Source organism: Mycobacterium sp. IDUB_24 (assembly GCF_055419385.1).
In genome coordinates this window covers 1,195,807-1,253,477 of sequence record NZ_JBVAXO010000001.1, presented here as the reverse complement: position 1 = coordinate 1,253,477, position 57,671 = coordinate 1,195,807, and the positions used below count along the sequence as shown (strand labels likewise).

Annotated in this window: 49 protein-coding genes (2 of these 49 only partly in view); 34 read left to right on the top strand and 15 right to left on the bottom strand. The window is 65.2% G+C overall.

Annotation, left to right across the window (positions count from 1 at the left end; all coding sequences use genetic code 11):
* A protein-coding gene (locus ACZYZF_RS06020; RefSeq protein ID WP_463834855.1) for a MarR family winged helix-turn-helix transcriptional regulator crosses the window boundary here: on the top strand, positions 1-156 show its 3' portion. It extends 336 nt beyond the left edge of the window; only the last 156 of its 492 coding nucleotides appear in the window; its start codon lies beyond the left edge, outside the window; the stop codon is at positions 154-156.
* Between the two features lie 5 nt (positions 157-161).
* Here ACZYZF_RS06020 and ACZYZF_RS06015 read toward each other — a convergent pair whose 3' ends face one another.
* The 3 genes from ACZYZF_RS06015 to ACZYZF_RS06005 form a co-directional block, all read right to left on the bottom strand.
* Complete coding sequence (locus tag ACZYZF_RS06015) at positions 162-908, bottom strand: SDR family oxidoreductase (RefSeq protein ID WP_029106257.1); 747 nt, start codon at positions 906-908, stop codon at positions 162-164.
* Between the two features lie 252 nt (positions 909-1,160).
* Positions 1,161-3,365: a S9 family peptidase gene (locus ACZYZF_RS06010; protein WP_463835149.1), complete on the bottom strand. Its 2,205-nt coding sequence runs from the start codon at positions 3,363-3,365 to the stop codon at positions 1,161-1,163.
* A 468-nt stretch (positions 3,366-3,833) separates the two neighbouring features.
* Complete coding sequence (locus tag ACZYZF_RS06005; RefSeq protein WP_463834854.1) at positions 3,834-4,565, bottom strand: helix-turn-helix domain-containing protein; 732 nt, start codon at positions 4,563-4,565, stop codon at positions 3,834-3,836.
* Between the two features lie 69 nt (positions 4,566-4,634).
* Here ACZYZF_RS06005 and ACZYZF_RS06000 point away from each other — a divergent pair, with 69 nt between their 5' ends.
* From ACZYZF_RS06000 to ACZYZF_RS05970, 7 genes are all read left to right on the top strand, one after another.
* A complete protein-coding gene (locus ACZYZF_RS06000; RefSeq protein ID WP_463834853.1) occupies positions 4,635-6,521 on the top strand; it encodes a S9 family peptidase in 1,887 nt (628 codons plus the stop codon).
* A 44-nt stretch (positions 6,522-6,565) separates the two neighbouring features.
* Entirely contained in the window at positions 6,566-7,204 is a 639-nt protein-coding gene (locus tag ACZYZF_RS05995; protein ID WP_463835147.1) for a DUF3159 domain-containing protein, read from the top strand.
* Between the two features lie 475 nt (positions 7,205-7,679).
* Positions 7,680-8,366 carry a class I SAM-dependent methyltransferase gene (locus ACZYZF_RS05990; RefSeq protein ID WP_463834851.1) on the top strand — a complete coding sequence of 229 codons (687 nt, stop codon included), beginning with the start codon at positions 7,680-7,682 and terminating at the stop codon, positions 8,364-8,366.
* Between the two features lie 1,285 nt (positions 8,367-9,651).
* The gene (locus ACZYZF_RS05985; protein ID WP_463834850.1) at positions 9,652-11,118 is read left to right on the top strand and encodes an ApeA N-terminal domain 1-containing protein; all 1,467 of its coding nucleotides are present in this window, start codon (positions 9,652-9,654) and stop codon (positions 11,116-11,118) included.
* Positions 11,119-11,319: 201 nt separating this feature from the next.
* The gene (locus tag ACZYZF_RS05980) at positions 11,320-11,772 is read left to right on the top strand and encodes a hypothetical protein (RefSeq protein ID WP_463834849.1); all 453 of its coding nucleotides are present in this window, start codon (positions 11,320-11,322) and stop codon (positions 11,770-11,772) included.
* Positions 11,773-11,775: 3 nt separating this feature from the next.
* Entirely contained in the window at positions 11,776-12,795 is a 1,020-nt protein-coding gene (locus ACZYZF_RS05975; RefSeq protein WP_463834848.1) for a serine/threonine-protein kinase, read from the top strand.
* A gap of 235 nt (positions 12,796-13,030) precedes the next feature.
* Positions 13,031-14,608 carry a serine/threonine-protein kinase gene (locus ACZYZF_RS05970; RefSeq protein ID WP_463834847.1) on the top strand — a complete coding sequence of 526 codons (1,578 nt, stop codon included), beginning with the start codon at positions 13,031-13,033 and terminating at the stop codon, positions 14,606-14,608.
* 254 nt (positions 14,609-14,862) lie between these two features.
* On the opposite strand, the gene ACZYZF_RS05965 is transcribed toward ACZYZF_RS05970, so the two are convergent.
* Complete coding sequence (locus ACZYZF_RS05965; RefSeq protein ID WP_463834846.1) at positions 14,863-15,726, bottom strand: hypothetical protein; 864 nt, start codon at positions 15,724-15,726, stop codon at positions 14,863-14,865.
* A gap of 939 nt (positions 15,727-16,665) precedes the next feature.
* Between ACZYZF_RS05965 and lysE the strand changes: the two genes are divergently transcribed.
* Positions 16,666-17,265, top strand: a complete 600-nt coding sequence (gene lysE / locus ACZYZF_RS05960; protein ID WP_463834845.1) for an L-lysine exporter — start codon at positions 16,666-16,668, stop codon at positions 17,263-17,265.
* A 93-nt stretch (positions 17,266-17,358) separates the two neighbouring features.
* Entirely contained in the window at positions 17,359-18,276 is a 918-nt protein-coding gene (locus ACZYZF_RS05955) for an alpha/beta fold hydrolase (protein WP_463835146.1), read from the top strand.
* On the opposite strand, the gene ACZYZF_RS05950 is transcribed toward ACZYZF_RS05955, so the two are convergent.
* The gene (locus ACZYZF_RS05950; protein WP_463834843.1) at positions 18,269-18,697 is read right to left on the bottom strand and encodes a hypothetical protein; all 429 of its coding nucleotides are present in this window, start codon (positions 18,695-18,697) and stop codon (positions 18,269-18,271) included. The genes ACZYZF_RS05955 and ACZYZF_RS05950 overlap by 8 nt on opposite strands.
* A gap of 345 nt (positions 18,698-19,042) precedes the next feature.
* On the opposite strand from ACZYZF_RS05950, the gene ACZYZF_RS05945 reads away from it, so the two are divergent.
* From ACZYZF_RS05945 to ACZYZF_RS05935, 3 genes are all read left to right on the top strand, one after another.
* Positions 19,043-21,073 carry a toprim domain-containing protein gene (locus ACZYZF_RS05945; RefSeq protein WP_463834842.1) on the top strand — a complete coding sequence of 677 codons (2,031 nt, stop codon included), beginning with the start codon at positions 19,043-19,045 and terminating at the stop codon, positions 21,071-21,073.
* 16 nt (positions 21,074-21,089) lie between these two features.
* The gene (locus tag ACZYZF_RS05940) at positions 21,090-23,234 is read left to right on the top strand and encodes a DNA gyrase subunit A (protein WP_463834841.1); all 2,145 of its coding nucleotides are present in this window, start codon (positions 21,090-21,092) and stop codon (positions 23,232-23,234) included.
* 179 nt (positions 23,235-23,413) lie between these two features.
* Entirely contained in the window at positions 23,414-24,016 is a 603-nt protein-coding gene (locus ACZYZF_RS05935; RefSeq protein ID WP_463834840.1) for a hypothetical protein, read from the top strand.
* A 30-nt stretch (positions 24,017-24,046) separates the two neighbouring features.
* On the opposite strand, the gene ACZYZF_RS05930 is transcribed toward ACZYZF_RS05935, so the two are convergent.
* Positions 24,047-25,516: an amidase gene (locus tag ACZYZF_RS05930; protein ID WP_463834839.1), complete on the bottom strand. Its 1,470-nt coding sequence runs from the start codon at positions 25,514-25,516 to the stop codon at positions 24,047-24,049.
* A 122-nt stretch (positions 25,517-25,638) separates the two neighbouring features.
* On the opposite strand from ACZYZF_RS05930, the gene ACZYZF_RS05925 reads away from it, so the two are divergent.
* A complete protein-coding gene (locus tag ACZYZF_RS05925; protein WP_463834837.1) occupies positions 25,639-26,526 on the top strand; it encodes a crotonase/enoyl-CoA hydratase family protein in 888 nt (295 codons plus the stop codon).
* Positions 26,527-26,582: 56 nt separating this feature from the next.
* On the opposite strand, the gene ACZYZF_RS05920 is transcribed toward ACZYZF_RS05925, so the two are convergent.
* A complete protein-coding gene (locus ACZYZF_RS05920) occupies positions 26,583-29,228 on the bottom strand; it encodes an ATP-binding protein (protein ID WP_463834836.1) in 2,646 nt (881 codons plus the stop codon).
* 232 nt (positions 29,229-29,460) lie between these two features.
* Between ACZYZF_RS05920 and ACZYZF_RS05915 the strand changes: the two genes are divergently transcribed.
* The 3 genes from ACZYZF_RS05915 (at position 29,461) to ACZYZF_RS05905 (ending at position 34,712) form a co-directional block, all read left to right on the top strand.
* Complete coding sequence (locus ACZYZF_RS05915) at positions 29,461-31,392, top strand: flavin-containing monooxygenase (RefSeq protein WP_463834835.1); 1,932 nt, start codon at positions 29,461-29,463, stop codon at positions 31,390-31,392.
* Positions 31,393-31,394: 2 nt separating this feature from the next.
* Positions 31,395-32,420, top strand: a complete 1,026-nt coding sequence (locus tag ACZYZF_RS05910) for an alcohol dehydrogenase catalytic domain-containing protein (protein WP_463835144.1) — start codon at positions 31,395-31,397, stop codon at positions 32,418-32,420.
* A gap of 255 nt (positions 32,421-32,675) precedes the next feature.
* Positions 32,676-34,712 carry an MFS transporter gene (locus ACZYZF_RS05905; RefSeq protein WP_463834834.1) on the top strand — a complete coding sequence of 679 codons (2,037 nt, stop codon included), beginning with the start codon at positions 32,676-32,678 and terminating at the stop codon, positions 34,710-34,712.
* Here ACZYZF_RS05905 and ACZYZF_RS05900 read toward each other — a convergent pair.
* A complete protein-coding gene (locus ACZYZF_RS05900) occupies positions 34,673-35,134 on the bottom strand; it encodes a MarR family winged helix-turn-helix transcriptional regulator (protein ID WP_463834833.1) in 462 nt (153 codons plus the stop codon). The genes ACZYZF_RS05905 and ACZYZF_RS05900 overlap by 40 nt on opposite strands.
* 111 nt (positions 35,135-35,245) lie before the next feature.
* On the opposite strand from ACZYZF_RS05900, the gene ACZYZF_RS05895 reads away from it, so the two are divergent.
* Positions 35,246-35,668 carry an organic hydroperoxide resistance protein gene (locus tag ACZYZF_RS05895; protein WP_463834832.1) on the top strand — a complete coding sequence of 141 codons (423 nt, stop codon included), beginning with the start codon at positions 35,246-35,248 and terminating at the stop codon, positions 35,666-35,668.
* Positions 35,669-35,689: 21 nt separating this feature from the next.
* Here the strand turns inward: ACZYZF_RS05895 and ACZYZF_RS05890 are convergent, their stop codons facing one another.
* Both ACZYZF_RS05890 and ACZYZF_RS05885 read right to left on the bottom strand, forming a co-directional pair.
* Positions 35,690-36,004 (bottom strand): heme-binding protein, encoded by a 315-nt coding sequence (locus tag ACZYZF_RS05890; RefSeq protein ID WP_463834831.1) that lies wholly within the window; start codon positions 36,002-36,004, stop codon positions 35,690-35,692.
* 38 nt (positions 36,005-36,042) lie between these two features.
* Positions 36,043-36,342, bottom strand: coding sequence for a hypothetical protein (locus ACZYZF_RS05885; protein ID WP_463743102.1), 300 nt, complete (start codon positions 36,340-36,342; stop codon positions 36,043-36,045).
* 269 nt (positions 36,343-36,611) lie between these two features.
* Between ACZYZF_RS05885 and ACZYZF_RS05880 the strand changes: the two genes are divergently transcribed.
* The 10 genes from ACZYZF_RS05880 (at position 36,612) to ACZYZF_RS05835 (ending at position 46,181) form a co-directional block, all read left to right on the top strand.
* Positions 36,612-37,748: a YeiH family protein gene (locus ACZYZF_RS05880; protein WP_463834830.1), complete on the top strand. Its 1,137-nt coding sequence runs from the start codon at positions 36,612-36,614 to the stop codon at positions 37,746-37,748.
* 69 nt (positions 37,749-37,817) lie between these two features.
* Positions 37,818-38,720, top strand: coding sequence for an ABC transporter substrate-binding protein (locus ACZYZF_RS05875; RefSeq protein WP_463835143.1), 903 nt, complete (start codon positions 37,818-37,820; stop codon positions 38,718-38,720).
* 12 nt (positions 38,721-38,732) lie between these two features.
* Entirely contained in the window at positions 38,733-39,437 is a 705-nt protein-coding gene (locus tag ACZYZF_RS05870) for a queuosine precursor transporter (protein WP_463834829.1), read from the top strand.
* Between the two features lie 74 nt (positions 39,438-39,511).
* Positions 39,512-40,183 (top strand): 5-oxoprolinase subunit B family protein, encoded by a 672-nt coding sequence (locus ACZYZF_RS05865; protein WP_463834828.1) that lies wholly within the window; start codon positions 39,512-39,514, stop codon positions 40,181-40,183.
* A 17-nt stretch (positions 40,184-40,200) separates the two neighbouring features.
* Positions 40,201-41,085 carry a 5-oxoprolinase/urea amidolyase family protein gene (locus tag ACZYZF_RS05860; protein WP_463834827.1) on the top strand — a complete coding sequence of 295 codons (885 nt, stop codon included), beginning with the start codon at positions 40,201-40,203 and terminating at the stop codon, positions 41,083-41,085.
* Positions 41,086-41,264: 179 nt separating this feature from the next.
* Positions 41,265-41,855 (top strand): aminoglycoside N-acetyltransferase AAC(2')-Ib, encoded by a 591-nt coding sequence (gene aac(2')-Ib / locus ACZYZF_RS05855; RefSeq protein WP_463744125.1) that lies wholly within the window; start codon positions 41,265-41,267, stop codon positions 41,853-41,855.
* A 111-nt stretch (positions 41,856-41,966) separates the two neighbouring features.
* On the top strand, positions 41,967-43,382 hold the full coding sequence (locus tag ACZYZF_RS05850; RefSeq protein WP_463834826.1) for a nitrate/nitrite transporter: 1,416 nt from the start codon (positions 41,967-41,969) through the stop codon (positions 43,380-43,382).
* A gap of 34 nt (positions 43,383-43,416) precedes the next feature.
* Positions 43,417-44,565 carry a uroporphyrinogen-III synthase gene (locus tag ACZYZF_RS05845; protein WP_463834825.1) on the top strand — a complete coding sequence of 383 codons (1,149 nt, stop codon included), beginning with the start codon at positions 43,417-43,419 and terminating at the stop codon, positions 44,563-44,565.
* Positions 44,562-45,257, top strand: coding sequence for a sirohydrochlorin chelatase (locus ACZYZF_RS05840; protein WP_463834823.1), 696 nt, complete (start codon positions 44,562-44,564; stop codon positions 45,255-45,257). Before ACZYZF_RS05845 ends, ACZYZF_RS05840 begins: the two co-directional genes overlap by 4 nt.
* Before the next feature lie 672 nt (positions 45,258-45,929).
* Positions 45,930-46,181 (top strand): transcriptional repressor, encoded by a 252-nt coding sequence (locus tag ACZYZF_RS05835; RefSeq protein ID WP_463743110.1) that lies wholly within the window; start codon positions 45,930-45,932, stop codon positions 46,179-46,181.
* Here ACZYZF_RS05835 and nirD read toward each other — a convergent pair.
* The 3 genes from nirD to ACZYZF_RS05820 form a co-directional block, all read right to left on the bottom strand.
* The gene (nirD, locus tag ACZYZF_RS05830; RefSeq protein ID WP_463743111.1) at positions 46,166-46,537 is read right to left on the bottom strand and encodes a nitrite reductase small subunit NirD; all 372 of its coding nucleotides are present in this window, start codon (positions 46,535-46,537) and stop codon (positions 46,166-46,168) included. The genes ACZYZF_RS05835 and nirD overlap by 16 nt on opposite strands.
* On the bottom strand, positions 46,534-49,128 hold the full coding sequence (gene nirB, locus ACZYZF_RS05825) for a nitrite reductase large subunit NirB (protein WP_463834822.1): 2,595 nt from the start codon (positions 49,126-49,128) through the stop codon (positions 46,534-46,536). Before nirB ends, nirD begins: the two co-directional genes overlap by 4 nt.
* Before the next feature lie 113 nt (positions 49,129-49,241).
* Positions 49,242-50,654, bottom strand: coding sequence for an aminotransferase-like domain-containing protein (locus ACZYZF_RS05820; RefSeq protein WP_463834821.1), 1,413 nt, complete (start codon positions 50,652-50,654; stop codon positions 49,242-49,244).
* Between ACZYZF_RS05820 and ACZYZF_RS05815 the strand changes: the two genes are divergently transcribed.
* Positions 50,653-51,561 carry a DMT family transporter gene (locus ACZYZF_RS05815; protein WP_463743114.1) on the top strand — a complete coding sequence of 303 codons (909 nt, stop codon included), beginning with the start codon at positions 50,653-50,655 and terminating at the stop codon, positions 51,559-51,561. The genes ACZYZF_RS05820 and ACZYZF_RS05815 overlap by 2 nt on opposite strands.
* A 61-nt stretch (positions 51,562-51,622) precedes the next feature.
* On the opposite strand, the gene ACZYZF_RS05810 is transcribed toward ACZYZF_RS05815, so the two are convergent.
* Both ACZYZF_RS05810 and ACZYZF_RS05805 read right to left on the bottom strand, forming a co-directional pair.
* The gene (locus ACZYZF_RS05810; protein WP_463834820.1) at positions 51,623-52,099 is read right to left on the bottom strand and encodes a hypothetical protein; all 477 of its coding nucleotides are present in this window, start codon (positions 52,097-52,099) and stop codon (positions 51,623-51,625) included.
* Positions 52,100-52,221: 122 nt separating this feature from the next.
* A complete protein-coding gene (locus ACZYZF_RS05805) occupies positions 52,222-52,980 on the bottom strand; it encodes an isocitrate lyase/PEP mutase family protein (RefSeq protein WP_463834819.1) in 759 nt (252 codons plus the stop codon).
* A gap of 210 nt (positions 52,981-53,190) precedes the next feature.
* Here ACZYZF_RS05805 and ACZYZF_RS05800 point away from each other — a divergent pair, with 210 nt between their 5' ends.
* From ACZYZF_RS05800 to ACZYZF_RS05780, 5 genes are all read left to right on the top strand, one after another.
* The gene (locus ACZYZF_RS05800) at positions 53,191-53,487 is read left to right on the top strand and encodes a hypothetical protein (RefSeq protein WP_166907934.1); all 297 of its coding nucleotides are present in this window, start codon (positions 53,191-53,193) and stop codon (positions 53,485-53,487) included.
* A 52-nt stretch (positions 53,488-53,539) separates the two neighbouring features.
* Complete coding sequence (locus ACZYZF_RS05795; RefSeq protein ID WP_463743118.1) at positions 53,540-54,370, top strand: hypothetical protein; 831 nt, start codon at positions 53,540-53,542, stop codon at positions 54,368-54,370.
* A gap of 140 nt (positions 54,371-54,510) precedes the next feature.
* A complete protein-coding gene (locus ACZYZF_RS05790) occupies positions 54,511-56,415 on the top strand; it encodes a fumarate reductase/succinate dehydrogenase flavoprotein subunit (RefSeq protein WP_463744126.1) in 1,905 nt (634 codons plus the stop codon).
* 2 nt (positions 56,416-56,417) lie between these two features.
* On the top strand, positions 56,418-57,167 hold the full coding sequence (locus ACZYZF_RS05785; protein WP_463743119.1) for a succinate dehydrogenase/fumarate reductase iron-sulfur subunit: 750 nt from the start codon (positions 56,418-56,420) through the stop codon (positions 57,165-57,167).
* A gap of 146 nt (positions 57,168-57,313) precedes the next feature.
* Positions 57,314-57,671, top strand: the 5' portion of a protein-coding gene (locus tag ACZYZF_RS05780; RefSeq protein ID WP_463834818.1) for an AAA family ATPase. 647 nt of this gene lie beyond the right edge of the window; only the first 358 of its 1,005 coding nucleotides appear in the window; the start codon lies at positions 57,314-57,316; its stop codon lies beyond the right edge, outside the window.

The following is a 57,671-nucleotide window of genomic DNA, read 5'->3' as shown; positions in this document are numbered from 1 at the left end:
CTCGCCGACGCCGCCCCGGTGCATGCACAGTGGGTACACCGGGCGTTCTTCGCCGATCTAGATCCCGAGCAGGAGGACGCCCTCGCCGACATCCTCGCCGTTGTGCACGAGGGTCTGTTGCGCGAGGGCACCTTGCCGCGTCCCGACCTCAGATAGACCAGCTAAACCTGGTTCATGCCCCCGTCGACGAAGATCTCCGCACCTGTCATGAAGCTGCTCGCATCGGAGCCGAGGAACACCACCACGGCGGCCAGTTCGGCAGGATCACCTATTCGCTTCATCGGGTTCGTCGCCAGACCGTCGAAGAACACCTGCCGCTGGTCTTTGTCAGGCACCAGTTCGGTGAGTCCCTCGGTCAGGATGGGACCGGGTACGACCGTGTTGACCCGGAAGCCACGGTCGCCCAACTCGGTGGCCCAGGTACGGCCGAAGGACCGGACAGCAGCCTTTGCCGCGGCGTAGGCGCCGAATGCCGGGGTACCCCTGGTGGCCGCGGTGGAGCCGGACAGAACGATCGAGGCACCGGGATTGAGTAGCGGCAGCGTCTTCTGCACGGTGAACACCGTCCCGCCCACGTTGCGGTTGAACGTGTCGATGAGGTGTTCGGGCGTCTCGTCCTCCAGCGTGGCGAACTCGCCACTGCCGGCGTTGGTGAAGACGATGTCGAGGCCGGCACCTGCGTCGCGGATGACCCCGACAAGTCGGTCCAGATCCTCGGTGCTGGTGACATCGCTGCCAACACCGACGACACCGGAACCCAGTGACGCTGCGGCGGCGTCGACGCGCTGTTGGGTACGCCCGGTGATGAACACCTTGGCACCCTCGTCGGCGAAGGCGCGCGCCGTCGCATAGCCGATGCCGGATGTGCCGCCGGTGATCAGTGCTGTTTTTCCTTCGAGCTGAGCCATCTCGTCCTCCTGTTGTCGAAAACGCTTGTTGCGTTTCAGATCCAACAACTAGGTGACATGTCACGGTTATTCCGGGACATGTCACCTACTGTGGTCGTCGACTCCCCCTGGTGCGCGCGGCTAATCCTGGGCTCGTGGAGTCGCGCGCCGACGCCCCCGGCGGGGCGCACTTTGCCGGCAGGGCCATTAACGAGGCCATGCAGGAGCTCTACAACGAAGCGCAGCTCGACGTGCTGCGCCGTAGCCGCGACATCATCCGAGCGACCACTGCGGAAGCGGCAACGGAGCCAGGCGGTAGCTAGGCGGTTCGGTCCCGTGGAGGTGGGCGACAAAGTAGTCCCAGGTGCGGCGGTAGGCATAGTGCTGGTAGCCGAACAGCGCGTGCTCGCCGCCCGGAATGAGGATCAGATCGAAGTCCTTGTCTGCCTTGATGAGTGCATGGGCCAGGCGCATTGTCTGGTAGGGATGGGCGTTGTCGTCGAGCTCGCCGTGGATCAGCAATAGCTTGCCCCGCAGTTCGGCGGCCAGATGAGTATTAGAGATCGTCTTCCTGCCGTTGTCGCTGAGGTCGCCGTGGTAGTGCTCGGCCCACATGGCCAGGTTGACGGTGTTGTCGTGGTTGCCAGACACCGCGACCCCAACCCGGTAGAAGTCCGGGTACGTAAGCAACGCCCTGGTGGCGGCGAAGGCACCGGCCGACAGACCCGTTATCCCGACGCGCTCGGTGTCCAACCAGCTGTGCCGCCGGCCCAATTCGCGAATCGCGGCGACGCGGTCGTCGAGGGCGCCCGCGTTGCCCATGTCCCGGTAGGAGTGGTCGTGAAAGGCTTTGCTGCGTCCGGCAGTTCCGCGTCCGTCGATTACCACTACGGCGAAACCCAGCCCTGCCAGCGCCTCGGGTTGGCCGACGTGTGGTGAGTCGAATGCGGCCCCCGCGTTCCATATCTGCGGGCCCGGATAAATGTGCTCAATCACAGGGTAGCGGCGCTGTGGGTCGAAACCGTGTGGACGCCACAGCAATCCGTAGATGCGGGTTCTGCCGTCGGCAGCCATGGTGCAGAACCGCTCCGGCGCGCTCCAGCCCTGCTCCTCCAGCGCTGAGGCGGTAGGCGCCTCGAGTTCGACCAGTAGTTGGCCATCCCCGTCGCGTACCACCGTGTGCGGAGGGCGGTTGGGTGAGGATGCCCGTTGAACGAAGTAGTCGCCGCCGTCGGGACTGACCGCGTCATAGTCGAGGGTGTCGTCCTCGGTGAGCCGCACAAATCCCTGGCCGTCAAGCCCGATTCGGCAGATCTGGCGTACATAGGGATCGTCGGCGACGAGGCCGGCAGCGACGAACCACACCTGCCGGCGATGTTCGTCGACCCAGAGCACCTTTCGCACCGGCCACTGCCCGGTGGTGATCTGCCGGACCTGTTGTCCGTCGGGCGAATACAGATAGAGATGGCCCCAGCCATCGCGTTGTGACCACCACACGATCTCACCGGAGTCCAGCACCCGGGTCATCGTTGGTTCTCCCAGCTGGGGCGTCGGGTCCACCCGCGTCTCACCGGATTCGCTGATCAGGGTGGTGACGGCTCCGGTGGCCGGGTCCAGGCGGCGCAGCTCCAGCTTGCGGGCGTCGCGGGAATGGTTCAGGAAGTGCACCCCGTCCCCCGATGTGCCGGTCCACCAGGCGTACATGACGGCGGTGCCGTGCATGATAACGGTGGGTTCGGCCTGCCGGACCACGGTGCGTTCTGCCACGTGGAGGACATTCCAGGTCAGCATCGCCTGCGCCTGCTCGCCCGGCATGGTGTACCGGGTGCGGTGCTCGACTGGTCTGCCGCCGTCGGGGGGCGACGATTCGACCAGCACCAGCTCGGGCAGGGCACGCTGGTCGATGCGCTGGGCCAGTATCCGGGTCGAATCCGGTGACCACTGCACGGCGAACACGGGCGGCAGCCCAAGCACCCGCATCAGCGCTCGCCCGCCGGTCGCGTCGGCCATCCCGCCGTATTCGAAGTGCGGTTCGGCGTCCTCGGTGAGCGCGAATTCCCGCTTACCGTCGCGGGATCGGACCCAGATGTTGCCGTCGCGGCGAAACGCCACCCACGACTTGTCGGGCGACTCCACCTCCCAGGGCAGCGCGCGGTCGCCGCGGTCGGCCCGGTCGCAGGTGCCCGCCCCGGGCGACCACACCCACCATGACCCGAACGCGGAGAAGCCGACCGTGCCGTCGTCGCCGAACTCGACGGCGCTGATCGGGAGATCGTCCACGCTGACCGCATGACCGGAAGCCAACGACAACGCCGCGGCCAACCGGTCGTGGTCGAACGCGTCGTCTCGGCTGCCGTTGCGGGGATCCACCACTACGAAGCGCGACTCGACCTGGTACCAGAAACGGTGTCCGTCCGGAAGCCACTGCGGCTGTATCGCTGCTCCGGGCACGCGGCGTGCCCGGTACGGGGCCAGCATCTGTTCAGCGCGGGCGTAGTCGGCGGCGGTCAAGGTCGTCTCGTGGGGGGCCGCTGTGGCATCGGGATTCACAGCCACAATGGAACAGCAGGACGTAACGGCACAGTCAAGGCCGTGGTTGCCCCGGCCGCGACGGGACAGTCTGTGCTGATCCCATGCCACTCGTCGCCGTCGCCTACCTGGGTTCGACCGATGTCATTGAATGCTTCTGAACCGAGTGGCGGCACTTGCAGACTCACGGGGCCGGTCGGAATATACCTCGGTTGACGATGTTTCGAATCGGTCGTCTTATCTGTCATGCCCGGCCATACGTCGGAGCGGGTGACTTTGGTTGCGGCGCTGCGGGTTAAGCACGCCGAGTTCGGAACATCACCATCGCGCATGACACGGACCCCACATGCAGGCTGACAGGCCGAGCACATCCTGATCGACAGCCCGCACCACTTCCTGCGGCGCACATGGGATTACCTAGGTGGCCAGCCGCCGCACGATCTGACCTGCCCGGCGCAGCACGTCCAGCTGCGCCGGGTTGTACAGATCGGCCATCGCGTCATCGATCGCCTTCTCGGCGAAGTTCGCACCGCGCGGCGCGTCGACGCGCGCCTCGGTGAGTCCGGGGTGGGCCTGCCGGACCGACCAGATGTAGGGCGCCAGCCGCTCGGCGAGGTCCTGGCGGGTCGTTTCGTCGGCGTCGGCGGACAACGCGTCCAGCTCCGATGCGGCCGGATCCTCGCGGGTGTCCCTGATCAGGTCGGCATAGACCTGTCGGCCGCGCGGGCCCAGCACCCGGCTGAGGACCACCACCAGTTTGCGATCCGCGTCGGTCATCTTGGCGACGGCGTCTACGGGCGCGAACTCGGGTGGCAGATCCGTGGGCGCGGAGTTCTCCAGCAGCTCGCCGAGCTCCTCGCGGGCCCGTTGCAACCGGTCGATGGTCGCCGCCAGCTCGGCGTCCAGTTCCCGCAACGCCTGTTCGGGATGCTCGTCGGTGTCACCTAACGCCGCGATCTGCGGGAGCGAGAAACCCAGGTCGACGAGCCGTTTGATGCGGACCAACCGGACCAGGTGCGCCACGCCGTACTTCTTGTACCCGTTTGGCCGACGTTCAGGCTCCGGGAGCAGGCCGACCTGGTGGTAATGGCGGACGGCTCGCAGACTGGTTCCGGCCAGTTCGGCGATCTCCCGAGTACTCCACGCCACCTGTCCATCATGCCCATACCCGTGCCCGGGACTTGACTGTGCCGTCACGTCCGAGTGTGCGATGGAGGCATGCCAACACCTGAGTTGCTCTCCGTCGACGATCTGTTCGCGCCGCCCGCCCGCGCGCAGGCATCGATCTCACCCGACGGCACCCGTATCGCCTACCTGGCGCCGTGGCGGGACCGCCTCAACATCTGGATCCAGGACGTGGACAACCTCGACGGCGAGCCGCAGCGGGTCACCGCCGACAGCACCCGCAGCATCATTCACTACGAGTGGACCAAGGACTCCCGCTGGCTGCTCTACCTGCAGGACACCGGCGGCGACGAGAACTGGCACGTCTTCCGGACCGACCCGCAGGACCCCGAGCCCGGTGCCGTCGACCTGACTCCGTTCCCGGGAGCGATGGCCGCCCACGAACTGCTCGGCGATCCGGCGAAGGCGATGGTGTACACCAACAACCGCACACCGACCCTGATGGACGCCTACGAACTGGACATCGCCACCGGTGAACTCACCATGGTGGCGAAGAACCCCGGTACGGGATCAGGCTGGCGAGCCAGCAGCAACGGCGACTTGTTCTCCACCGCACTGACTGCCGACGGTGACGTGGAGCTGTTGCAGTGGGAGCCGCGGACGGAGACGCTGCGCTCCATCGTCACCTTCGACGGCCGTGACTACCCGATGGGGCTGTATCCGATCACCATCACCCCGGACGGCACCGGCATCTGGATCGGCTCCAACGACGGCACCGACCGGACCCGCATCGTGCGCGTCGACGTCGTCACCGGCGAGCAGACCCACGTCGACAGCCATCCGGTCTACGACGTGGACACCCGGGCCAGCGTGTTCACCACGCTGGCCGAACCGCTGATCCTGGACCGGCGGACCGGCGATCTTCTCGGGGTGCGGTACCTGTTGGAGCGTCAGGTGATTCAGCCGCTGGACCCGCACTTCGCGGCGGTGCTGGAGAACCTGGAGAAGCTGTCCGAAGGCGACGTGAACGCCCTGAGCTCCGACCTGACCGGCCGACGCTGGGTGGTCAACTTCACCCACGACCGCGAAGCGGGGATGACCTACCTCTACGACCACCACACCGGGGAGAGCCGGCTGCTGTTCGGGTCGCATCCGCAACTGGATCCCGGCGTCCTGGCGGCGATGGAGCCGGTCACCATCCGCTCGCGCGACGGGCTGGATCTGCACGGGTATCTGACCCTGCCGGTCGGGGTGCCGCCGCAAAATCTACCGATGGTGCTGCTGGTGCACGGCGGGCCGTGGACGCGGGACGGCTGGATGTTCAACCCGCCGGTGCAGCTGCTGGCCAACCGCGGATATGCGGTGCTGCAGGTCAACTTCCGCGGGTCGGCGGGCTTCGGCAAGGCCTTCACCAAGGCCGCGGTCGGTGAGTTCGCCGGCAAGATGCACGACGATCTGATCGACAGTGTGGACTGGGCCGTCCAGCAGGGGTATGCGGATCCGAAGCGGATCGCCATCTTCGGCGGCTCCTACGGCGGATACGCGACGCTGGTCGGCGTCACCTTCACACCCGATGTGTTCGCCGCCGCAGTCGATTACGTCGGCATCTCCGACCTGAGCAACTTCATGCGGACACTACCCGAGATCGCCCGCCCGCACCTGGCCAACAACTGGCACCTGTTCGTCGGCAACCCCGACGACCCGGATCAGTTGGCCGACATGCTGTCCCGCTCGCCGATCACGAAGGTCGACCAAATCCGCACGCCACTTCTGGTCATCCAGGGCGCCAACGACGTTCGCGTGGTGCAGGCCGAATCCGACAACCTGGTCGAGGCCTTGCGCAGCCGCGGAGTCACGGTGCAGTACATGATCAAACACGACGAGGGGCACGGATTCATCAACCCGGACAACGTGATCGACATGTACAAGACCGTCGACCGCTTCCTCGCAGAGCATCTCGGTGACGGAAGGAAAGCGTGACCGACAAACTGGAGCAAGAACATTCACCGACATTGCTCGAACGCATGGGCGGGGTATCCGGGCTGGTGTACGCCAGCCTGCCCACGTTTGCCTACGTCATCGCGAACGCGATAGCGGGCCTGAACGCCGCGGTCGTGATATCCGTTTGCGTCAGCGTGGGTCTGATCGTGTTCCGGCTGTTGCGCAAGCAGCCTATTCAGCCGGCGGTATCGGGACTGCTCGGGGTCGTCGTCGCCGCGCTGATCGCCTACTACACCGGGTCCGCCGAAGACTATTTCCTGCCGGGAATCTGGCTCAGTCTGACGATGGCGGCAGTGTTCTCCGTATCCCTCTTGGTGCGGCGCCCCTTGGTCGGAGTGATATGGAACCTGCTACGTAGCGCCGGACCCGATCGGTCATGGCGCGCTAACACCGTAGCGCTGCACGCGTTCGACGTCGCCACGCTGGCATTCGTGGCGTTGTTCACCGCGCGATTCGTTGTGCAGCAATGGCTTTACGACGGTGGCTTCAGCGGCTGGCTGGTGCTTGCCCGGATCGCCATGGGCTATCCACTGCTCGGCGCCGTGTCGGTGGTGGTGTATTGGGCGGTCCGCCGTGCCAACCGACGAATAGACCCAGATATCCACCGGGACAGCACCGGGACCGATGCGAGCGACGCTCCGAAACCCGCTGCTCGCCTCTGATGTGGCGCCGGGGCGGTTCCTGGCCAGTCGTGAGTCGTTGATTCTGGTGCAGTAGATTCCGATGCCGCCCAGGATTTGGACGGTGGCGTGGTCCAGACGTTCGGGCGAGGTTGTCGTTGCATGATTGGACCAAGGCGTGGATGTCGACGTTGCGCTAACGCGCTGAGGTGTGGTGCCGCGGCGCAGTAATGTCGGTCAGCTCAGAAAACCTGAGTTTAATCAGATTGAGCCAGGACGAACTGGTCAGGGTACAACGCAGGACGACTCTGGGATGGCTTGTCAGCCAACGCTTCACCGCCGCAGTCGGGTCTGCTACATGGATAGGTGACATCTGAGTTGGCTTGCCCGGCGTCGGCGAGCTGGAAGGATGTCATTGCGCCCAGGCCCTATCCCCGTAGGTTCGGCGACGACGTGCATATTGCCCAGATGGCAAGTTCACTTGCCATCCTTGACCCCTGGCGGCCACCCTCGTGGCGTGACCACACCATCGAACCCATTTGACGATCCCGCCCACGTCGCCATGTACGCCAAGCGCGCCGGGCAGATGGTGCCCGCCCTGGCCGACATTCACCGCCTTGTCGGCGTCCTCATCGAGGAACGCGCTCCGTCTGACGCGAGGCTGCTGGTGCTGGGGGCCGGCGGAGGACTGGAGACGAAGGCACTCGCGGAGACTCACCCAGGGTGGACCTTCGATGCGGTCGACCCATCGGCTGCGATGCTGGATCTCGCGGTACAGACCCTCGGATCAGACGCGTCGCGGGTGACGATGCACAACGGGTACATCGACGACGCACCGCTTGGCCTCTTCGACGCTGCAACCAGTCTGCTGACACTGCACTTCCTTACACCCGACGAACGACTGCGTACAGCGACCGAGGTACGGCGCCGACTGACGCCCGGGGCCCCGTTCGTCGTGATGCATCTCAGCATTGCGCACCGCCATGAGGCTGAACTACAGACCTGGATAGACCGGCATGTGGCATACCTCGTCGCAACAGGCATCGATCCCGCGGATGCGCAGAAGGCTCGTGTTGCAATCGAATCCGGAGTCCCCGTCGTGTCACCAGAGGAAGACCGCACCATCCTCGAGGAAGCCGGATTCAGCGACGTCGCAGACTTCTTCCTGGCGTTCAACTTCCGGGGATGGGTCGGCTACGCGTAGTCCACCCGGAGATCTAGCTAGCATCGCGATCTAGCTTTCCGGTCGGCTGTCAGTGTTGATCGACCGGGGTGTGAACCCGGCTTTTCCGCGATGCGCATGGTTTCGCGAAGGTTGGCTGGGCCGTTTGAGATCGGCAGGCTGATCAGTCCCCGTTTGCGTCGGCAGGCTTTCGTGTGCGCCGTGCGACGGCCCAGCGTCGGCGGATGCCAGCGCTTCGGAATGCCAGCTCTGGTTGGATCCTGAGCTCACAGGCCACACCGTCTTGGATCTCGTTGCGCTCGTCAAGTAAGCCTGGGCCGCGGGCACGGAGCCGACTCGCCACGAAACTTTGGTCTCACTCCACCAGCATCAACAACTCGTCAGCCCGACGCTGTTGCATTCGCCCCCAGAACCCAAGCTGGAATTGCCAGCGGAGAACTGGAAACGACAACACGGGGGGATGACCTCTGTAGGTTGCTATTCTCGATGGCGGACGACAGCTCCCCCACCAGCATCTTTCCCAGCGTTGCCACGGATTTGGCGGACCACTTTTGCCATCCAGATGGCGGATCCTAGAACGAGACGGTTGTGCATGAAACAGGCCCGGCAGGCTGACCGTTCCCACCTGCGAGCTCAACCACGTGCGGTAGCCGATGCCGATCTTCAAGTCACCCGCGCCGTGCCAACCTACTCGTTGCCGACTCGCTCAGTTTGACCGTCGGAGGGATTCCATGTGGAGATGACCGCCGCGCACACAGCATCCCCGGTGGCACTGGTGACCTCGTCCGGAGCGAGCTCGCGGATGCGAATCATCAAGTCATGCATCGGCAGCCGCCTCCCGCGTCATCGGTCTGCTGGGAATGTTTCCGGCCGACATCGAACTCAATCAAGGCCTGCTACTGGCAGTCGCCGACGGTGAGATCTCCGACGCCTGTCGTTTCCAGAACTGCGCTGGCAATGACGCTCGCCTGACCTGTGGGTTCGGCCAGTTCCATTTGATCCTGGCAGTGAATTTCTCCAGTCAAAGCCGGAAGAATTGAAACCGCACGGTCGTTCAATCGGCGGCCCGTTACTGACGCGAACCAGACACCGGTCTCGTGTCTTCCAGTCACAGTGAAATTCGCGCTTAGTCGAGAGTCAGTGGCCCGAGCGGCCAGCATGCGACCTGATCGTCGCATTCGATGTGTACGTTGTCGCCAGATCACTGGCCACCTCACACCGGAGAGTCGTACGCCGATGAACGAACTCGTAGGGGTAGCGCGAGACCTAGACGCTGCGATAGGGCTATGGCCGTCGACGAACACAAATGATTGGAAAACAGACAATGCCCCCCGCTGAATTCCCTTTCAAGACAACTAAATCGTTGGGGCGTTTCTGGTTGCCGGGCGCCGAGGATTCTCAAGTTCCAGGCATGCTGGCGATCGACGGAACCGCTGTACATCTGCAGGTCAGCCCGGAACTGACACCGATGTTCACGATTCAGAACACCGAGCCCGGCAGACAGACGATAAGGGTCGCCGATGGATCCGACGACATGGCAATTCTGGGCTCGATCCCCGTACACCCACACAAGGTCACACTGTGGGACGCCTACACAACAGCCCACAATCAAGTTGCTGGCTTGTTCCTCCTCGGTCGGAACCGCGGTCCATCGAGACAAGAACTGAAAGCAACGTGGTGTGTCGTAGGCGAACACCACCCAGACCCCAACACTTTGCTCTACGGCGTCCGACCCGACGTCACCAACCTCGCGGAATGGGCCAGGATTCCCGCCCTCTCAACGACCATTTACCCCGGCGATCAGCTGAAACTGGACTGGCACGTCAGCGTGCGTAACAAATCGATCGAGGCCGAACTCGCCTACGGCGCAGGCTATCTCACGCTGGCCCCCTCGGCAACTCACAGGCCGCCAGACCTAAGAGGCCTCCATGTCACAACCACCAGCCGGCTGGAGCTCGAACTTTTCCAGGGATGGAGCCTCGCCGACATCGCAGTGCGAGTCTTGCACCCGCTGGCCGACCTGATGACCCTGCTGTCCGGCAAACCATGCGTTATCCGGTCGTTGGACGTGTGGGCTAACAACTGGTGCTCAGTCCACGGCTACCAGATCGATCCCAGCGGCCCAGAGACCGCTGGAGAATTGCTGTTCACCCGACCACATGTAGACCTCGAATTTCTCCCGCGATGGCTTGAACTTCATCGCCGAATGACGCCAGTGCCGCAGATCCTCGCCGCCGTCATCCGAAACGAGTTCCCGACAGTGGAAGCCGACGCACTGTCTCTTGCCACGGCCGTTGAGGCATTACACCGCACTCTCGATCCGGACGCCCGAAGATTTGGTGTGGAGCAGATCGATGAGTCACTGGCAGCCGTCGCCGCATCAGACATCCCACGCGACGTCGCCAGAACCCTTTCAACAGCGCTACAGCAGTACTGGCACGAATACAGCTACCCACAGCGAGTTAAGGCGTTGGCCGAGCCAGTCGCCGAAGCCGTTCCAGCCTGCATCGGACGTTTGAGCCGCTGGAAGAAAGAAGTCGTCGACCAGCGTGTCGCGCTAGCACACGGGCTTGGACAGCGTGGCCTCAGTACCAGCAGGATCCGCCAGATGAGCTCACTAAATCAGTCGCTGCACTGGATGTTGACGCTGCGCCTATTCATGGAGGCTGGCGTCGACGGGTCCGTACTAGCAGCGGTCACCTCCGAGTCAGAACGATTCAACGATCAACATCGAAACTGGGCGCACTCCTGGCCCAAGATCTTTTCCGCCTAAATGTCATCAGGAGGAGATCCGCAACCCGAGCACGCTGGCCGACATACTCACTGGAGCTGGCACCTAGACACCCACAAGTCCGCTCTGTGTACATGCCGCACGGCGTGTCTCCCTGGTACTTGGCCCCGTGGAGGAGGTATGACACACGTCGCAGGGAAGCTGGCTCAGTCGATAGGACGCTGACGGCAAGGAGGGCAATGAATGAAGATCATCGGGTTCAGGTGCAAGAAAGATGCCTTCAGCTGGGCAGTGGTTGACGGTGACACACGTTCGGCTGCGGTTGTTGCTGAGCGCAATGTCGCTAGCGCACCACTTGACACCCGAGAGGCGCAACTTGCCTGGGTAAGTAAGGAAGTCCGCGCGCTGCTCGAGCGATTCCATCCAACTCGAGCAGCGATCCAGGCAGCTGGTGGTGCTCAAGGCGGACTATCCGACTCGCTGGCTCAACGCATCGAGCTCGACGGTGTGGTTCGTTGCGTACTCGGCATCCACGCCATACCGACGGAGTCGATAAAGCCACAGTCGATGCCCAAGATGTTCCAAACGACAAAGATCGATTTCGACACGTCTCTCCAGGCCATCCCGTGCGTGGCTGCAACTCCGAAGACCCACCGGGATCCAGTTGTCCTCGCGCTGTCGCAACTGCCGGCCTGACACATGGCACCATTCACACACCAGAGACACCTCGGCGATGGCTTCTTCGGTCGAGTGGAGCTTGAGTACGACCAAGGGCTCAACCGTTTCTGCGCAGCGAAGTACATCGAGAACAATGCATTCACATTGAACGACTTCGCCGAAGCTCAATCAATGGAATTGGGTAAGAACGACAACGTTGTCCGGGTGTACTCGATGGCGATCGAACACGGAACGCCCGTTATCCGCATGGAATACCTCGAAGGAGGCAGCGTCGCCGACAAGCATGGCCGCGAAGCCGTACCGGTGCGCGAGGCCCTGCAAATCATGGAAGCTGCTTGCCGAGGCGTTGAGCACATACACGGCGTCGGCCTACTTCATCGCGACATCAAGCCATCAAATCTGCTGCTGCACCCGCTCCATACGGTGAAGGTCAGCGACTTCGGCCTAGCCTGCAACGTTATCGATGTCGGAGACGCCGTCTCAATTCCTTACCTGGCGCACCTTCCTCCTGAAGCCATCGCAGACGGGACGAAGGCAATTACAGCCGTCACCGGGGATGTCTATGCCTTGGCACTCACTACCTATCGACTCCTCAACAGCGATAGAAGAGTACGTCCCAAGCTCGACGCGGGTTCGCCTGCTCCAGCCCGCAAAGACTGGATGCCATACATCCACAAATCACTTCGAACTGCGGTAACCAAAGGGTTGAACCCCAGTCCAGACAAGCGAACCCCCAGCGCCTTGCAATTTCGGTATGCCCTTGAGAAGGCACGTCCAGTCGTGAGCTGGCATGTGATGCCCGTTGACAAGCAGTCGCCAGGGGAACTGAACGTCTGGCAGGGAACTGCGCTAGGTGGTACGGAGTGGCGAGCCCGAATGACACAAACCTCGCCCACAAGCATCTGGTTCAATGTCGAACGGCGCCTGCCGGGTAGGAGTTGGCGCGCACAGAACCGCTACAAGCTCAACACCACCACGGTGGGAGAAATGCAGGAAGCCGCAGCCGAGGCACTTCAGCATATCGCTTCTACCGGCTCATAGCCTCGGATCGGCCCTAATACCAGCTGTTGAGACTTTGGATGCGGATTCCACCGGCCGTTAATCCTTTACAAGACAGTCAACTTCGCCGGGACCCAAGGACTGCAGTTGCAACCGCAGAGATATCCCGGAGGATGCGGGCCCGAATGTGCGGTCAGCGAAGACGTCGGGCCCTACATGTCTGACTGGTTCTCAAGTTCTCTCGTGCGCTTGCTTGAGATCTTCGTACTATCCGGTCATGCCATTGCGCTCTGGAGAGATATTCGCCGAATTCAGGGTCATAAGCCTGCTCGGCGCAGGGGGCATGGGCGAGGTGTATATGGCGCAGCATCCTCGGCTGCCGCGCAAATATGCGCTCAAGCTGCTGCCCGCCAACATCTCAGCGGATCCCGATTACCACCAAAGGTTCATCCGCGAAGCGGATACGGCCGCACGGCTCAGTCACCCGAACATCGTCGGCGTCCACGACCGCGGGGAGTACGAAGGGCAACTTTGGATCGCAATGGACTACGTCAACGGGCCCGATGCCGGCCGGCTGCTCAACGAGCGTTACCCGGCTGGGATGCCGGTGGACGATGTAGCGGAGATCATCACGGCCGTCGGCGAGGCTCTTGACTATGCCCACGATCAAGGCCTGCTACACCGTGACGTCAAGCCCGCAAATATCTTGCTCGAATCATGGGACGGTCGGTCACGCAGAGTCCTGTTAGCGGACTTCGGCATCGCGCGCGATGTCGGTGAAATCAGCGGCCTCACCGCAACCAACATGACTCTCGGGACCGTGGCATATGCGGCCCCAGAGCAGTTGATGGGTGAGCCGATGGAAGGTCGCGCCGACCAGTACGCACTAGCCGCCAGCGCGTACCAGCTCTTGACCGGATTGCAGCTTTTTCCGCACTCAAACCCCGCCGTCGTCATCAGCCGACATCTCACGTCGACACCGCCGAAGATCGCCGACACGGTTACGGGACTAGGTGCCCTCGACCCCATCTTGGCCGCTGCCTTGGCGAAGGATCCCCAGGACCGGTTTGCTCAGTGCGCTGATTTCGCCAGCGCACTATCCGAGGCCGCCCGAACGAGTTCGTCCCGCCCAACTGCACTGACCACCCCCGCACCAACAACCAGGCCAGCATCAGGCGGGACCCGGCGGGTGACAAGATTCGCTCTCACTGCAATTGTGGCCGCAACCGTTCTTGCAGTTCTCTCGGTTCTGGTGTTGATGATCACGCGGACCTGGGACTCGGGACAATCTGCGACTACCTCGCCATCCCCGTCCACCTTCGCTCCTGATCCAGCTTCAACGGGCGCGGCGACGACTGTAAGTCCGCCGCCGATTGCAGTCACGACCACGAGGCCGACGACGACGCCGAGTGCAGCCGCGCCGCCACCAACACAAAGCTTCGCTCTGCCCGGCTGCACAAAGGATGGCGCCGCTGCCATAAAACCTGAGCTCGTGAAACCGACTTGCAATAGACAGCATTGGATTGAAGGACTGACGTGGACCGAATGGGGAGCGAACGGCGCAGCAGGAACCGGGACCGAGCAATCGCAGGGCTGCGATCCTTCCTGCGCTGCCGGTGAGATCTCGCGCAACCGAGTTCAAGTGCTCTTCACCGGCAAGTCTTCCGCTCCCACAGATAGTGGCTGCCCGACTGAGCTTTCCTACTACACCCAGATGGTCATTGCCTACCCTGATCTCACAGCAGCACCGTTTGAGATGAACTCCGAATACGCTGTCACAACTAGGTACAACGGCATGCCAGCCATTCGTTACAACAGCTTAGACGTTAATTGCCAAGCCGGACCGCAACTTTAGTTCCGATCCTAGAATGAGACGGTTGCGCAAACCGGCTTAGCCCGTGACCCTTCGCTGCGGTGCACACTCCCACTCCGCGATGGTGCGCACGCTGGCGGGACTAGTGAAGAAACCCAAGCCACTGGGCGATGATGGTGAGCAGACTGTGCTTAGAAACGTCCGTGATCAGCAATGTAACCGCAGCGCACCTCAGCGATGCCGCGCAAGCTCAGTCCGTTTCGTTTCCCAAGGGCGCGTAGCGCTGCGGTTTCGCATCACTGTTGCGAATCGCCTTGTCGCGCGGGCCTTTGTTCAGCTGGGTCAACGACCACCGTCGCTTCGCGGTAAACGCTCCACCAGCAGTCGGAGTCGCCGAAATCGACAATCAGTCGAGTCTGCTTGCCTGTCTCGATTCGGTACACTTCACCAACGCGGCCCTCTACCGGGTCACCGTCGCGAGTCACCTTTACCGTGTCGTTGACCTTGGCGGCCGACATGCCGATCCGCTCCCGATCAGGTATCCGGTTTTGGAGAAATCGTGCACGAGCGCGGCGGGCGCGATACCCCCAGCCGCTGATACGTTCATCGTCGCCGTCGAACTCCGTCTGTTCCAGAGCCTTCATCTGACGTCCATCGGGCTGCCAGGCGCCGCCGTGGCCGTCGACGTCGTAGGCGCTGGTGCGCACGCGGAAGAATGGTGTAAATGCCTGTTTGTACGTTTTCTTCCACCAGAACGCGCCCCAGGAATCGTTCTCGCCCGGTTTTATCAGGGCATTGGTGAGCAGAGCGATCGCAAATCCGCTCGCCGCACTGAAGAAATACTTTCCCGGATCATCATGGGTATGATGTGCCATCTCCCAAAACCCATACATGACAACGGCGTAGCACAGGATATAGAGACCCCCAATAAGCCCGTACGTTCTGATTGCGACCCAAAAAACGGCACGATCAGGCTCGTATGGCAGCAGAACCCGGGCCCGGTTCCTGCCGATGGCGCCGGCCATCAGTAATGCGATGACGACACCGATGGCTCCCGCTCGATCGTATCCTCCCCGCTCTACGGCAATCACAAACAACAATCCGAGTACTGCTGGGCAGAAGTCGCGCAGCGCCCGCAGCATTCTCTCTTTATCGAACATCGCCGCCTCACAGGTCAGCGGTAATGTCGAGGATCATGACCGCAGCTCCATCGATCCTGCGGCGGCGGATCAGATTCGAAGGTGGAGAGTGGATAGGCCAATGCGCACTTTTCGCCATATGCAGACGTCCGTAGGTACCCCACGGCGGCATTCAGATAGAAGACCGGACTATGGGGGCCATCGACCCAGTTCGGCCCTGCACCCGCAGGCGGTTCCACGCTGAGCATGCGGTAGCGGATTTCCTCTGCGAGCCGCCCGACCTCCGATGCCAGGCTGTCGGCACGCTCGAGAAAGTTTTGGAATTCGTATCGAAAGTCATCATCGGGCATCCAGGGGTTCTCTGGGTCATCCCACGCGCCCGCACCGACCGGTTCGCCTATCTGGCCGCCCATGTCACCCCCCGAAGTACACACAAGCGTGGGCAAAATCTCTCGGCCCAGCCAGCGCAACGCGGATATCAGTCATCAGGAGTGTCCCACCCGTAAATGCTCGCGTCCAGGGTGTCAGACACCATTGCTTGATTCGGCGTACTACGCGCATGTGATCTTGTACGCGGCGGTGGGCTTCGCCGTGAAGGCGACGAGTTCATGGAGTAGTTGAACGTTCAGAATGAAAATTAGCAGCGCGGTATTGAGAAGTAATACGCACTGCGTACCGTGCCCGAAATTCTCTGAATATGCCATTCGTGATACTGCGTGACATCTCGGCTGAGAATGTGCAATGCAGTTTGAGAATTGACAGAATGCACGGATGTCTATTTCGTTCCGGCAATTGCCAACTTTTGCCAGTTTCCAAATGGAATTGCCAGCGGAGAGTTGGAAGCGACAACTGGGGGGGTGGCACCCGCCCTTGGTACCGACGGACATACATAAGCACAGCTAATGCGCGTATAGAATCATTAGCTGTACTTGACCAACACCCGTCCATAACCTCGACCACATGGCTTCACCTGTGCTCGTCGGATTCCTCACCACCATGGCGTTGATCGCCGCAATCGGCGCGCAGAATGCCTTCGTGTTGCGTCAGGGCATTCGCGGGGAGCACATCGTCGCCGTCATCGCGTTGTGCACGGTCTCCGACTTGATCCTGATCGCCGCCGGCATCGCCGGAGTCGGAGCTCTGATCACCGCGCACCCCGATGCCATGGCGGTGGCGAAGTTCGGCGGCGCGGCCTTCCTGATCGGCTACGGCGTACTCGCCGCACGTCGCGCCTTCCGGCCGTCGGCCCTCAATCCGTCCGAACGCACGCCGGCTCGTCTGGCCGAGGTGCTGGTCACCTGCCTGGCCCTGACCTGGCTGAACCCGCACGTGTACCTGGACACCGTGGTGCTGCTCGGCTCCCTGGCCAACGAACACCGCGAGCAGCGGTGGCTCTTCGGCGCCGGCGCGGTCGCGGCCAGCGCACTGTGGTTCACCGGCCTGGGCCTGGGTGCCCGCCGCCTGGCCGGACTGTTCGCCACCCCGATGACCTGGCGAATCCTCGACGGAGTGATCGCGGTGATGATGATCGCGCTCGGCGCGAGCCTCGCGATGTCCTGAGCGCCCGTCGACGGCGCCCCGGCGTGCCACGATTCACAAGGGGCACCCCTCGATCGAACTCGCGGGATGAGACAGAATCACCAGGTGAGTCCCATGTTCCGGCGTGAACCGTCCCCGGCCCCGCACCCCTTTGCGAACGCCCCGGCATGGTTCACCTCCGCACTGGAACAGACACCCGAACACTCGACAATCGAGGTCGACGGCTGCGCCATTCATGTGCGGACCTGGGGCAACCCGGACAATCCACCGCTGGCGTTCGTCCACGGCGGCGGCGCTCACTCCGGCTGGTGGGATCACATCGCTCCGTTCTTCGCCCGCACCCATCGCGTTATCGCACCCGACCTGAGCGGGCACGGCGACAGTGGCACCCGGACCGAATACACCCTGGCGATCTGGGCCCGGGAGGTCCTCGCCGCATCCGACGCCTCCGGGTCTTCGGCGCGGCCCACGATCGTCGGCCACAGCATGGGCGGCTGGGTCGGCGCCTCGGCCGCCACCCGCTACGGCGCGCAGATCGACAGCATCCTGGTCATCGATTCGCCACTCCGGGAACGTGCCCCCGAGGAAGTGCGGTTGCGCAACCGCCGCCGGGACACCGCCGGATACGCGACCGAGGAAGAGATCCTGGCCCGGTTCCGGGCGGTACCGAAGCAGGACGTGACGCTGCCCTATATCGGTCACCACATCGCGGTGCAATCCGTGCGCAAGACCGACGACGGGTGGGTGTGGAAGTTCGACCCGGACATCTTCGGCGGCCACCTCTTGGACGAAACGTCCACCGACGAGGAGCTGCTGGAGAACACGTTCGCCCGAATCCCTTGCCGCGTCGGGTATTTGCACTGCGAGGACGGGGTGGTCCCGCCACCGATGGCCGCCCAGATCCAGTCGATGCTGCAACTCCGCGGCCCCTTCGTCGAACTCGCCGAGGCCGGTCACCACCCGATGCTGGATCAACCCCTACCGTTGGTGGCGACCATTCGGACCCTGCTGGAGTTCTGGTCGATCACTTAGCCCCCAGCGGCCCGGCGAACGACTTCTTCAGCGCGCTCGGGGCGAGCGCCGGCAACAGCGCGGCCAGCATTTTTCGTTTGAGCCCGGTCGGAGTGCGGACGAGCTCGATGTCGACGCGCGTACCGGTGGCCTGCGGCGTGAGCTGAAATGTCCAGCCGCCTCCCGGACCGAAGACCTTCGAGTCATGGGTGGTCACGGTGACGCGCCGGCGCTTGGTATCCCAGTCGTAGCGGGCACGCTCCCACGCCGCACCTGTGCCCTCAGTCACCTCTGCCCAGGTGTCCCCCAGCGCGTGCACCTGAAAATGTTCCTCGTCGATCGTCGGCCACCGATGTGGACGGGACGGCCCGAAGTCCGTCAGCACGTCCATGAGGGCGGCGGAGTCGAGCGCTGACGACATCTGGAAACGGACCACGGGCATGTCTTGCTCCTTCGGGATTCAACTGAGACATAAAGACATTCACCCGGCATCCGCGCGGGCGGGCATCCGGGGTGAACGTCACACGCTTCATCTGACCCGACAGATTCGATCAAGTCCAACGATTGTTATGGATCAAAGTCATCTCAATTCGAGATGACTTTTGTCAGGGTGCGGGCCAGCCCGGCACAATCCCCGAGGCATCGGGTCCTGATCCGGCGCCCATTCTTTCGGCCGTGGCTGTCGGAGGCTGTCTGCCTCCCAGGGGAGAATGCTTACGCCGCCCGCCCACAGCGGGCGGTCCGAACCGATCGCTCCGGCATCGGCCCTGGTGGGAAAGGACCAGCAGTGAGTTACAACGCCGCAGACATCACCGAGCTCGACGATGTCCAGCACACCCGCCTGCGGCCGGCGGTGAACCTGGGCCTCGACGTGCTCAACACGGCGTTACGCGAGCTGGTGGACAACGCGATCGAAGAGGTCGCCGATCCCAGCCACGGCGGGTCCACGGTCACCATCACCCTGCACGCCGACGGCTCGGTCAGCGTCGCCGACGACGGTCGCGGCCTGCCCGTCGACTCCGACCCCACCGGCAAGAACGGCATCGTCAAGACGCTGGGCACCGCGCGGGCCGGCGGCAAGTTCTCCGCCCACACCGACGCCACCAGCACCGGCGCCGGTCTGAACGGAATCGGTGCCGCGGCAGCGGTGTTCATCTCCGCTCGTACCGATGTCACCGTGCGCCGGGCCGGGAAGACCTACCTGCAAAGTTTCGGCGGCGGCTATCCCGGCACCTTCGACGGCAAAGATTTTGACCCGGACGCGGAGTTCACTCGCTCGGACACGCAGAAACTGCGTGGCACCGGCAACCGCAAGCCCGACGCACACGGCACCACGGTGCGCATCCTGTTCGACCCGGCCGTGGTGCCGGACTCGACCGTCGACATCGGTGAGGTACTGCTGCGGGCGCACGCTGCGGCGCGGATGTCGCCCGGCGTGCACCTGGTCGTCGCTGACGAAGGCTGGCCCGGCGAGGAAGTCCCGCCTGCTCTGATCGAGCCGTTCAGCGGCCCGTGGGGCACGGACACCCTGCTCGATCTCATGTGCACCACCACCGGCAACCCCGCACCCAGCGTCCGGGCCGCCGTGGAGGGGCGCGGTGAGTACACCACCGGCCGTGGCGCGACCCCGTTCCGCTGGTCGCTGACCGCGGGCCCGGCCGAACCGGCCACCGTCGCCGCGTTCTGCAACACCGTGCGCACCCCCAACGGCGGATCACACCTCACTGCCGCGATGAAGGGGCTGTCCGAGGCCCTGGCCGACCGCGCGTCCCGCATCCGCGACCTCGGTCTGGCCAAAGGTGAAGACGGCCCGGAGCCACAGGATTTCGTGGCAGTCACCGCGCTGGCGGTGGACACCCGCGCCCCGGACGTGGCCTGGGATTCACAGGCCAAGACGGCGGTGTCCTCGCGGTCGCTGAATGTGGCGATGGCCCCGGATGTGGCGCGCAGCGTCACCATCTGGGCGGCCAACCCCGCCAACAACGACGCGGTGTCGCTGTGGACCAAGCTGGCGCTGGAATCCGCCCGGGCGCGGCGCAGCGCCGAAGGGGCGAAGGCCCGCTCCCGCGCGGCGTCGAAAGCCAAGGGCCTGGGCACGAACCTCTCGTTGCCGCCGAAGCTGCTGCCCAGCCGCGAGACCGGCCGCGGCTCGGGCGCCGAACTGTTCCTGTGCGAGGGCGATTCCGCCCTGGGCACGATCAAAGCGGCGCGCGACGCCACGTTCCAGGCGGCGTTCCCGCTGAAAGGTAAGCCGCCCAACGTCTATGGATTTGCCCTGAGCAAGGCACGGGCCAAAGACGAGTTCGACTCGATCGAACGCATCCTGGGCTGCGGCGTGCGTGATCACTGCGATCCGGAGCTGTGCCGCTACGACCGGATCCTGTTCGCCTCCGACGCCGACCCCGACGGCGGCAACATCAACTCCAGCCTGATCTCGATGTTCCTGGACTTCTACCGGCCGCTCGTCGCGGCCGGCATGGTCTACGTGACGCTGCCGCCACTGTTCGTGGTCAAAGACAGTCAGGAGCGGATCTACTGCCAGGACGAGTCCGAGCGTGACACCGCCGTGGCGCGTTTGAAGGCCACCTCCAAACGCAAGGTGGAGGTGCAGCGCAACAAGGGCCTCGGTGAGATGGATGCCGACGATTTCTGGAACACCGTGCTGGATCCGCAGCGGCGCACCGTGATTCGGGTGAATCTCGATGACGGCGAAGCCAAGCTGCACCACACCCTGTTCGGCGGGCCCCCGGAGGGCCGGCGCACCTGGATGGCCGAAGTCGCCGCCCGCGTCGACACCTCCGCTCTCGACTTGACCTAGGACGTAGGAAAACACTGTGACTGCCACCCTGGACCTCCCTGAGCAGAATCCCGACCTGGTGCTCGATCAGAGCGCCGACGACTACTGGAATCACTACCAGCTGACGTTCGCGCTCTACAGCGTCAGCGACCGCGCCATCCCCTCTGCGTTCGACGGGCTCAAGCCGGGCCAACGCCGCCTGCTCTACCAGATGCACGAGTCGAAACTGCTGCCCGGCAACAAACCGCAGAAGTCCTCGAAGATCTGCTCGGCGGTCACCGGGAACCTGCACCCGCACGGCGGAGCGTCGATGTACGGGGCCGCGGCGCTGATGGCCGCCGAGTTCCAGCGCGTGAAAGTCATTGACGGACAAGGGGCGTTCCCGCGCATCCAGGGTGACATTCCCGCCGCGGACCGCTACACCGAGATGCGGCTGTCGGCTCCCGGTGCCGCGCTGACCGCGGAGCTCGACGATCACGCCGTACCCATGGTGCAGACCTTCGACGGCGAGTGGACCGAGCCGACGATGCTGCCGGCCCAGTGGCCGGTGCTGCTGTGCAACGGTGCCATGGGCATCGCCGAGGGGTGGGCCACCAAGGTGCCCGCGCACAATCCGCGTGAGGTGATGGCCGCCTGCCGGGCTCTGCTGGCCAGGCCGAACACGACCGACGACACGTTGATGAAGCTCATTCCCGGGCCCGACTGGGGCTGCGGGGCCACCGTTGTCGGGACGAACGGCCTGCGGGAGTACATCACCACCGGCCGCGGCTTGTTCACGGTGCGTGGCACGGTGTCGATCGAGGGCAAGAACTGCATCATCACCGAGCTGCCCCCCGGGGTCGCCAGTAACACTGTGCAGGACAGGATCCGGGCAATGGTCGAATCCGGCGAGATGTCCGGCGTGGCCGACATGTCGGACCTCACCGACCGTCGTAACGGTCTGCGCATCGTCGTCACCGCCAAACGCGGCCACAGCGCCGAGACCATCCGCGAGCAACTTTTGGCGCTGACCCCGCTGGAGTCGTCGTTCGCCGCCAGCCTCGTCGCCCTCGATGAGGACCGGGTGCCGCGCTGGTGGTCGGTGCGGGAGCTGATCTCCGCATTCCTGCATCTGCGTGACTCGGTGGTGTTGCACCGCAGCGAATACCGGCTCGAAAAGGTCACCGCGCGCCGCCATTTGGTGGCGGGACTGATGTTGATCCACCTCGACATTGATGCCGCTGTCGCAGTCATTCGCGGTTCCGACACCGTCGACGACGCCAGACAGGGCCTGCAGGAGCGGTTCCAGATCGACGAAGAGCAGGCCAATTATGTTCTGGCGCTGCAGCTTCGAAGGCTGACCAAGCTCGATGTGATCGAGCTGCAAGCCGAAGCCGACAAACTGGACGCCGAATACGCCGACCTGACCGAACTGGTCTCCAACCCCGATGCACGCCGAAAGGTGATCGACAAGGAACTGGTGGAGACCGCGAAACTGTTCAAAGGTCCCGAGTTCGACCGCCGCACCGTGCTGGACCTCGAGGCCACCCCGACGACTTCGGGCGCTGACGAGGACGGCCCCCGGGAGCGAAAGGTCAACGCCTCCTGGCGCCTTGACGACCGCGGCGTGTTTTCCGACAGCCACGGTGACCTGCTCACCGCGGGGCTGGGCTGGGCGGTGTGGACCGACGGCCGGGTCAAGTTCACCAACGGGAACGGCTTGCCGTACAAGATCCGCGATATCCCGGTGGCGCCGGACATCACCGGGCTACTGCTTTCCGGGGTACTGACGCCCGGGCACCACCTGGCACTGGTGACCCGACGCGGAAAGATTCTGCGCATCGATCCCGCCGCGGTGAATCCGCAGGGCGCGGCGGGCAATGGTGTGGCGGGGGTGAAGCTGACCGCCGATGACCCGGGTGACGAGGTCATCGCGGCCCTACCGATCAGCTGCGAAAACGGGGAAGCCATCCTTTCGACCTCGGAAAAGGGTTGGAAGGTCACCGAAGTCGCCGACATTCCGGTCAAGGGCCGTGGTGGCGCGGGCGTCGGGTTCCACCCGTTCGTCAACGGCGAGGATGCGGTGCTCTCGGTGGCGATTTCTGCGACCGGGTTCGTGCGCGGCGGGAGAGCCGTGCGGGCAGAGAAGCGCGCGAAGGCTTCGGTCAAGAGCGCAGGCACCGGTATCACGCCGGCCCCGTAAGGGATCCCGGCGTAAACGCCAGCCGGAAACGTCTGGCGCCGCATGATGACTCATTTGCACCACCTGTCACACCGCCATCACACCGCATCACTTTTGGAGTAGTGCGCTACGCGGGCTTTTCCGACAGGTGGGCATCACCATGGACAACACAAGGTAGGAGCTAGTCGGGGGCAAACATCATGAGACTTCAACTTCACCCAGTAGGCGCACAGCCCGCCGCGAACACCGGCGGGAATCCGCCGGCTGAGAGTCAGGGCACCTGGAGCCCGGCCAAACTGGCCATGGTCAGCACGCTTGGCGCAGCCGCCGTCACCGGAGCCTTCACCATTGTGCCCCAGCTCATTCCGCTGCTTCACCGTAGCGCTGAGAAGCCAAGCAGCATCTCCTATGATTACACCGGGGACTACACCAAAGCCGAGGTAACCGTCGACGGTTCCGCGTCAAAAGACGTCGACGAGGTCGCCGTACTCGTCGGGCCTAGGTCAGCAGGTGGAGCATATTGGGCCAAGAAGGTGAAGGTGGTCGACGGCGCTTGGGATGTCACGATCGAGACAGACCCGAGTCTGCCGAAGCCGTACGTAGTCCAGGCGATTCCGCATACCGGCCATCGCAATTCGGCCCTCGCCGCGAACACTGTCGCGCTGTACTCGTTGGGATCCGGGGACGCCACGACACCGCCTCCGTCTCCGCAGGATCCGCTGCAATGCGCCCAATTGCACGGGCCCAGTTGCTTCGAAGGCCCCGGATGGGGGTCACCGGTGACCCGCGAATCAGACGGCTGAGGACGAACGCGCGTCCCGCGGCCCCTCGGCTCAGATCGGCGCGACACGCCCCGCCCAGGGCAACGCCTGCTCGAGTTGGGCCGCCAGCTTGAGCAGCAGCGATTCACCGGCAAGCGGTGCGACGAACTGGACGCCGAGCGGCAATCCTTCTGCCGTCCAGTGCAGAGGCAGCGAGATCGCGGGGCGGCCGGTGATGTTCGCCAGCTGGGTGTAGGGCACCCAGCCGAGGTTCTTGTCCACCATGCCGTCGACAATCTTGGTGTAGCGCAACAGGCTTGCGGTACGAGTCTTGATCAGCGCGTCAGCGGCGTGCTGCAGCACGCCCGGCAGATCGAACTCGCCGATCCGGGGCGGCAGGGTTGCCAAGGTGGGCGTCAACAGAAGGTCATACGACTCGAAGAACGTGCTCAGCCGCCGCGTGTGTTCTTGGCGCCGCTGCACCGCATCGAGATAGTCGACGCTGCTCGTGGCGCGACCGATCGCCGCCATGATGAGCGTGTCACGCTCGAAAGCGTCGTCACCCGCACCGGTCAGCCGCTTGGCCTCGGCGAGCTCCCATGCGCTGTAGACGAACCAGGTCAGCAGGAAGTCGCGGGCAAGGGCGGCATCGTCGAAGGGCGCTTGGGGCAGTTCCTCGACGTGGTGCCCGAGCTCGGTGAGTGCGGTAGCCGTTGCCTCGACGGCGGCGAACGCCTCGCGGTGTGGCGTCGGATTGATCGCCGTCGGCACCCGCAGCCCGATGCGCAGCTTCCCGGGGCCCGCCCCCACGCACGACGCGAAGGACTCACCGGGCAGGCTCGGCACGTAGGGACCGAAGGGTTCGCCGCCGCTGAGAACATCGAGCATGGCTGCCGTATCACGAACCGTCCGCGAGACGACGCCCTGAACGGCCGCGCCGTGCATGGATTCTCCGACCAGCGGACCCGACGGCGTCAAACCGCGGCCCGGTTTCAGCCCTACCAGTCCGCAACTCGCCGCCGGAATACGAATCGATCCGCCGCCGTCGTTGGCGCCGGCGCAGGGCACGACGCCCGCTGCCACGGCCGCCGCAGATCCTCCCGAACTGCCACCCGGCGACCTTTCCAGGTCCCAGGGGTTTCGGGCCGGCCCCCATGCCTCGGGCTCGGTGATTCCCTTCGCGCCGAACTCGGGTGTGTTGGTTTTCCCGAAGATGACCAGGCCCGCGTCGATCCAGCGTTGTACGACCGTGGCATGCTCGGTCGCGTTCAGCGACATCAGCGCACGTGAACCGGCCGAGGTCGGCAAACCCGCATAGTCCTGCGCAAGATCCTTGATCAGAAACGGGACCCCGGCGAACGGACCCCTCAGATCGTCCGACGGTGAAGCCGGGACGTCGCGCACGATGGCGTTGATCTTCGGGTTTACCGCTGCCGCCCGCTCCCGGGCGGTGGCGAGAAGTTCAGCCGCCGAAACCTGCTTGTCAGCAATCAGTTTCGCCAAGGACGTGGCGTCGTGCGCACGGTACTCGTCAAAGTCCACCCCACGAAGGTAGTCCGCGGTGACGTTGCGCGGTGGCCTACCGCCCACGGGAGATGGGGGTCGTTGAAACCACTCCGCCCTCCTTGGGCAAGCTGAGTACCAACCGACCCGAAGGAGCATCCGTGGACTTCACGACGATCCGGCACGAGCTCGACGACGGGATCCTCACCGTCGTCCTTGATCGCCCGGACAATCTCAATGCCTTCACCGTCGAGATGGCAGAGGAGTTGGAGCGCACCTTCGTGGCGGTCAACGACGACGACGCGGTGCGTGCCGTCATCGTGACCGGCGAGGGTCGCGCGTTCTGCGCCGGCATGGACTTGTCGAGCGAGGGAAATGTGTTCGGCCTCGATGAGTCGAAGTCACCGGGCCTGGCCGACATGACCGACCTCGACGATCCCGAGCTTCGACGAGTCCGGGATACCGGCGGCCGGGTGACCCTGGCGATCTACGCCTGCCGCAAGCCGGTGATCGCCGCGATCAACGGCGCCGCAGTGGGGATCGGCGCGACGATGACGCTGGCCATGGATGCCCGCCTCATGTCGACCAAGGCCCGCTTCGGGCTGGTCTTCGGAAAGCTCGGCATCACCCCGGAAGCGTGTTCGACGTGGTTCCTTCCCCGGATCGTCGGTATGCCAACGGCTTTGGACCTGGTCTACCGCTCCGACATTCTGACGGCAGACGCGGCCCGTGAGATCGGCCTGGCGCAGGCCGTCCACGAACCGGATGCATTGATCGCCGAGGCCCGGGCGCTGGCCGATTCGTGGACACGCGACCGCTCACCGGTTTCGGTCGCGCTCATGCGCCAGATGCTCTATCGGAATTCAGCCGAGCCGCACCCGGTCGATGCGCACCGGGTGGACTCCTTGGCGATGTTCTACACGAGCATCGGTGACGGCAACGAAGGTGTGCGGGCGTTCCTCGACAAGCGGCCGCCGCAGTTCTCCGGCCAGGCCTCCGAGATGCCGCCGTTCTATGAGGAGTGGGTCGCCGACGGCGAGCCGCACTAGACGTAGGCGGTCTTCCTCGCAGCCCGGTGGGGCAGCGTCTGGGGATGGTATGTGGTCTATTCCGAGACAGCGTTCAGCGTCGTCCGAGCCTGGCCGATTTGGTCGTATGCGTAGACGGCCATCTCGGCCGTGGTCATCGTTGCGCCCTTGTGGGCGATCGATTCGTAGGTCTGGGCGCCGAGGACCTTGCGCAGGCGAGTGATCGCGGTGCTCAACTCGGGGTAGGCCGTACTCGTGAGGGGACTGAACGCGAACCCGGCGATGATGGCCGCCGGCTCATCGCGTCCAAGCTGGCCGAAAAGGGCAGCGAGGACAGCCAGCGGGAAACGGATCATGGTGGTGTTGCCCGCGTCGTGAAAATTCCGAACCGCAAGTGCGACATAGTCAAGCGTGGCCAGCAGGTCGCCATACTCGGCCTCGAGGCGCGACAGACTGCCCGCGATGCGTGTTTCAGTATTGCGGTTGCCGCTCTCCTGGGCGATCACCAGACCGCGGCGCTGCGCGTCCAGCGCAGCCGCGGGATCACCATCCCCGAACGCGTAACCGTAGGCGTAGAGCGCGAATGAGAGTGCCGCCGGGTTGCCGGTCGCCTCGGCAACCTCGATCAGGCCATTCGCTGCGAACCTCGCCTCCTCGTCGCGACCCGCGACCGCCAGTGCAACAGTCAGGAACGCCCTGGTGAACCCGTGGGTGTCGTGACCCAATGCGAGCCGGGCGCGACACCACTCGACCTGCCGTTCGGGCTGGCCGGAGTGCAGGTACGCAGCGCCGAGCGCACCCTCGAAGCCGAACGGTACGTCGTCATGGCGGCCATTGCCGATCACCAGCTGGCCAGCGTCGCTGTAGCCAACAGCTGCCTCGATCCGTCCGGGCCACCAGCACAAAGACGCCATCGCATACAGGAATGCGAGGGCCGGATGGTCGGCCGTACGGGCAAGCTCGATGAGTTCCTCGGCCCACGCTATCGGCTCGTTACTGTGCGTCCAAAAGCCAAGCCATGCCGTCCATGTCGCGATGGTGGCGGCGACGTCGAGGTCACCTTGGTCGGCGGCCCACCGAAACGCAGACCGCAGATTGGCCAGCTCAAGGGTGAACCAGTCGTAGGCGTCCCGTTGGCGGGGGCTGTCCCACAGGGCCAGAATGTCGGCTTCGCGCCCGGCGAAATGGCGAGCGTGCGCGGCCCGGGCGTCGGTTGCCGATCCACGCGCGACCAGCTGCTCCCCGGCGAACTGGCGGATCGTCTCCAGCATCGAGAACCTGGTCAGGTCTGAGGAACGTTCGGCGATCAGCAGCGATTTGCGCACCAGCGCGTCGAGCGAATCAAGCACTGCGTACTCGTCGGGGTCATCCAATTCTGCTACTGCGCATGCACTTCGGAGGTCGAACCCGCCGGAGAACACCGAACACCGCTCCAGTAACACCTTTTCAGGATCGTCGAGGAGGTCATATGACCATGCCACAGTGTGGCGCAGCGTCTGGTGGTGTTCCAACCCCCGCCGCGACCCGACCAGAAGTTTGAACCGGTCATCGAGACGATCCCGCACCTCTGTTGGTGTCATCGACGCCATCCGTGAGGCCGCCAACTCGATGGCCAACGGGATCCCGTCGAGACGGCGACAGATCTCCACCACTGCCTCGGCCTCATTGGCCCCGGACAGCGAGAACCGCTGTGCCACACTACGGGCGCGCTCGATGAACAACGCCACGGCGGCCGATTCGACGCCTCCGGTGACATCCAGCGAGGGCACCAGCCACAGCTGCTCATCGGCCACTCGCAGTCCTTCGCGGCTCGTAGCCACGATCTTCACCGTCGCCGACTTCGCCAGGATCGCCTCGATCAAATCGGCGACGGCATCGCGCACATGCTCACAGTTGTCTATCACCAACAGCCGGACTCGGCCTTCCAAGGCGGCGGCGACACTCTCGGCCACGCTCTTGTCCGGTTGCTGAGTGATGCCCAATACCGTCGCGACAGCATCAGGTACCGCAGCCGGATCAGCCACCGCGGCCAGTTCGAAAAACCAGACTCCATCGGGAAATTCGTCGGCAAGACGTCCCGCGACCTCCAGCGCGAGACGAGTCTTACCGACCCCGCCTACGCCGGCCAGCGTGACCAGCCTGTGTGAACGTACCGCCACTCGGATATTGGAGACCTCGGCGTCACGGCCTATCAGGCTGGTGACCACCCGGCGCAGGTTCCCCGGGGCCGGGTCCAGGGTCCGCAATGGCGGAAAGTCCGTGCCCAGACCGGCGGCTTGTAGCTGAAACACCGTGATCGGATCCGGCAGGTCTCGCAACCGTCGCGGCCCCAGATCGACCAGGTCCAGGTCGCTCAGCAGACTCGCCGTGGAGTCCGACAACAGGATCTGGCCGCCGTGCCCGGCGGCCATCACCCGCGCGGCCCGATTGAGCACCGTGCCGAAGTAATTGTCATCCCGCAGTTCGGCCGCCCCGGTCGCGATCCCCATTCGCACAGGAAGCCGGAGTTCTCGCTGGGCCGCGACTGCCGCGTCGACAGCAGATTTGGGAGACGCGAAAGCAGCGACCACGCCATCCCCTGTGTGGCTGAACAGAAATCCGGCGTGCTCTTCGATGACCGAACGCAAAATCTCGTCGTGCTCCAGCAGGGCTGCCCGCATCTGGTCGGCATCGGCTTCCCACCGACGAGTCGAACCTTCGATGTCGGTGAACAGGAACGTCACGACCCCCGAAGGTCGGCCCCCGGCTGGCACTCGCACAGGATGTCACACAAAGCCCAGCTCAACGATGCGATTGCGACGAACTTTCGAGGTCCTCAGAGCTATCAGGATTCCGTCTCGACGGCGCGTCCGCCAGTCCAAAATGGAATCCGCCAGGCAAAGCTGCGCCTAGAAAAGATGCCGATGTCCGGCACCCTCTTGTCACATAACGCTACGCGCAGTAGCGTAACGCCGCGTGACCCGGAGCTTCCACGTCGGCCAGCCATTCACCACGCCCGATGCCGACATCGCGGCGGCATTAGAGCAGGTCAGCGTCCCGACGCTGCTGCTCTCGCTCGTGCACATCACCGGCGACCCGCGCTACATCCGCGAGTTCAAGCAGGCCGGACTGTTCCTCAACGAGGTCCAGGGGTTCATGAGCGAAGAGGACAAGGCGCGGGTCCGCGAGGTGGCCCTGCCGGTGATCGCCGACTACCGCGACCGCGGCTGCCCGGTCCCCGACCCGCTGCCCGCCGAGCTGGTCAAAGAGATGCTGGACTGGGCGGCTTGCGAGCCGGTCGACGACGACAACGTGCCGCTGATGCTGGAGGAGCTCGACCTTGAGGGGGTCGACCCGCGGCGGCCGACGGCGCTGGACCGCGCGAACGACTTCAGCGTGATCGTGATCGGCTGCGGGGAATCCGGGGTGCTGGCCGGGGTCCGGCTCAAGCAGGCCGGCATCGACTTCACCATCGTGGAGAAGAACGCCGGCCCGGGCGGAACCTGGTGGGAGAACAGCTATCCCGGCGCCCGCGTCGATGTGGCCAACCATTTCTACTGTTACAGCTTCGAACCCAGCAACCACTGGGAGCACTTCTTCGCCGAACAGCACGAACTACGCCAGTACTTCCGCGACGTGGTGGACCGCCACGACCTCGAACCGAACATCCGGTGGAAGACCGAGGTGGTGTCCGCCGCATGGGACGACGGGATGTGGAACGTCACCGTGCGGTCGGCCGCCGGCACCGAGACGCTGCGAGCCAACGCCGTCATCACCGCCGTCGGCCAGCTCAACCGGCCCCAGATCCCCGAGTTCCCCGGCGCGGAAACCTTTGCCGGACCGGCCTTTCACTCCGCTGCGTGGAACCACGACGTCGACGTCACCGGCAAGCGGGTCGCCTTGATCGGCGCGGGCGCCAGCGGCTTCCAGATCGCCCCGGCCATCGCCGACAAGGTCGAGCACCTCACGGTCTTCCAGCGCACCGCGCAGTGGATGTTCCCCAACCCGATGTACCACGAGCGCGTCGCCGACGGGGTGCGATGGGCGATGGAACACCTGCCGTACTACGGACGCTGGTACCGCTTCCTGCTGTTGTGGCCCGGAGCCGACAAGGGCCTGGACGCCGCGCGGGTGGACCCCAATTATGAGGACCAGGCGCACCCTGAACAGAGCTACGCAGTCAGCGAGATCAATGCCATTGCCCGCATCATGTTCACCGACTGGATCACCACCCAGGTAGGAGACAACCCCGAACTGCTCGCCAAGGTCCTGCCCGACTATCCGGCCACCGGCAAGCGCACGCTGCAGGACAACGGCAGCTGGCTGGGCACCCTCAAACGCGACAACGTGGACCTGGTCCGCACCCCGGTCGAACGCATCACCCCGACCGGAGTCGTCACGACGGACGGCGAGGCCTACGACGCCGATATCATCGTGTACGCCACCGGTTTTCGTGCCACCGACGTGTTGTTCCCGATGACCATCACCGGCCGTGACGGCGTCGACCTTCGCGACGCCTGGGGGCAGCGCCCCTACGCCTACCGCGGCATCACGGTGCCCGGCTTCCCCAACTTCTTCATGACCTACGGCCCCGGAACACACCTGGCCCACGGCGGCAGCCTGATCCTCAACTCCGAACTCCAGATGCGCTACATCAACCAGTGTCTGGAGCACCTGATCACCGTCGGCGCCAAGGCCATGGAGCCACTGCCCGAGCCGACGAAGGAATGGCACCGGCGCTCACAGGAGGCGATCCGCCAAACCGTGTGGGCACAGCCCTCGATCAAACACTCCTATTTCAAGAATGCGGACGGTGAGATCCACACCGTCAGCCCGTGGCGGTTGAGCGAATACCGCTCTGCCATCAACGAACCCATCTGGTCAGACTTCACAGTGCAGGAGGCGTGACTATGCGCGCAGTCGTCGTCGACAGTTCCGGAAAGGTCAGCGTCGAATCCCGGCCGGACCCAGTCCTGCCCGGTCCCGACGGAGCAATCGTCAAGGTCGAGGCTGCCTCGATCTGCGGATCGGACCTGCACTTCCTCGAGGGTCACTATCCGATCGCCGATCCAGTGTCCGTCGGACATGAGGCCGTCGGCGTGATCGTCGAAATCGGCCCGGAGGTAACCGGATTCGCCGTCGGCGACCGGGTTCTGGTCTCATCGGTGGCCGGCTGCGGACATTGCGCTGGCTGCGCGACCCACGATCCGATCCGCTGCGTGCAGGGCCCGCAGATCTTCGGTACCGGATTCCTCGGCGGCGCCCAGGCCGAACTTCTCGCGGTACCGGCTGCCAACTTCCAGCTACTGAAGATGCCCGACGGCATCAGCACCGAGCAGGCTCTGCTGCTGACCGACAACCTGGCCACGGGCTGGGCGGCGGCCAAACGCGCGGACATTCCGGTGGGCGGTTCCGTCGCGGTGATCGGCCTGGGCGCGGTCGGCATGTGCGCCCTGCGCAGCGCAATCACACTCGGCGCGGCAAAGGTTTTCGCCGTCGACCCGGTAGCAGCCCGGCGCGAACGCGCGGAGGCCTCGGGAGCGACGACGTTCGCCCCGCCCTCGGCCCAGGCGATCCGGGAAGCCACCGGCGGCCTCGGTGTGGACTCCGTCATCGACGCGGTGGGCATGGACGCCTCGATCAACGACGCCATCGACGCCGCCCGTGCCGGCGGTACCGTCTCCATCGTCGGCGTGCACGATCTGCAGCCCTACCCGATGCCTGCGCTGGGCTGCCTGCTGCGCAGCCTGACCATCCGCTTCACCACCGCCCCGGTTCAGCAGACCTGGCCGGAACTGATTCCGCTGCTGCAAGCCGGCCGCCTCGACGTCGACGGGATCTTCACGACCACGATGTCGCTGGACGAGGCCGTCGACGGCTACGCCAAAGCTTTCTCCCGCTCGGGCGAGCACCTGAAGGTTCAGCTCAAGCCGTAGTTGTCGCGGGTCAGCCATCACCGGCCGCGAGCGTGGCACGTATGCACGAAAATCGGCGCCAGTACAACACATTGTTGCGCTATGCAAATTTTCGTGAGTCGCTTCACAATCCGGAATCAACCAGCCAACAACGGAATAACACCCGCGGTGCGGACAGTTAAACGGACACGTGCGCCAACCGAACTCGTTAGTCGACTGTCCGAACGTGGCGCAACGGCGCCAGGAACTGCCCCTTGCCCTCATCGGGCGGCGCTGATGCGTCAGGGTCCCCTCGCCGGTCGATACCCCGCCGTGGCCACCATGGTCGCCTTGGCGTTGATCCCCTACCTGGCGCTGTCGGCCGCCGTCGACCCGCTGGTCCCGATCATCTCCGAGCAGCTGGGCATCTCGACGCAGACCATGAGCCTGGGCTTCGGCCTGGGTAACGCCGCGTATGCGGTGGGCACCGTGTTGGCCGTGCAGTTCGCCCAGCACCTGCCCCAGCGCAGGATGCTGTTGGCCTATGCGGTGGTGCTGGTCGTGGGCTCCGTATTGGCGGCGTCCGCGGTCAACGGGGCGATGTTCATCGGCGGTCACATCCTGCAAGGGCTGGCCACCAGCATGCTGCTGATCGCCGCTGCTCCACCGCTGACCATCGGCTTCCCCAGGGAGAAGCTGCGCTACACCGCCGTGATCATGAACATGGCCGTGTTCGGAGCCGTCGCTCTCGGCCCGTTCATCGGCGGTGCACAGGCCGAGGCCCTCGCGTGGCGCCCGCTGTTCTGGATCGTCGTGGCGATCGCCGTCGGCGCCCTGATCATGGCGGCCCTGACGTTCGAGGACGCACCGCCGGCCGATCTCGACGCACCGCGTGACCTGTTGGCCATCGGCCTGGCATCGGTCGGCTGCGCGGCCGCTTTCGTCGGCGCCGCACAACTCACCAGCCACGATTTCACCGACCCGGCGGTGATCGTGCCGATGCTCGGCGGGCTGGCGCTGATCGTGGTGCTCATCGTCTACCAGTTCAGGGCCCGCCGCCCGTTGCTGACCGTCCGCACGATGCTGACCAGTTCGATCCCCGTCGCCGGCGTCGGTGTCGCCCTGTTCGCGGCCGCCGCGTCGGTGGCGGCGACGGCTCTGACGGCAGAAGTCTTCATGCAGACCTACAGCCCGGTGCGGGTCGGTCTGCTGTTCCTGCCCGAACTCGGCGGCGCCATCGTCATGGCCCTTGTGTTCGGGTCCGTCATCACCAAGCGGTCGATGCACTACCTTCCGCTGGTCGGCATGGCGCTGCTGGCCGCCGGGATCGTGGTATTCCGGCTCGCGATTCCCGCCAACCAGCCGCTGGCCCTGCTGGCCTCGTTACTGACGGGACTGGCGTTGGGCGCCACGGTGGCGCCGGCACTGTTCGTCGCAGGTTTCTCGTTGCAGTCCAACAGCCTCCAACGGGTCTTCGCCATCATCGAGTTGTTGCGCGCCGTGGCCGCCTTCATGGTCGCGCCCATCTTCGCCCATTTCGCCGCCACAGCCGCCGGTGGACTGACCGCAGGCACGGGCGATGCATTGTGGATCGGATTCGGCCTGTCGGTCGGCGGTGCGATTTTCGGGGTGGCCGTCTACGCACTCAGCGGGGCTCGGCCTCAACGGCCTGACCTCGACCTGTTCCTCGACGGCGAATCGCCGGCCTGGTACTCGCCACCGCTGCTCGCGCGGCTGCGTCCCGGCCTGACCGCACCGACTGCGCCACCTGAGCGGTCCCGTCCGGCGGCCCCATTCGAACCCGCGACGCCCGCGTCGACGGGACCCGTGCTGTTCGCCTACGACGGAACATCCCGCGCCGCCTCCGCCATCGAACAGGCGGCGGCCGAACTGTCCGTCGACCGCGCTGCCCTGGTGGTGTGCGTGTGGCAGCCCGTCGATGTCGGGTTCACGCCCGTGGAGGCAACGCATTTCGACGCCGACCGGGCCAACGAGGTACGCCGGGCCGCTGAACAGACGGCTGCCTACGGAGCGTCAGTGGCGACCCGGGCCGGTTTCTCGGCCCGGAGCGTCGCCGTCGAAGCCGCGCCCATCTGGATGGGCATCGTCGAGGCCGCTCACGAACACAACGCGAGCCTCATCGTGGTCGGCCCGCACCGGCGTAACGGTCTGTTGGGGCACCTGGAAGGCAGCGTGGCCGCGGCCGTCGTCGCTCATGCCACGACACCGGTACTGGTCATCCCCGAGGACTGCCGCCGCTCATCCTGCGCCGAGGACGCGGCCCACTCGAACTCTCACGCCGTCGCCGCAGGATCGACCGGGGATCGCGCGTAGTTACGCAGGTTGTCCCGCAGCGTGGAGACACCGCGCTGCATGGTCCTGAGTTCGTCCAGTGACAGACCCGTCGCCGCCAGGAGGTCCATCTCCAGGGTCTGCGCGCGGAGTGCGCGCCCGGCGTCGGTGAGGCTGACGATGACCTGACGCTCGTCGCCGGGATCACGCTGCCGCGTCACGTATCCCAGCGCTTCGAGCTTCTTGAGGATCGGAGTCAACGTGTTGGACTCCAGGAACAGCTTGTCTCCCAGGCTTCCGACGGTCTGGTGATCCTGCTCCGAGAGCGCGACGAGCGCGATGTACTGCGTATACGTGATGCCGTGTCGGTCCAGGATCGGCTTGTAGGCCTTGCCGTACGCGAGGTTGGCCGAGTAGATCGCGAAGCACAGGAAATCGGAGAGTTGCGGAGCCGCGGGTGCCATGGTCCGAATTATATCGGACCCGATTTAATCGGATGGGATGAAATATAAGGCGCACCACGTTCATCTCTAACGCATCCAATTGGAGCTGACCATCCACTCAGGGAGAACGCCGTGACCACCAGCCAGACCGACAACGTGCTCTACACCGCCCAGACCCACACCACCGGCGGGCGTCAGGGTGAGGCCTACAGCTCCGACGGCAACCTCGACATCCAGCTCACACCGCCCGGCGGAAACGGCGCCGGCACCAACCCCGAGCAGTTGTTCGCGGCCGGATGGTCGGCGTGTTTCCTGAGCGCCATGGGCCTGACGGCGGGCAAGCACAACGTGAAGTTGCCCGCGGAGACCGCCGTCGACGCCGAGGTCGACCTGCTCAACACCGACGGAGCATTTTCCCTGCGGGCGCGACTGAACGTCACCATCCCGGGCGTCGATCGGGCGACCGCGCAGGCCATCGCCGATGACGCGCACCAGGTCTGCCCGTACTCCAAGGCGACCCGCGGCAACATCGACGTCACCATCAGCGTGGCCTGAGGGGCAGGACCGGCCCGGCGGCTACCCGCAGCGGTTGCGGAAATCAGTCGCCGGTTGCCGGACTCCCTGGAGTTCGGCACGGATCTGCGGCTTGTCCTGAAGGTAGACGCGCACCGATTCGGCCATCTCGTCGTTCGACTGTCCCTTGAGACTGGTGAAGAACGCGTTGACGTCGGGATGGCTGAACAGATACGCCGACGTGGCCGCGCGGACCCCGGCCATCACCCCGGCCAGGTCGGCGGCCGTGCAGTTCGGCTCGTCCGCGGCAGCGATGGGCGCCCCAACGGCCAAGAGCGACAGGCTGATTGCGCCGGTGGCAATGACACGGGTGAACATCGTGGCTCCTAAATCGACTCGGATAACTGCGCTAAGGCTCACGGACGCCCCGGCCGCCAGCCGCCACCACCACCGCCGTTGTCGGGCGGGCGGGGGTCGATGTCGATTTCTAAGCCCCCGCCGGCGCAGTACCAGTCGTTGGCGCAGTAATACGGGTAGTAGGGACCGGCCTTCGGCGGCGTCGGTCCCCCGCCGCGGACATTGCCCTGTGCGCACACCGTGGAACCGCCGGCATCGACGCAGTCGGCGACGGCCGTCGGCGGGGCGGTGATGGAAACGGCGATCGGGATGGTCAAACCGGTCAGTCCCAGTAACACCGGACGCCACATGCTCCGCATGACCACTCCTCATTCAGTTCCCGTTCCGCCGAGAATAGAACCGGGGGACGCCCAATATGCGGGATCGACAATAACCCGCCGATGCTGCGGGCGCATGCGGGAGCCCGCGACATTCGTAACCGGTTGCATTCGTGAAGATCTCAAGGGTCCCGGCGGGGGCGCCCGCTACCTAGCCTGACGCGCGTGAACGAAGACTGGCTGGCCGTGATCGTCGGCCTCACCCTATTGACCCTCGTGCTCGTCGGCGCCATCCCCGGCAGTGTGATCCCATGACCAGCACCGAGGAACGCTCCGAACAGCGTTCGTCGAAGATCGGCTACGCCGTCGCCGGCGTGCTCGTCGTCATCGCATTGGGCGCGGCGACCCGATTCCTGGAAACCGAGGTGCCTCGTTGGGCCGCCGGGACACCGCTGGCGAAGGTCGCCAAATCAGTCGAATTCCCAGTCTACGCAATCGCTCTCGGCCTCATCGGCAACGCCCTCCTGGCCCGGTTCGCCCTCCGCGACATCCTGTCCCAAGGGTTTCGCACCGAGTTCTTCATCAAGACCGGCCTGGTCCTGCTCGGAGCGTCGATCAACCTCAAGGTGCTCGCCACTGCCGCGGGACCGGCGATCATCCAAGCGCTCCTTCTGATTTCGATCGTCTTCGGGTTCACCTGGTGGCTCGGTGGCCGGCTCGGCCTCGACGACAAACTGCGGGCGCTGCTGGCATCGGCTGTCTCCATCTGCGGGGTGAGCGCGGCCATCGCCGCCGCCGGCGCGGTTCAGGCCCGAAAAGAGCAGCTGGCCTACGCCGCATCGCTCGTCATCATGTTCGCGCTGCCCTCGATCTTCCTGCTGCCCTGGCTCGCCGATGTGTTCGGACTGTCCGACGCGGTGGCCGGAGCCTGGATCGGCGGCAATATCGACACCACCGCGGCCGTGGCCGCCGCGGGCACGATCGCCGGTGAACAGGCGCTGCAGATCGCCACGATCGTCAAAACCACGCAGAACGCACTGATCGGCATCGTGGCCATCGCTCTCACCGCGTACTTCGCGCTGAAAGTCGAGCGGCAATCTGACACCCCAGGGACTGCGGCGGCGCGTCCGTCGCTGCGCGAATTCTGGGACCGCTTCCCGACGTTCGTACTCGGCTTCATCGCCGCATCGGTGATCGGCACGCTGTATCTGCAACTTGGCGGAAAGGCCGCCTCATCCTCCATTGCCACCGTGAACGACCTGCGGACCTGGTTCCTCATCTTTGCTTTCGTGGCCATCGGGCTGGAATTCTCGCTACGCGGACTGAAGGAAGCCGGATGGCGGCCCATCGTGCTGTTCGCCGCGGCGACCATGGTGAACATCGTGGTGGCGCTGGGTTTGGCCTCGGTCCTGTTCGGCGGTTTGTTCGGCACCTTCACTAGCGGGTAGCTAAACGGTTACCCTGGCTAAGTGCCGACAACCTGGTCGCGGCGAGGGTTTTTCACGGTCACCGCTGGAATGGCCCTGGTCGCTGCGTGTAGCACGCAAAAACCCGGCGTGGTTGCGAAAGACGGTTCGGTGACCGTCCGCCACCTGTTCGGTGACACCAACGTCCCGGGGCCACCGCAACGGGTGGTCAGCGCGGGATTCACCGAACAGGACGACCTGCTGGCCCTCGGCGTCGTGCCGGTCGCGACGACCGAGTGGTTCGGCGGTGAGCCGTTCGCGGTGTGGCCCTGGGCGCAACCGAAACTCGGGGCGGCCCAGCCCGCGCTGCTGGGCCTGAACGACGGGATCCAGGTCGACGCGATCGCGGCGCTCAAACCGGACCTGATCGTGGCCACCAATGCCGGACTCGATGCCGACACCTTCGCCAAACTCTCCGAGATCGCCCCGACCATCGCGCAGACCGGCCCCGACGCGTTCTTCGGACCATGGCGCGACCAGGCCACCCTCATCGGCCAGGCGCTGTTCCAGAACGACGCGATGACGGGCCTGATCACCGGCGTGGACGACAGGTTCAAGGCAGTGGCGACCAACAACCCGCGGTTCGCGGGTAAGAAGGCCATGCTGCTGAGCGGCACCCTGTTCCGGGACAGTGTGCAGACCCAGACGGGATGGCGTACCGAATTTCTCACCCAGATGGGCTTTGCGGTGCCGCCGACACCCGAGCTGATCCCGCGCTCGGACTTCGCCTCCGTGCTCGATGCCGCCGACGTGCTGATCTGGACCACCGAGAGCGACGAGGAGCGCGACGCCCTGCTGGCCGATCCGGGGATCGCCGAGCTCAAAGCCACCGTCCGCAAGCGGCACGTTTTCACCCCCAAAGATCTGGCCGGCGCCATCGCATTCGCCTCGCCGCTGTCCTACCCCCTGGTGGCCGACCAGTTGCCACCGCTGCTCAACCGGGCGCTGACCTGACAAGATGACCGGGTGACAAGCACCCCGGAGAACACCGAGCACCGTGGCACCGCAATCGTCGGCTCGGCCTACTACCCGGTACTCGTCGCCGTCTTCACGGCCCTGGTGATCGTCTCCAACGTGACCGCCACCAAGGGCGTCGCCTTCGGGCCGATCATCGGCAACTGGTCGATCATCACCGACGGCGGGTTCATCGTCTTCCCGCTCACCTACGTCATCGGCGACGTGCTCTCGGAGGTGTACGGATTCAAGGCCGCGCGGCGTGCGATCTTCCTCGGGTTCTCCATGAATGCCCTCGCCGCACTGGCATTCTGGATCACCATCTATCTACCCGCGGCGGACTTCTACGCCAACCAGGAACACTTCGAGAACATCGTCCACGCCTATACCCAGCTGATCGTGGCGGGCCTCGCCGGCTTCATCGTCGGACAGACCATCAACGCCTGGGTCGTGGTCGCCATCAAGGAACGCACCAAGGAGAAGCACCTGTGGGCCCGCCTGGTCGGATCCACGTTCGCCGGCCAACTCGGTGACACCCTCGTCTTCTGCGGTATCGCGGCCAGCGCGATCGGCATCAGCACCGTCGGCGACTTCGTCACCTACACCGCGCTGGGCTGGATCTACAAGACCGCGGTCGAGGTGATCATGCTGCCGATCACCTACCGGGTGATCGCCGTCATCAAGCGCCGGGAGCCCACATACCAGGCCGCCGTGTGAGGCTTCGATAAGGCACCTCTGGCAAGGTTCATAGAGCCGGAGCTTTCTTAGCTACTCGCGGGTAGCTTCAGGTCATGAGTGTGACATCAGAGGTGATGGACGCGACGGGACCAAGCCTGAACCCGGGCACCGCTCGCGACTATGGCGATCAGGCTCTGCTGCTCGAGTTCGACAGCACTGCCGATGTTTTGGCGTGGACCGCCAGTCTCACAGCGGCCCAACTGCTCGGTGTGATCGATATCGTGCCGGCGTCACGCACGATCTTGATCAAACTGGCCGATCCCCGCTACCAGGCCCCCACGCGGCAGCGGCTGGGCAAGTTGCAGCTGCAACCCGGGTCAGCCCCGGTCCGCCCGGTCGGCCAGGCCGACGTGACCATCGACGTGATCTACGACGGCGCCGATCTGCGTGATGTGGCGGCACTGACCGGGCTGACTCCGGACGAGGTGATCGCGGCACACACCGGCAGCCAGTGGCAGGTCGGATTCATGGGCTTCGCACCCGGATTCGCCTACCTGGTAGGCGGTGACGAACGCCTACAGGTCCCGCGCCGAGCCGAGCCCCGCACCAACGTCCCGCCCGGGGCGGTGGCACTGGCCGGTGAGTTCAGCGGCATCTACCCGCGACAGTCGCCCGGCGGCTGGCAGTTGATCGGGCGCACCGACGCGGTGTTGTTCGACGTACATCGGGACCAACCCGCACTGCTCACCCCGGGTACGTGGGTGCAGTTCCGGGCCATCGGCTAGTCAGCGAGGAGGACACCATGACGACGACACTGGAAGTTCTGCGCACCGGACCGCTGGCTCTGGTCGAGGACCTCGGCCGGCCCGGCATGGCCCACCTCGGCGTCACCCGCTCGGGTGCCGCCGATCGGCGGTCCCACACATTGGCCAACCGACTGGTCGCCAACCCCGGTGAACACGCCACCATCGAGGTGATGTTCGGCGGGTTCTCCGCCCGGGTGGTCGGCGGGGACATCTCCATCGCAGTCACCGGCGCCGACACGGACCCGGCGGTCAATGGTATTCCGTTCGGCACCAACAGTATTCATCACGTTCATGACGGCGAGGTGATCTCGCTGGGCGCACCGCACTCGGGACTGCGCAGCTACCTGGCGGTCCGCGGCGGCATCGCCGTCGAGCCCGTCCTGGGTTCACGGAGCTATGACGTGATGTCGGCGATCGGGCCGGCCCCGCTGCAAGCAGGTGACATCCTGCCGGTCGGTGAGCACACCTCCGACCTGCCCGAAACGGATCAGGCCCCGGTCGCCTCGATCAGTGACGACGTGCTGGAACTCAATGTGGTGCCCGGCCCGCGCGACGACTGGTTCGTCGACCCGGACGTTCTGATACGGACCAACTGGCAGGTGACCACCCGTAGCGACCGGGTCGGGATGCGCCTGGTCGGCATGCCCCTGGACTACCGTTGGCCCGACCGCCAGCTCCCCAGCGAGGGCGCGACCCGCGGAGCAATCCAGATACCGCCCAACGGTTTTCCGGTGATTCTCGGACCCGACCACCCCGTCACCGGCGGCTATCCGGTGATCGGTGTGGTGACCGACGAGGACATCGACAAGCTGGGCCAGGTCCGCCCCGGACAGACCGTGCGGCTGCATTGGGCACACCCGCGCCGACCGTTCGCGGACTAGAGCCAGCCGTCTGGATCATTCCTGTCGTCATTTTCTACGTCAGGGTTGCGATCCCGGCGATCAACGACCCAGGTGTAGAAAGCGGCGCCTGGGGAGCACGCCCCCAGCGGAGTTTGGCCTATGCGCTGGACGGCAAGCAACGTAGAGACACCGGCGCGCGGCGCTGGTAGAACATGGGTGTGCCCATCCAGGATGTCAGTGCACCACGCGTCAGCGGCGGGATCCTGCACACCGCGCGTCTGGTTCACACCTCTGATCTCGACCACGAGACCCGCGAGGGCGCCCGGCGCATGGTCATCGAAGCGTTCGAGGGCGACTTCAGTGACGCCGACTGGGAGCACTCACTCGGTGGCATGCACGCGCTGATCTGCCATCACGGCGCCCTGATCGCACATGCCGCCGTGGTCCAGCGTCGCCTGATCTACCGCGACACCGCGCTGCGGTGCGGCTACGTGGAAGCCGTGGCGGTCCGCGAGGATTGGCGCGGCCAGGGCCTGGCCACCGCCGTGATGGACGCTATCGAACAGGTGCTGCGCGGCGCCTATCAACTCGGCGCGCTGAGCTCTGCCGACACGGCCACCGACATGTATCTCGCCCGCGGCTGGCTGCCCTGGCAGGGCCCGACCTCGGTGCTGCAGCCGACCGGCGTGACGCGTACCCCCGACGATGACGGGTCCGTGTTCGTGCTGCCGATCGACCTGCCTGCCGGCCTGGACTTCGACACCACCGCGGAGATCACCTGCGATTGGCGCGACGGGGACGTCTGGTAACCACCAGAATGCACAGGCTCACACCTGTGCATGTGAGCAGGTGAGCGGAATTTCACGACCGGGTCACCGCAGGGCGCATTCGGGCAATAAACGCTTCCTAGCGTGTGCGCCATGCCCACTCTGCTGAAGTCGAATCGCATCACCAATTGGGATCCCGAGGACACGTTGGCTTGGGAAGCCGGAAACAAGTACATCGCGCGGCGCAACCTGATCTGGTCGGTATTCGCCGAACACGTCGGCTTTTCGATCTGGTCCATCTGGTCGGTGATGGTCCTGTTCATGCCCGAGGCCGTCTATGGCTTCTCGGCCGGCGACAAGTTCCTGCTGGGTGCCACCGCCACCCTGGTGGGCGCCTGCCTGCGCATCCCCTACACGCTGGCCACCGCCACCTTCGGCGGCCGCAACTGGACGGTGTTCTCGGCCTTCGTCCTACTGATCCCCACGGTCGGAACAATGGCGCTGCTGGCCAATCCGGGCCTGCCGCTGTGGCCCTACCTGATCTGTGCGGCCCTGGCCGGCTTCGGTGGCGGCAACTTCGCCTCGTCGATGACCAACATCAATGCCTTCTACCCACAACGACTCAAAGGCTGGGCGCTGGGCCTGAATGCGGGCGGCGGCAACATCGGCGTACCGATGATCCAGCTGGTCGGTCTGCTCGTCATCGCCACCGCGGGTAACCGCTCCCCATACTGGGTATGCGCCATCTACCTCGTGGCATTGGCCGTGGCCGGTATCGGCGCGGCGTTGTACATGGACAACCTCGAACAACACAAGATCGACTTGGGTGCGATGAAATCCATTCTGGCCGAACGTGATACCTGGGTGATCTCGCTGCTCTACATCGGCACCTTCGGATCGTTCATCGGGTTCTCGTTCGCCTTCGGCCAGGTGCTGCAGATCAACTTCGCCGCGGGCGGACAGACCGCGGCGCAGGCCTCGCTGCATGCCGCGCAGATCGCGTTCGTCGGCCCGCTGCTCGGCTCACTGTCCCGGGTTTACGGCGGCAAGCTGTCCGACCGGATCGGCGGCGGCCGGGTGACCCTTGCGGTGTTCGGCGGCATGATCCTGGCTGCCGGGATGCTGGTCGCGATCAGCATGTTCGACGACCACACCGCCGCTGCGGCCAACGGCCTGATGATGGCCGGCTACGTCATCGGATTCGTCGCCCTGTTCCTGCTCAGCGGCCTGGGCAACGGCTCGGTCTACAAGATGATCCCGTCCATCTTCGAGGCCCGCAGCCACTCGCTGGACATGAGCGAGGAAGCACGGCAGCACTGGTCGCGGTCGATGTCCGGCGCACTGATCGGCTTCGCCGGTGCGATCGGGGCCCTGGGCGGATTCGGCATCAACATGGCGCTGCGCCAGTCCTATCTGTCGAGCGGATCGGCCACCGCGGCGTTCTGCATCTTCCTCGCGTTCTACGTGCTGGCCTCCGCATGCACCTGGTTCCGCTACGTCCGCCGTCCTGCTGCGACGGGCGTCACACCAGCCCCGGACGACCGACACGCCTCCGCAATGGCCGGGTAATCACTTGGAAACACGCGATGCCTTCACTGGACCCATGACCGAGCCCGACTGGGCACCGCTCACCGGCTTTCGGGTGGCGGTGACCTCAGCCCGACGTGCCGACGAGCTGAGCGCACTGCTCACCCGCCGTGGCGCGACGGTGACCAGCGCGGCCGCCATCACGATGGTTCCGCTGCCCGACGACGACGAACTGCGCGCCCACACCGCGTCGCTCATCGAGGTGCCACCAGACATCGTGGTGGCCACCACCGGGATCGGGTTCCGCGGTTGGATCGCCGCAGCGGACGGCTGGGGCCTGGACGGCGAGCTCACAGACGCGCTGGGCAAGGCCCGCATCGTCTCCCGCGGCCCGAAAGCCACCGGGGCGTTGCGGGCGGCGGGCCTGCCCGAGGAATGGTCGCCCGAATCGGAATCTTCCCGCGAGGTGTTGCGCTACCTGATCGAGCAGGGCATTTCAGGGCAACGGATCGCCGTGCAGTTGCACGGTGCCACCGACGAGTGGGACCCGTTCCCCGAATTTCTCGACGAACTCCGGGCGGCCGGCGCCGAAGTGGTGCCGATCCGGGTCTACCGCTGGCATCCCGCGCCACGGGACGGCGAGTTCGACCAGATGGTCACCGGGATCGCCGAACGACGTTTCGACGCAGTGAGTTTCACCTCGGCCATGGCGGTTGCGTCGGTCTTGATGCGCGCCACCGAGATGGACATCGCCGACCGGGTGCTGTCAGCGCTGCGCAGCGACGTGCACGCCATGTGCGTCGGCCCGGTCACCGCACGGCCGCTGGTGCGGCTCGGCGTGCCGACCTCGGCACCGGAACGGATGCGGTTGGGCGCCTTGGCCCGTCACATCACCGACGAGTTGCCACTGCTGCAGGCGCGTACCGTGCGGGTCGCGGGACACTCGCTCGAGATCCGGGGCACCTGTGTCCTGGTCGACGGCGCGGTCAAGTCACTGTCACCGGCTTCGATGGCGACCATCCGCGCACTGTCGCAACGGCCGGGGGCGGTGGTGTCACGGTTCGATCTGCTCAGCGCTCTGCCGGGCACCGGAACCGATACCCACGCCGTGGAAACCGCGGTGCTGCGACTTCGTACTGCATTGGGAGACAAGAACATCGTGTCGACGGTCGTCAAGCGCGGTTACCGGCTGGCCGTGGACGAAGCCGAGATGGTCCGGACATGAGCCTGGTCCTGGTGGCGCACGGAACCCGCAAGCCGGGCGGCGTGACGATGATCGGCGATCTCGCCGCGCGGGTGTCCGACCTGCTGGGCCGGCCGGTGCACGTCTCGTTCGTCGACGTCGTCGGGCCGGCCCCCAGCGAGGTTCTGACGTCCCTGCCCATGGACTGCCCGGCGGTGGTGGTACCGGCCTTCCTGGCCGCCGGTTATCACGTCCGCGTCGATGTGCCCGCCCACGTGACGGCCAGCGGGCACCCGGCCGTCACCGTCACCGAGCCGCTGGGCCCATGCCCGGGTACGGTCCGGGTTCTCGCTGATCGGCTGGTCGAATCGGGATGGCGGCCAGGCGATTCGGTGATTCTGGCGGCGGCGGGCACCTCGGACCGAAATGCCCAATCCGACCTTCGGCGCACCGCCGCGCTGCTGTCAGCGATGACCGGCGATCGCGTAGAACTGGCCTTCGCCGCCACCGGCGCGCCGAGTGTGGCCGAAGCCGTCGCCGCGCAGCGCGGACGCGGCCATCGCCGCATAGCTGTGGCGTCCTACCTGCTCGCCGACGGGCTTTTCCAGGACCGGCTGCGTAAATCCGGCGCCGACCTCGTCAGTGAACCACTGGGCACCCACCCCGGCATGGTCCGGCTGATTGCGAACCGCTTCCGCCGCGCCGGGGTACTGAGCCTGCCCGCCGCGGCTTAGCCGGATCGACCGCACCAGGAGCGGCCCGGTCCATCCCACGATCAAGAGTGCTGCGCCGGCCCCCGCAACGGAGAACGTCGCAGATCGCCGTGCACCGATCATCGCCGAACATTGCTCGACGTAATCACTGGCCAGGTATCCGGGCCCGGCGAGTGTGTGTTGGTCCAGGTTCAGGCGGTCCTGTTGGGCGGCAACTTGGTAATCCGGACGTGCTCCGTTACCGCACGGAATGGGTTCACCTGTGCGATCCACGGCATTCAAACCCAGAGGCACCAACGTTGCCCCGAGTGCGCCCAGCATCGCTGCCGCCCCCACCAGATTCAACACCGAACGCGCAAACATCCCTTGTCAGCCCCTCCGACGACGCTTATTGAGAGGGAGTCTAAACACACCCAGCGAACTATTCTAGTTAGCCAGCGAGGGACGCACCACACCTTTGGTGACATTCACCGATGGTGCAATTCTGGCAAATTCCGCACCGAAACCGCCCCTGTACAGGAGGTTGACGCGGCAACAAATTTCCCCATCGTTTGCCGGGGGCTCGCGGTGTCAGATCCGGGTCGAATACTCAGCTATCGTTAGCGCGATCATCGGGCTATTCGGCGGAAGAGCAGGTAAAAGTGCAGGTGACAAAACCGGTGGGCGCTGCCCGCCACGGCGGCGAACTCGGCCGTGCGACCCGGTAACCGGGTCCCGGCCGAACGTCTGCGTGAACACCTGCTGAACACCTTGGAACGCACGTCCCGGCCGATGACGACCGCACAGCTACGCGACGATATGCACGCGCATTTCCGCGCACCCGTCGTGATCGAGTCGGTGTACCGCAATCTGACGGTGCTCGAACGACGCGGCGCCGTGGAGCGCCGCAAGCTCCAAGGACGTGACGCCCACTGGAGCCGGGCGGCCGATCAGGCCGCCAGCTGAACGAACCCGCCCGGCGTGACCCGCGTCCGGTAGACCGGTATCACCACGGCGGCGTCATCGAGGCAACGGCCGTCTTCGAGCGCGAAGGCCTGCTTCTTGATCGGCGACTGCACAGTCGCGCACCCGCCACGGTCACCCACGATCCCCCGGGACAGCACCGCTGCACCGGAGAACGGGTCGATATTGCCGACTGCGTGCAACGAGCCGTCATCGAGACGGAACAGTGCCGCCTGCGAACCGTCGGGCAGCAGCACCGCGACGCCACGACACGGCATCAGAAAGTCGTAGCGGCAGGCCGTCGTCCATCCCGAGAACGGAAGGGCGTCGACGTCTTTGCTGTCGTCGAGCAAGGTCATTTCGCCTCCTGGAATCCACGGACCTTCGGCATCCCGATGTCGGTAGCGCCCGGCACCTTGCGGCCCGCCCGTTCGGTGAACGTGATGGTGGGATCGTCGACGTCGGGTGCGTTGACGAACGACACGAAGCGAGACAGCTTCTCCGGGTCCTCCAGGACGCCCTTCCACTCGCAGGCGTAGCCGTCGACGTGCCGCTCCATGGCCGCCTCGAATTCGGCTGCCAGGCCGAGCGAGTCGTTGCATACGACGTCGCGCAGGTGGTCGAGTCCCGTTCCACCCCCAGGGGAATCCATCGCCTCCAGCCACGGCGCGGTGCGCTGCAGGCGGTCGGCGGTTCGGATGTAGAACATCAGGAAGCGGTCGATGTAGCGGATCAGAGTCTCGTCATCGAGATCCCCGGCGAGCAGCTGGGCGTGCCGCGGCGACATGCCGCCATTGCCGCACACGTACAGGTTCCAGCCCTGTTCGGTGGCGATGACGCCGACGTCCTTGCTCTGCGCTTCGGCACATTCGCGTGCGCACCCCGAGACCGCCATCTTGATCTTGTGCGGTGAGCGCAGACCCCGGTACCGCTTCTCGATCTCCACGGCCATGTTCACCGAATCCTGTTGCCCGTACCGGCACCAGGTACTGCCGACACAGCTCTTGACGGTGCGCAGCGACTTCCCGTACGCCTGACCGGATTCCATGCCGCCCTCGACCAGCCGTCGCCAGATCTCAGGCAGCTGTTCGACGCGCGCCCCGAACATGTCGATGCGCTGGCCGCCGGTGATCTTGGTGTAAAGATCGAAATCCCTTGCGATTTCGCCGATCAGAATCAGCTGCTCGGGGGTGATCTCCCCGCCGGGCGACCGTGGCACCACCGAGTAGCTGCCGTTCTTCTGGATGTTGGCCAAGAAGTGGTCGTTGGAGTCCTGCAGCGAGGCCTGCTCTCCGGAAAGCACGTGATCGGAGCTGGTGGAGGCCAGGATCGAAGCGACGGTGGGTTTGCATATGTCGCAACCCTTTCCGGTACCGAACTGCTCGATCAGGCCGGAGAACGTCCGAATCTCGGTGGCGCTGATGATCTCGAAGAGTTCAGCCCGCGACTGGCTGAAGTGCTCACACAGCGCCTTGGACTGCTCGACCCCCTCGGATTCCAGCAACTGCTTGAGCAGCGGAACACAGGATCCGCACGAGGTGCCGGCCAGCGTGCACTTCTTCAGGCCGGGGACATCGGTGCAGCCGCCGCAGATGGCTTCCTTGAGATCACCTTTGGTCACGTTGTTGCACGAGCAGATCTGCGCGATATCAGGGAGCGCACCAACACCCAGGGCCGAGGCCCCAGCCGCGCCGTCAGCGGCCGGTGCGATCAACGACAGCGGATCGCCGGGCAGCTCACTGGCCACCATCGGACGCAGCACCCCGTAGGCCGACGCGTCACCCACCAGGACGCCGCCGAGCAGCGTCTTGGCGTCATCGGAGAGAACCAGCTTGGCGTAGGTCTTCTTCACCGGATCGTTGACGACGACGTCCAGGCAGTTGGGGGTCCGGCCCTGGGCATCGCCGAAGCTGGCCACATCCACGCCGAGCAGCTTCAGCTTGGTGGACATATCGGCCTCGGGGAACTCGGCCGAGCCGCCGAGCAACCGGTCGGCGACCACCTCGGCGCTGGTGTATCCGGGTCCGACCAAGCCGTAGCAGCGCCCCTCGATCGCAGCCACCTCGCCTATCGCGTAGATACTGGGATCGCTTGTCACACAGGATAGATCGGTCATGACGCCGCCGCGCTGCGCGATGTCGAGACCTGCTTGACGGGCCAGCTCGTCGCGGGGACGCACACCGGCCGCGAACACGATCACGCTGGCGTCGACGCTGCTGCCGTCATTGAGCGACACCCGGACCGAGTCGTCGGTCTGGGATTTCTTCAGCGGCTTGTGCCGCTGCACCGGCTGGATGCTCTCGGTGCCGACTCCGGTGTGCACCTCGATGCCGAGGCCCCGGATCATCCGGTTCAGCAGTGCGCCGCCGGCCGGATCCAGCTGGGCGGCCATCAGGTGCGGCGACATCTCCAACACGTGGGTCGACAGCCCGAACGCGCGCAACGCATTCGCGGCTTCAAGGCCGAGCAGGCCGCCACCGATCACCACACCGACAGGCGTTTTCGAATCGCGCGCGGCCTGCGCGCCGGCCCGAATGGCATCCAGGTCGTCCAGCGTGCGATAGACGTGGCAGTGCGGCAGGTCGTGACCGGGCACCGGCGGCACGAAGGCATACGAGCCGGTGGCCAGTACCAGCGCGTCGTAATCGATGCTCTGGCCGTCGACGGTCACAACGGTCCTCGCGTCGCGGTCGATCTCGGCCACCGCACAGCCCAGCCGCAGGTCGACCAGGTCGTCACCGGCGTAGTCATTACCCGGCAGGGCCAGCCGGCCCCGGTCCCAGTGTTCGGTGTAACCGGTCAGGCCGACGCGGTCATAGGCCGCGTCGGCTTCCTCGGACAGGACGGTGATCCGCCAGGTGCCCGCAGCGTCACGAGACCGCAGCGCCTCGACGAAGCGGTGTCCCACCATGCCGTGTCCGATGACCACGACGTTCTGTGTTGACGACATACGGCGAGATTAGGAACCTGACGTTGCCGAAATGTCGCCCTGTGTGAATCACCCGTCACGGTGTGCTCACGGCCCGCGCGCCGCACATGTGAGATTGCGTCGCGGTGCGCCGGTCAGCCCGATTGATCGGCCAGCGCCCGGCCGATGACCCGGGCAGCCTCGTCGAAGCGCTGCGGATCGGGCCCGGAAAAGTTGAGCCGCAGGTATGGCCCGGACGGCTCGGCGGGGAACCACTCATTGCCTGCCGCGACCAGCACCGACTCGGCCTCACACTCACGCACCAATCGCTGCAGGTTGATCGCATCGGGCAGGCGCAGCCACAGGTGCAGCCCGCCGCGGGGCACCTGTTCCAACTGCACGCCGGGCGCATGCTCGGTCAGCGCGGCAATCAGCAGGTCACGCCTGGTCCGCAACTGCTGACGCACGTCACGCAGATGGGTCCGCCAGGCCGGCTGGGTCACCACATCCAGCGCGGCTGCCTGCAACAACCCACTGACATACATCGACTCCGCACCGCGATCGGCCAGAATCCGGTCGCGCGCAGGACCTCTGGCCACCAACGCCGCCACCCGGATCGACGGCGAAACGCTCTTGGTCAGCGACCTCAGGTAGACGACGTGGCCCGCGTCGTCGGATGCTGCCACCGGCCTGGACGTGCTGTCGATGCCGAAGTCATGGGCCCAGTCATCCTCGATCAGGAAGGCGCCGTGACTGCGCACCACCTCCAGCACCTGGCCGGCCAGTTCTGGATCCCATTGGGTGCCGGTCGGATTGGCGAAATTCGGCTGAGCGTAGAACACCCGGGCACCGGTCTCGGCGAATGCGCGTGAAAGTTCCTCGGGCTCAGGCCCTCTCGGCCCGGCCGGCACGGGCACCAAACGCACGCCGCACTGGGCCGCCGCCAGAATGGCTCCCCAGTAACTGGGCGACTCGATCAGCATCGGCTGCCCGAACCCGACCAGCGCGCGAAAGATCGAGCTCAGACCGCTCTGACTCCCGGGCAGCACGATCACCTCACGTGCCGTCGGCGCGGTGACGCCGGCGCCGAACGCCTCGGCCAGTTCCTGGGCGAACCAGGCCTGCAGGTCGGGCCGGCCGGGCGCAGGTGCCGGGCTCAGCGCAGCATCCCCCCGGGCGGCGCGCGTGATTGCGGTGCGGACCAGTCGCCGAGGAAGCAATTCACTGACGGGATAGCCGGTGTGCAACGCGATCAGGTCGGGCGCGACGCTGCGCAGCGGAGTCGACAATGCCGGGATCCGCGCCTGCGGCGACCGCAGAGCGGCCGTCTGCCAGCCATAGTCCGGAAGACGCGCGCTGCGCACCGTCCGCGCGAACGTCCCGACCCCCGGCCGGCTCTCCACCAGCCCCTGGCTCCGCAGCGTGCGCATGGCCTTGGCCACCGTCACCGGGCTGGCCGCGTACTCCGCCACCAGAGCGCGGTTGGACGGCAGCTGCGCGCCCGGCGGCGCGGCGGTGATCCACTTTCGCAGGCCGGACACGATGCGCTCAGTGCTATCGTTATCCATGTTGATACAGAGTAGCGCTACTCGGAATAGTTCGTCGGCGCTATCCCACGCGGGATTGTGGTGGGGATTGCTCGGGGTGACGGCGTTCTCGTTCACCATTGTGTTCACCAAGGTCGCCAACGGCGGACTGTCGGCGCTGTTCATCGGTGCCGGACGTGCCGTCGTCGCCGCCGCCATCGCGGTGGCCGCCCTGACCCTGACCCGACAGGCACTGCCCAGGGGCCGGCAGTGGGCGCGGTTGGCCGTGGTCGCCGCCGGTGTCGTCGCCGGGTTTCCGCTACTGACCTCCTATGCGCTCACGGTGGTTCCGGCCAGCCACGGTGCCATCGTGGTCGCACTGCTTCCGGCCGCCACAGCGGTGTGCGCGGTTCTCCGCGGACACGAGCGTCCGCCCGCAGCGTTCTGGACGTTGGCCGCCGCCGGGGCTGCGGCGGCAGTGGTGTTCGCCATGGTGCACGGCGCCGGACTCGGCCACCTGAGCTGGCCGGACCTGCTGCTGTTCGGAGCGGTGCTCTCGGCGGCCGTCGGGTATGCCGAAGGCGGGTTGCTGGCCAGGGAACTGGGCGCCTGGCAGACCGTGTCCTGGGCCCTGGTGGTCGCGGCGCCGGTGATGCTGGGCTTGACCGCGCTGACCGTCGTGCAGCAGCCGCCGCACGCGACGCCGGGACAGTGGGCGGCGTTCGGCTACCTCGCGGTGGTCAGCATGTATCTGGGCTTCTTCGCCTGGTACCGCGGCCTTGCCATCGGACCGATGACCCAGGTGAGTCAGGTGCAGTTGATCCAGCCCGTGATGACGATCGGCTGGGCCGCGCTGGTACTACACGAACGACTGACCTGGTCGACGGCGCTCGGCGGCGCCGTGGTCATCGGGTGCGCCGCGCTGGCCGTCCGTGTCCGCCTCCGGTGATTCACCGACCTGACACCGAAAGCCGGTGGAAACCCTTGGATCCCAACGGCTTTCGCATGAATCAGAGTTTTACCGGGTAGTCCGAGCTGTACACGTCGCTGCGTATGCGTCCGGGCGCCGGGGGGCCTTCGACCGACACCCAGGCCTCGGTGGCACCGTCCATCGCCGGTCCGGAGACAGTGATGGTGGCCGTCCCAGCGGCATCGGTATGCAGCACTCCGCCCGCCACGCCGGGATCTCCGACGTTGCACGTCGCCACCGACGACCGTGGCAGCTGGATGAGCCTGACCTGGTAGTCGGTGCCCGCCGTGGCCGACTGCAGCGTCACCTGGGCACTTACCTGAGCGCCGTCAGATCCGACGTGGGCGAACCCGCCCCCGCTGCCCGACCCCATACCGTCGAGGAACAGGCCCTTCTGGAAATCGCACCCCCGGATGTGGTTCGACAACGGCACCATCGTCGTCGCCCCAGCCGGGATCGCACCGATCCCGCCGAGCACCACCCCACCGACCGCACCCAGTGTCACCACACTTCTCATGCGCCAACCCATCGCTGCATCCCGCCTGCTCGACGTATCAGTGCGTCATTATTGGCACAGATCGCACGTCGAGAAGCGGAAGTTCGCGCAAATGGCCGATCGACTCGGCTGATCGAGCGCGGCTACCGCCAGCGTCCGAGCACCTCCTTGGCCCGCGCACTCAGCACGGCCTGCAGGAACGGTCCGAAGGTAATCCGCCCCACGCCGATGGCCGCCAACGCGGCGAGGTCGGCGGAATCGGCCGGAACAGTCACGCTGACCGGCAGCGAAACGGCAGAAACGAAGCGCCCCAACCCTTCCGGGTCGGCAAGCCCGGCCGGGAACAACGAATCGGCGCCGGCGGCGGCCGCCTCGGACAGGCGGGCGATCCCCCGGTCCACACGATCGGCGGCGTCCCCGTCTTTGCGCAGGAACAGATCGGTGCGCGCGTTGATCACCACGTGCACGCCCGCGGCGTCAGCGGCCGCGCGCAACTGCCCGACCAACTCGGCATGCTCAGCCGGACTGCGCAGCCGCTTGTCCTCCTTGTGCACGGTGTCCTCAAGGTTGAAGCCGACCGCGCCGACGTCGAGCAGGCCCTCGATCAGCCGCTCGGGCCGCTCGCCATAGCCGGATTCGATGTCCACCGACACCGGCACATCCACCGCGTCGGTAATCTGACGCACCCGGGCCAGCAGGTCGTCGAATGACATTCCCTCGCCGTCGGGCTTGCCGATGGATTCGGCCAGCGGGTGACTACCCACCGTGAGCGCGGAGAATCCTTCGCCGACTGCCAACCGGGCCGACCAGGCATCCCAGACCGTGGGCAGCACAACGGGGTTGCCGGGTTGGTGCAGCGCCAGCAGGGCCGCGGCCCGCTCCTGCAACGTGGTCTCACTCATAGGTCCTCCAGGTGCTCAGATGTCCTGCTCAATGTCCTTCGGCCGGCCGCGAAGCCGACGAAACCAACAGTACGACCCCGGTTCCCGGGAGCTCTTCTCACCAACTGCAAGTCGGAGCCATGACGTGATGCGCATCACGTCCCGATCGTGATGTCGCTAGCATTGGTTGTCGTACTGTGAGCCCCGACACCTTCAGCCCGAGGAGGTCACTTGTCCACCACCACTGAGTTCTCCGAACTCCACAACCTGATCGGCGACATGCGTCGTTGCGTCACCACGTTGGCGTCGAAGTACGGGGATTCCCCCGCCATGCGCCGCGTCGTGAACGACGCCGAGCGGATCCTCAACGACATCGAGCGGTTGGACATCGACGCCGAGGAGTTGGAGATGCGTCACGGCGTGACTCGCCAAAAACCAGGCCGAGAAAAGATCGGCATCCCCGACACCCAATACGGAAGCGAGTTCTGGCAGGACGTCGCTGACGAGGGTCTCGGCGGATATCGCTGAGCTGACGGGCGCCTGCCGCCCGGAGAACAACTGAAACTGAAGAAAGGGAACCGTGAGCGCACCCACTGCTGACCGTCGTGCGACCGGGGTCTTCTCGTCCACACGAGCGCAGATCCCCGAGCGCACCCTCCGTACCGATCGGTGGTGGCAGTCGCCCCTGGTCGTCGATCTCGGCTTCGCCGCGTTCGTCATCTATGCGACTGTGCGCGCTTTCCTGCAGAGCAATTACTACGTACCGCAGTACAACTATCTGACGCCGTTCTACTCACCGTGCGTCAGCCAGGGCTGCACCCCCGAGGCCAGCCACTTCTGGCCACAGGTCCTCCCCGATGTGTGGTGGCTGCCCTACGCGGCCTTCTCACTGCCGTTCCTGCTGCTGTTCCGGCTGACCTGCTACTACTACCGCGGCGCCTATTACCGCTCGGTCTGGCAGTCGCCCACCGCGTGCGCGGTCGCCGAACCGCACGCCCGCTACACCGGCGAGACCCGGCTGCCGCTGATCATCCAGAACACCCACCGGTACTTCTTCTACATCGCCGGCATCATCTCGCTCATCAACACCTACGACGCGATCGTCGCGTTCCACTCGGACCAGACCGCCAGCGGCTTCGGATTCGGGCTCGGCAATCTCATCCTGCTGGGCAACGTCATCATGCTGTGGGTCTACACGCTGTCCTGCCATTCGTGCCGTCACGTCGCGGGCGGACGCCTCAAACACTTCTCCAAACACCCTGTGCGGTACTGGATGTGGACGCAGATCAGTAGGCTCAACGTCCGCCACAAGCAGTACGCATGGATCACGCTGGGCACCCTGATGCTGACGGACTTCTACATCATGTTGGTTGCCAGCGGCACCATCTCGGACCTGAGATTTGTTGGTTAACAACCAATTACACAATAAGGGATAAAGACTGCATGACTTCTCCTGATGCTCTTCGCGCAAGCGGCTCATCGGACCCTGACGCTCTTCGCGCAAGCGGCTCATCGGACCCTGATGCTCTTCGCGCAAGCGGCTCATCGGAAATAGAACGCCACTCCTACGACGTAGTCGTGATCGGTGCCGGTGGAGCTGGACTACGCGCCGTGATCGAGGCACGCGAACGCGGCCTGCGGGTCGCGGTGGTGACCAAGTCGTTGTTCGGCAAGGCCCACACCGTGATGGCCGAGGGCGGCTGCGCGGCGGCGATGCGCAACGTCAACACCAAGGACTCCTGGCAGGTGCACTTCGGTGACACCATGCGCGGCGGCAAGTTCCTCAACAACTGGCGGATGGCCGAACTGCACGCGCAAGAAGCCCCGGACCGGGTGTGGGAGCTGGAGACCTACGGCGCGCTGTTCGACCGGACCAAGGACGGCCGGATCAGCCAGCGCAACTTCGGCGGCCACACCTATCCGCGCCTGGCCCACGTCGGCGACCGCACCGGACTCGAGATCATCCGCACCTTGCAGCAGAAGATCGTCTCCCTGCAGCAGGAGGACTACCGCGAGCTCGGCGATTACGACGCGCGCATCCGGGTCTTCCACGAGTGCAGCATCACGGACCTGATCAAAGATGGTGACCGGATCGCCGGGGCCTTCGGCTACTACCGCGAGACCGGCAAGTTCGTGTTGTTCGAGGCCCCCGCGATCGTGCTGGCCACCGGCGGTATCGGCAAGTCCTTCAAGGTGTCGTCGAACTCCTGGGAGTACACCGGCGACGGCCACGCCCTGGCACTGCGCGCCGGGTCGGGCCTGATCAACATGGAGTTCATCCAGTTCCACCCGACCGGCATGGTGTGGCCGTTGTCGGTGAAGGGCATCCTGGTCACCGAAGGTGTCCGCGGCGACGGCGGAGTGCTCAAGAACTCCGAGGGCAAGCGGTTCATGTTCGACTACATCCCCGCGGTGTTCAAGGGCCAGTACGCCGAGACCGAGGAAGAAGCCGACCAGTGGCTCAAGGACAACGACTCCGCCCGCCGCACCCCTGACCTGCTCCCCCGCGACGAGGTGGCCCGCGCCATCAACTCCGAGGTCAAGGCGGGCCGCGGCTCGCCGCACGGCGGGGTCTACCTCGACATCGCCTCGCGTATGACGACCGAAGAGATCAAGCGCCGGCTGCCGTCGATGTACCACCAGTTCATGGAGCTCGCCGAGGTGGACATCACCAAGGACGAGATGGAAGTCGGCCCCACCTGTCACTACGTGATGGGCGGTATCGAGGTGGATCCGGATACCGGTGGAGCCGGCACGCCCGGTTTATTCGCAGCAGGCGAGTGCTCGGGTGGTATGCACGGCTCGAACCGCCTTGGCGGAAACTCCCTTTCGGATCTACTGGTATTCGGTCGACGCGCCGGGCTCGGTGCCGCCGACTACGTGCAGGCGCTGCCGGAGCGGCCCAAGGTGTCGGAAGCCGCGCTCATCGAGGCCACCGAATTGGCGTTGGCGCCGTTCGAATCTCACTCGCACCCGGAGAATCCGTACACGCTGCATGCCGAGCTGCAACAGTGCATGAACGACCTGGTCGGCATCATCCGCAAGGCCGAAGAGATCGAGCAAGCGCTGGCCAAGCTCGCCGAGCTGCGGACCCGTGTGCACAACGTCAGCGTCGAGGGTGGTCGCGTCTTCAACCCGGGCTGGCACCTGGCGATCGACATGCGCAACATGCTGCTGGTCAGCGAGTGCGTCGCCAAGGCCGCGCTGGCCCGGACCGAGAGCCGTGGCGGGCACACCCGCGATGACTATCCCGAGATGGACGCCGACTGGCGGCACACCCTGTTGGTGTGCCGTGCGGATGTCGACGGCGAAGATCAGGTAGTGCCGGATGTGACGGTGACGCCGGAGCAGCAGCTGCCGATGCGCGAAGACCTGCTGGCCACGTTCGAGCTGTCCGAACTCGAAAAGTATTACACCGCACAAGAACTGGCCGAGCACCCCGATCGGAAGGGCTGAGCATGAGTGCCTACAACGCGAACCTGCGCGTCTGGCGCGGCGACGACACCGGCGGCGGGTTACAGGACTACACCGTCGAAGTGAACGACGGTGAGGTGGTGCTCGACATCATCCACCGCCTGCAGGCCACCCAGGCCGGCGATCTCGCGGTGCGGTGGAACTGCAAGGCCGGCAAGTGCGGATCCTGCTCGGCGGAGATCAACGGCCGCCCCCGGCTGCTGTGCATGACCAGGATGTCGACATTCGACCCGTCCGAAACCGTCACCATCACGCCCCTTCGGACGTTCCCGGTGATGCGCGACCTGGTCACCGATGTTTCGTTCAATTACGAAAAGGCCCGCCAGATCCCGTCATTCACCCCGCCGAAGGACCTGCAGCCCGGTGAGTACCGGATGCAGCAAGAAGACGTCGAGCGCAGCCAGGAATTCCGCAAGTGCATCGAATGCTTCCTGTGCCAGAACGTCTGCCACGTGGTCCGCGACCACGAGGAGAACAAAGAGGCGTTCGCCGGCCCGCGGTTTCACATGCGGATCGCCGAGTTGGACATGCACCCGCTCGACGTCCTGGACCGCAAGGACATGGCTCAGGAGGAGTTCGGGCTGGGCTACTGCAACATCACCAAGTGCTGCACCGAGGTTTGCCCGGAGAACATCAAGATCACCGACAATGCGCTGATCCCGATGAAGGAACGGGTGGCCGACCGCAAGTACGACCCGATTGTGTGGTTGGGCAACAAGCTGTTCCGAAAGTAGATACTTCGCCGAGCGTGCGCTCAGATCGCGATCCGAAGCGATTGCCGGATCTGAGCGCACGCTCGGCGAAAAATTTGGTGCACCCGCCCCCAGCCAACCGTTGCTAGGCTCAGCTGACATCACGCTCGCTGCGACGGGGGATACGCATGCAGTTGTCCGGACCTCAGCTGTCCCATGAGGACCTCCAGCGGGTCGGCGGGACGATCCAATACCTGCAGAACGCGCTGTCAGCAAAGATCGTCGGCCAGAAAACCCTGCAGCAGTCCCTCCTTATCGGCCTCATCGCCTCCGGCCACGTCCTGCTGGAAAGTGTCCCCGGCCTGGCCAAGACCACCGCGGCGAAGACCCTCGCCGAGAGCCTGGCCGCGCGGTTCCAGCGCATCCAGTGCACCCCTGACTTGTTGCCCAGTGACATCACCGGCGGTCAGATCTGGGACCAGAAGAACGGTGAGTTCAAGGTCTCGTTCGGTCCCGTGCACGCCAACGTCGTGCTGCTCGACGAGA

Bases quoted from the DNA above. Each gene is read 5' to 3' on its own strand.
- ACZYZF_RS05905 (WP_463834834.1), top strand. From the start codon at position 32,676: ATGCGTCAGGGTCCCCTCGCCGGTCGATACCCCGCCGTGGCCACCATG.
- ACZYZF_RS05820 (WP_463834821.1), bottom strand. From the start codon at position 50,654: ATGGATAACGATAGCACTGAGCGCATCGTGTCCGGCCTGCGAAAGTGG.
- ACZYZF_RS05840 (WP_463834823.1), top strand. From the start codon at position 44,562: ATGAGCCTGGTCCTGGTGGCGCACGGAACCCGCAAGCCGGGCGGCGTG.
- ACZYZF_RS05880 (WP_463834830.1), top strand. From the start codon at position 36,612: ATGACCAGCACCGAGGAACGCTCCGAACAGCGTTCGTCGAAGATCGGC.
- ACZYZF_RS05910 (WP_463835144.1), top strand. From the start codon at position 31,395: ATGCGCGCAGTCGTCGTCGACAGTTCCGGAAAGGTCAGCGTCGAATCC.
- ACZYZF_RS05890 (WP_463834831.1), bottom strand. From the start codon at position 36,004: ATGTTCACCCGTGTCATTGCCACCGGCGCAATCAGCCTGTCGCTCTTG.
- nirB (WP_463834822.1), bottom strand. From the start codon at position 49,128: ATGTCGTCAACACAGAACGTCGTGGTCATCGGACACGGCATGGTGGGA.
- ACZYZF_RS05985 (WP_463834850.1), top strand. From the start codon at position 9,652: ATGATTGGAAAACAGACAATGCCCCCCGCTGAATTCCCTTTCAAGACA.
- ACZYZF_RS05805 (WP_463834819.1), bottom strand. From the start codon at position 52,980: ATGAGTGAGACCACGTTGCAGGAGCGGGCCGCGGCCCTGCTGGCGCTG.
- nirD (WP_463743111.1), bottom strand. From the start codon at position 46,537: ATGACCTTGCTCGACGACAGCAAAGACGTCGACGCCCTTCCGTTCTCG.
- ACZYZF_RS05955 (WP_463835146.1), top strand. From the start codon at position 17,359: ATGTTCCGGCGTGAACCGTCCCCGGCCCCGCACCCCTTTGCGAACGCC.
- ACZYZF_RS05965 (WP_463834846.1), bottom strand. From the start codon at position 15,726: ATGTTCGATAAAGAGAGAATGCTGCGGGCGCTGCGCGACTTCTGCCCA.
- ACZYZF_RS06010 (WP_463835149.1), bottom strand. From the start codon at position 3,365: ATGCTGGCCCCGTACCGGGCACGCCGCGTGCCCGGAGCAGCGATACAG.
- ACZYZF_RS05875 (WP_463835143.1), top strand. From the start codon at position 37,818: ATGGCCCTGGTCGCTGCGTGTAGCACGCAAAAACCCGGCGTGGTTGCG.
- ACZYZF_RS05995 (WP_463835147.1), top strand. From the start codon at position 6,566: ATGGGCGGGGTATCCGGGCTGGTGTACGCCAGCCTGCCCACGTTTGCC.
- lysE (WP_463834845.1), top strand. From the start codon at position 16,666: ATGGCTTCACCTGTGCTCGTCGGATTCCTCACCACCATGGCGTTGATC.
- ACZYZF_RS05815 (WP_463743114.1), top strand. From the start codon at position 50,653: ATGTTGATACAGAGTAGCGCTACTCGGAATAGTTCGTCGGCGCTATCC.
- ACZYZF_RS06015 (WP_029106257.1), bottom strand. From the start codon at position 908: ATGGCTCAGCTCGAAGGAAAAACAGCACTGATCACCGGCGGCACATCC.
- ACZYZF_RS05970 (WP_463834847.1), top strand. From the start codon at position 13,031: ATGCCATTGCGCTCTGGAGAGATATTCGCCGAATTCAGGGTCATAAGC.
- ACZYZF_RS05785 (WP_463743119.1), top strand. From the start codon at position 56,418: ATGAGTGCCTACAACGCGAACCTGCGCGTCTGGCGCGGCGACGACACC.
- ACZYZF_RS05860 (WP_463834827.1), top strand. From the start codon at position 40,201: ATGACGACGACACTGGAAGTTCTGCGCACCGGACCGCTGGCTCTGGTC.
- ACZYZF_RS05980 (WP_463834849.1), top strand. From the start codon at position 11,320: ATGAAGATCATCGGGTTCAGGTGCAAGAAAGATGCCTTCAGCTGGGCA.
- ACZYZF_RS05950 (WP_463834843.1), bottom strand. From the start codon at position 18,697: ATGCCCGTGGTCCGTTTCCAGATGTCGTCAGCGCTCGACTCCGCCGCC.
- ACZYZF_RS06000 (WP_463834853.1), top strand. From the start codon at position 4,635: ATGCCAACACCTGAGTTGCTCTCCGTCGACGATCTGTTCGCGCCGCCC.
- ACZYZF_RS05865 (WP_463834828.1), top strand. From the start codon at position 39,512: ATGAGTGTGACATCAGAGGTGATGGACGCGACGGGACCAAGCCTGAAC.
- ACZYZF_RS05975 (WP_463834848.1), top strand. From the start codon at position 11,776: ATGGCACCATTCACACACCAGAGACACCTCGGCGATGGCTTCTTCGGT.
- ACZYZF_RS05935 (WP_463834840.1), top strand. From the start codon at position 23,414: ATGAGACTTCAACTTCACCCAGTAGGCGCACAGCCCGCCGCGAACACC.
- ACZYZF_RS05850 (WP_463834826.1), top strand. From the start codon at position 41,967: ATGCCCACTCTGCTGAAGTCGAATCGCATCACCAATTGGGATCCCGAG.
- ACZYZF_RS05810 (WP_463834820.1), bottom strand. From the start codon at position 52,099: ATGAGAAGTGTGGTGACACTGGGTGCGGTCGGTGGGGTGGTGCTCGGC.
- ACZYZF_RS05885 (WP_463743102.1), bottom strand. From the start codon at position 36,342: ATGCGGAGCATGTGGCGTCCGGTGTTACTGGGACTGACCGGTTTGACC.
- ACZYZF_RS05845 (WP_463834825.1), top strand. From the start codon at position 43,417: ATGACCGAGCCCGACTGGGCACCGCTCACCGGCTTTCGGGTGGCGGTG.
- ACZYZF_RS05900 (WP_463834833.1), bottom strand. From the start codon at position 35,134: ATGGCACCCGCGGCTCCGCAACTCTCCGATTTCCTGTGCTTCGCGATC.